Source organism: Cupriavidus consociatus, from assembly GCF_017814975.1.
Lineage (GTDB): Bacteria > Pseudomonadota > Gammaproteobacteria > Burkholderiales > Burkholderiaceae > Cupriavidus > Cupriavidus consociatus.
In genome coordinates, this window is the sequence record NZ_JAGIQA010000040.1 from 1 (window position 1) to 43,884 (window position 43,884).

Below are 43,884 nucleotides of genomic sequence, written 5' to 3' on the forward strand. Positions count from 1 at the left end.
GTATTGCCGCCGGCGGCCTTGACCACCAGCGCCGCCAGCATGTGGTCGGCGCCGCCGGCCGAGCCGCCGGCCCACACCACCTTCCCTGCATCGGCCCTGATCGCCGCGGCGAGCTCCTGCATGGTCTTGTGCGGCGAGCTGGCCGGCACTACCACCACCAGCGCGTCGGCGGTCAGGCGCGCGATCGGCGTGACCTTGTCGGTGCTGACGGGCGCCTTGTTGGTGACGACCGCGCCGAGCATAGTGATGCCCATGGTCATCAGCTGGTTGCCGTCGCCTTTGGCATTGTTGACGAACTGCGCCAGGCCCACGGTGCCGCCGGCGCCGGGGATGTTGTTGACCTGGACGCTCCTGGCCGCGCCGCTGGCGACCATGGCCTGCTGCAAGGAGCGCGAGGCGCCGTCCCAGCCCCCGCCAGGTGCGGCGGGGGCGGTGATCTTCAATTCCAGCGTCGATTGCGCGTGGGCGTGGTGAAGTGGTGCCGCGGCGCCAAGCAGGACAAGCGCAGTGGTGGCGGCAAGCCGGTTGAAGGTGGCAAACATGGTGTCTCCTGTCGTCGATGTTTCTGGTCGTCTGCCGGGCAGGGGGACTGCCGTTGCAGGGATACGTGGTGTTGCGGGATGGGGGTTGGGCTGCGCGCCGCCTGGATCAGGCAGCCGAATCAGGCAGTCTCTTGCGCCGGCGCGACCGTCGCGCCGGCGATGTGGTGCCGCGCCAGCGCCTGCGCGACAAAGCCGCTGGCTTTCATGCTTTCCACGAAGGCATGCAGGTACGCCGCGGCACGGCTGCCACGGCTCTGCGGCACGCCCATGGCCTGCCGGATCACCATGAAGCGCTCGTCCAGCAGGCGCAGGCCGGGATGTTTTGCCGCATCGGCTTCCAGTTGCTGCCGGACTCCGGCAGCAACTTCCAGCTCTTGCTCGAGGAAGGTCTGCACGACAGTCGGCGACGTTGGCGCATGCACGATCTGCGCGGCCTTCAGTTCGCGCGACAGGAACAGGTCATAGGCGCTGCCCTTGCCGACCGCGACGCGGTTGCCGGCGACGTCGACGTCGGCGTTGCTCCGCACCGCCGAAACATCGCGCACCAGGTACCAGCCTTCGATCAGCACGTAGGGTGCCGTGAAATGGATGGTCGCGGCGCGCTTCGGATCGACCGCAAAGAAGCCGACGTCGGCGGCTTCGCCCGACACCAGTTCCACGGACTTGCCGGCGGCGTCGACCACCACCAGTTCCAGCGGCAGGCCCAGGCGCTGCGCCAGCGCGTTGGCCAGGTCCACGGAAACGCCGAAGGGTTGGCCGTCGTTGCCGCGGTTGGCGAGAATGGGGTTGCCGAGGTTGATCGAGGCGCGCAGCACGCCGGTGGGCGCGAAGGCGGCAAGGAGTTCTGGGTCAGTGCGCATGGTGGTCGTTGAATGAGTCAGGGTTTGAGCAGGCACGCGATGCTGGCGAGCGCGTCGAGCGTATGGCGCAGGTGCTCGCGCAGGAAGCCGGAGGCTTCTTCGTTCCGGCCGCGTTCCAGCAGCGCGAGGATGTGCAGATGCTGGCGCGCATGCTCGGGATAGCGCTCGCGGTCGCGCATCGAGCGGTACGACAGCAGGCGGCGGACACGATTGACGCGCCGGATGGCATCGGTGAAAAAGGCGTTGCCGGACGCTTCCACCAGCGATTCATGGAAGCGCACGCCGCGGTCGTGGAGTTGGTCGGCGGTTGCCGAGGCTATGCCGCCGTCGAGCAGGTCCAGTTCCGCCGCGCGCAACCGATCCAATACTTTCGGCTCCAACCGATAGCCTGGCTCCAGCAGCGCGGCAGGCTCCAGGGCCAAACGCATGCGATACGACTGCAACAGGCTGTCCGGCGTGGTCAGCATGGTGGAGAACTCCCAGCCATATCCAGGCTTGCGCTCCGCCCAGCCCTCCTGCGCGATGCGCTTGAGCACGGCATTCAGCTGCGTGGCGGTCAGGCCATAGCGGTGGCGCAGCGTTTGTTCCGCCACCTGCGCGGGCAGCTCGCCCTTGAGCAGGTCGTCGGCAATGCGGAAGTACGCTTGCGCGACGGGGTCCACTTCCGTCAGGCCCAGCTGCGCCGCCATGTCGGCAGAGGCACGTCGACCGGCTGCGCCAGGAAAAAGCCGCGGTTGCGCTCGCGCGCCAGCACGCCCTTGTCCTGCAGCAGCGCCAGCGCCTCGTTGACCGGCGTGCGCGACACCCGCAGCCGGTCGGCCAGCATCTGCGCAGGCAGGTGCGCGCCGACGTGCATGCCGTCGGCCTGGATCAGCTCGACGATACGCGTGGCGATGGACTTGTCGTGTTCCATGAGGGCTGGTGCTCTGCTTCAGTGGCGCGTTGTGGTTCAAGCGGTCTGCGCGGCGGCCTGCGACGGGGCAGCCTGCATCAGGGTCCTGTGCAGGATCAGCGGGATGACACCGCCACGCCGCAGCAGCTCGACTTCGAGCTGGGTTTCGACCGCTGCGGTGGCATCGATCACATCGATGGCCCCGCTGGCGCGCACGATGCGGACCGGGATGCGGCAGCGCGGCGCGATGGCCTCTGCAGGCGCCTCCACGTGGATCTTGTCTCCTGGCTTGATGTCGAGGGTGCGCGGGCCGGTGCCGCGCGGCAGCCGGACCGGCAGGATGCCCATGCCGATCAGGTTGGAGCGGTGGATGCGCTCGAAGCTCGGCGCAATGACCGCGCGGATGCCGAGCAGCCGCTGGCCCTTGGCCGCCCAGTCGCGCGACGAGCCGGTGCCGTAGCGTTCGCCGGCGACCAGCACCACCGCGTCGCCGTCGGCACGGTAACGCTCGGCGACCTCGAAGATCGGCTGCACTTCGTTGCTCGGCACGTGCAGCGTGTGGCCCACCGGGGCCGCTCGGTGCAGCAGGTTGACCAGCGTCTTGTTGTAGAACGCGGCGCGCATCATGACCTCCCAGTTGCCGCGGCGCGAGGCAAACACGTTCAGGTCATTGCGGTTTTCGCCGCGTGCGACCAGGAAGTCGGCAATGAAGCTGTCCTGCGGAATCGCGCTGGCCGGCGAGATATGGTCGGTGGTGATGTCGTCGCCCAGCACCAGCAGCGGATAGGCCTCGTAGCTGCCGAGCTGGCTGCCCTGGTCGGCCGACGCGAACGGCGGGCGGCGCAGCGCGGTCGAGGCCGGGTTCCACGGGTAGCGCGGCGTGTCTGGCGAGGGCAGGGCCTGCCACAGCGGGTTGGCGCTGGCGACGCGGAAGGCCTCGCGGTAATCGGCGGGCGCGGTGCCGCGCGCCACCAGCGCATCGATTTCCTCGCGCGAGGGCCACAGGTCTCTCAGGTACACCGGGGTGCCATCGGCAGCGGTCTGCACCGGGTCGCGGCTCAGGTCGGCCTCGGCATTGCCGGCCAGCGCGAATGCCACCACCAGCGGCGGCGACATGATGAAGCCCAGGCTCAGGTCCGGGTGGACGCGCCCCGGGAAATTGCGGTTGCCCGACAGGATCGCCACCGGCTGCGCGCTGCCATCGGCAATGGCGTCGGCGATCGGCTGCGTCAGCGGACCCGGGTTGCCGATGCACGTGGTGCAGCCGTAGCCGACGATGTCGAAGCCGACTGCGGCGAGGTCGTCGGTCAGCCCGGCGCGTTCCAGGTAGCGCGCCGCCGCCGGCGATCCCGGCGCCAACGAAGTCTTGATCCACGCCGGCACCCGCAGGCCTAGCGCACGCGCCTTGCGGGCCACCAGCGCGGCGGCGACCAGCAGCGCCGGATCGGTGGTGTTGGTGCAGCTGGTGATCGCGCCGATCGCCACCGGGTGCCGCGGCATCCCTGAGCCGGTATGCGCCGGCGTGAAGCCGAACGGCGCCAGCGCGCGGCCGGTGTCGGCATAGCCCAGCAGGTCCTGCGGACGGCGCGGGCCGGCCACATGCATGCCCACGGTATCGAGGTCCAGTTCCAGCACAGTGGTGTAGCGCGGCTGCGCGGCGCTGTCGAACCACAGGCCGACGCGGCGCGCATAGGCCTCGACCAGCGCGATCGCGGCCTCGTCGCGGCCGGTGCTGCGCAGGTATTGCAGGGTGTGGTCGTCGACCGGGAAAAAGCCGGTGGTGGCGCCGTATTCGGGCGCCATGTTGGCGACCACCGCGCGGTCGCCGGCGGACAGCGTCGAAACGCCAGGACCGAAGAACTCGACGAATTCGCCGGAAACGCCAAGCTCGCGCAGCCGCTTGGTCACGGTCAGCGCCAGGTCGGTGGCCAGCACGCCCGGCTGCAGCGCGCCGGTCAGCCGCACGCCAATGACATCGGGGATGCGCTGCATCACCGGCATGCCGAACATCACCGTCTGCGCCTCCAGCCCGCCCACGCCCCAGCCCAGCACGCCGATGCCGTTGATCATCGGCGTATGGCTGTCGGTGCCAATCATCATGTCAGGCACGGCCCAGTCTTCGCCGCCGCGCTGTTCGAGCGCGACCACGGTGGCGAGCTGTTCGAGGTTGATGGTGTGCATGATGCCGGTGCCCGGCGGATGGATGCGCACGCCGTGCAGCGCCTTCGAGGCCCAGCGCAGGAAACCATAGCGCTCGGCATTGCGGCGCGTCTCGGTTTCCAGGTTGCGCGGCACGGCGTCGGCGCGGGCGTAGTACTCGACCGCCAGCGAGTGGTCCACCGAGGAATCCACCGGCAGCACCGGATTGAGCAGGTAGGGATCGCGGCCGGCCTCGGCCACGGCATCGCGCATCGCCGCCACGTCGACCAGCGCGGGCGTGCTGGTGGTGTCGTGCATCAGCACGCGGCCGGGCTGGTAGGCAATCTCGGCTTCACTGGTGCCGTGCTCCAGCCACGCGAGGATGCTGGCCACGGCGTCGTCGCGCTCGGCGCCTTCGGCATTGCGGATCACATTCTCCAGCAGCAGCCGGAGGACGACGGGCAGTCGCCACAGCTTGTTGCCGGCGACGGCGGGCAGGTCGACGATGCGGTAAGTGGCATTACCGACACTCAGCGACGCCGATTGGATGGGGTTGGTGTTTTCCATCGCTGTAGTTTTGCACGTATTTGCGTAAAAATGCAATAAAGTGAAAACCCGGAGTCAGCCAGATGCCATCCCCGAAAGAGCCAAATCCACCGCCTTGGCCGAGCGCCCCGCGCCGGCAACTAATGCAAGGCGCCGCCTGCGCCGTCGCGCTGGCCGGGCTGAACACCATCGCAGGGCCCGCCCATGCCCGCAGCGCCAGCGCAAGCCACTCATCCATTTCAATGAAAGGAAAGTTCATGTACGCCTATGTAGGCTCCCGCACCACCCGTGAGCGCAACGCTCGTGGAGACGGCATCAGTGTGTTTCGCGTGGAAGCCGCCAGCGGAGCGCTGGAGCCAGTGCAGGTCGTGGGCGATCTGGTCAATCCGTCGTTTTTGACCCTGAACCGCCGGGGCGATCGCCTGTATAGCGTGCATGGCGACATGAGCGAGATCAGCGCCTTCGCCGTCGATCGCGCCAGCGGACGTCTGGAGTTCATCAACCGGCAAAGCACGCATGGCAAAAACCCCGTGCATCTCGCGCTGGATCCGAGCGAACGCTATATCGTGGTGTCCAACCATATCGGCGCGAGCCTCGCGGTGTTGCCGCTGAGCGACCATGGCGCGCTCGGCGAGATGACGCAGCTAGTCAAGCTGGACGGTCCGATCGGGCCGCACCGCACCGAGCAGAAGCAAGCGAAGCCGCACTTCAATCCGTTCGATCCGTCAGGCAACTTCGTCATCGTGCCGGACAAGGGGCTGGACCGTACCTTTGCGTTCCGCTTTGCCGACGGCAAGCTGGCACCGGCAGCGCCAAGCTTTGTCGAGTCGCGCGAGGCGTCGGGACCCCGGCATGTTGCTTTCCATCCGAACGGCCGCTACGCCTATGTCGTCAACGAGCTGGACTCGACAGTGACGACGTATTCGTACAACCGCAGCACGGCGCAGCTCACACCCCTGCAAATCCTGCCGACGTTGCCGGAAACCTTCACCGGCAACAGCCGCGCGGCCGAGATCGAGGTGGACCGCAGTGGACGCTTCGTCTATGCGTCCAACCGCGGCCACGACAGCATCGCGGTGTTCGCCGTGGACCCGAGCACCAGCCTGCTGCGCTTTACCGGCGCCGACCTGTCACACGGGCGCACGCCGCGCTTCTTCACCACCGACCCCAGCGGCCGCTTCCTGTACGCGCTCAACGAGGACAGCGACACCATCATCGCCTTCCACATCAACCCGAACTCGGGCCGGCTTTATCCGACCGGCTTTAGTGTCCGCACCGGCAGCCCGGTGTGCATGGTGTTTTCCCGGCACCAGGCCTGACCGTAATCCCCACCACCTGAAGGAGCCAGGCGTCCGCAGACGCCTGGCAAGACAGCAGACAGCATGCAAGCGATATCCCCGCAAGACGAGCGCGCCATCGTCCGCAGGATTACCTGGCGCACCAATGCCGTCAGGTAGGCGATGATGCCCGGGAAGAAGCCCGCTTCTGCCACGCCGAGCAGGATGCGCAGGATATAAAGCTGCGTTGCGTTCTGCACGACGGCCGACATCACAGCCACCGCGCCCCACGTCAGCAGGATGCGCGCGATCCCGTGCCGGGCGCCGGATTTGTTGAGCATCACGTTGCTCGGCACCCATCGTGTTCAGTGCGCTTGGAAGGCAGAACCTCTTCCTCATGCCGGGAAAACCATTATTTGACTGTATCTCAAATAATATCTACATTATTGAGACGGTGGCATTTATCAAAGGAGACATCGTGACAGATCAAGACAAGCCGCAGGTCACGGCAGGCATGCGAGGTGCATCGTGGGACGCTCGCCTCATGTCGCGTCCATACCAAATGGTCCCCTATGCACTCGGCACAGCCGACGGCCAACGCACGCTGGGATTTCTGTTCACGGTAACCGGCAAGGAAAAAGCCGTCGTTTCCCTGATGCACCCCCGCGAAATGGCCATCACCCACTACCTGGTGCCATTCGTTCTGGACGCCGGATGCGCCTGCTGGGTGCAGGGTCCGCGCTCGATCGGCAACGATCTGCGTTTGGAGCATGAAATTGCCTTGCTCGACGTAGCCGCCGGCATGACCCACTTGCGCGAGCTGGGCTACGAGCGCATCGTGCTGCTAGGCAACTCCGGCGGCGCGGGGCTGTACGCCTTCTACAACCAGCAGTCGCAAGCTGCCCCCGAGCAGCGCGTCGCCCGCACGCCGGGCGGCCGCCCGACCAGCCTGGCCGAAGCCCGGATGCCGGTGGTCGACGGCATGATCCTGCTTTCGCCCCACCCCGGCCAGGGCAAATTGCTGATGAGCGGCCTCGACCCATCCGTGGTTGACGAGGACGACCCCATGCAAACCGACCCGTCGCTCGACCCATTCTCAGCCGCCAACGGCTTCGATGCTGCCGCCGGGCGCGGCAGCTATGCGCCGGACTTCATCACACGCTATCGGGAAGCACAGGAAAAGCGCGTGGCCCGCATCGACAGCCGCGCCCGCGCACTCCTTCAGGCCAAGCACGAAGCGCGGCAGCGCATCAAGGCCGGCAGCGGCACCGAAGCCGACCGTCGCGTGGCCGCGCATGCGCCCATCTTCCAGGTCTGGCGTACCGATGCCGATCTGCGATCGTGGGACATCTCGCTCGATCCCTCGGACCGCAAGACCGGCTCGCTGTGGGGTAAGGACCCGTTCGTGTCGAACTGGGGCAGCGTTGGCTTCGGCCGCGTGGTCACGCCCGAGTCGTGGCTGTCAACGTGGTCCGGACTGTCGTCGAATGCCGCGCTCGACAAGACCCTCGATGCCCTGCACCAGCCCACGCTGCTGCTGGAATACACCGGCGACCAGTGCACCTTCCCGGCCGACATCGAAGCGATCTACCAACAGATCCCGAGCGCGCGCAAGCAGCACCTGCGCGTGCGCGGCAACCACCACGGCATGGCCCTGAGCCGGGACGAGGAGCCGGGCCAGCGCATCGCCGGCCGCCATATCGTCGCCTGGCTGCGCGAGCAAATGGGCTAGCCGACAAGCATTCCGCTGGGCCAGCGCGCGGTCGCCCCCCGACTACAACGCACGCGGTTCCGACCATCGACAAACAGGGTAGAGACACATGTTGCAGAACCACACCGTCCGTCCGCCGCAGTTGCTGGAGGGCGTCAGGTATCCAGACGAAGACAGGCTGCGCCGCTATGTCGCCGAAGGCGTGCTGACCGGCGAATCCCTGGCAGGCGCCTTTCGCGAATCGTTCGAACGCCATGCCGACCGCCTGGCGCTGGCGGGCCCCGAAGGCGAACTGACTTATCGCCAGCTCGACGAGCAGACCGACCGCCTGGCCGCGGCACTGCTGACGCTCGGCCTGAAGCCGCTGGATCGCGCCGTGTTCCAGTGCGGCAACTGCAATGAACTGCTGCTGGCGTTCTTTGCCTGCCTGAAGGCCGCCATCATCCCGCTGTGCTCGCTGCAGGCGTTCCGCAAGCTGGAGATCGGCTACCTGGGCACCCTGTGCGAAGCGCGGCTGCACCTGGTGCAGGGAGATGATCCCAAGTTCGACGATGTGGCTTTTGCCGAAGCGATGCAGGCCGAGGTACCGAGCCTTGCCCATATCCTGCAGGCGCGCGGCGAGCGTCGTGGCAAGGCAGCGCTGCTGGCCGACCTGATCCAGGCGATGCCGCTGGCGCGGGCGCGCGAGTTGCTCGCCGGCGTGCGGCTCGATCCATTCCAGGTGGCGGTGTTCCAGCTCTCCGGTGGCACCACCGGCGTGCCCAAGATCATCCCGCGCTTCCAGAACGAGTACCTGTACAACATGCGCGCGGTAGCCGCGTGCAACGGCTACACGCAGGAAGACGTGCTGTTCTTCCCCACGCCGTACATGCACAACCTCAACATGGGCTGCTTCTTCGGCCCGTTCCTGCTGACCGGCGCGACCGTGACCGTGTCGCCCGACATCGGCGAAGAGAACCTGCAGCAGCTGGTGCGCGACTACCGTCCGACGTGGCTCGGCGTGGCCGGCCCGATCCTGACACGGATCGCGCCCGAGCTGGCCAGGGCCGGCGCAGCCGAGCGCGCGCGACGCAACTTCATTGCCCCGAAGAACGCCGCGGGGCTGACGCGGCTGACTGGCTCGCCAACGCACCATATCTTCGGCATGACCGAGGGCGTGATCATGTTCGCGCGCCGCGACGACCCGCAAGATATCCGCGATACCTCGATCGGCAGCCCGGTGTCCGAGTACGACGAAGTAAAGATCGTCCATCCCGGCACCGAAGACCCGGTACTCGACGGCGAGGCTGGCGAGGCGCTGTTCCGCGGCCCATACACGATCCGCGGCTACTACAAGTCCGAGAAGGAAGACGTGACGCGCTTTACCGCCGACGGCTTCTACCGTTCCGGCGACCTGATGTCGTCGCGCGTGGTCAACGGGCGTCGCTATTACTTCTTCTGCGGCCGCATCAAGGATGTAGTCGATCGCGGCGGCGAGAAGATCAACGCGGAAGAACTGGAGAACGTCATCAACCAGCATCCCGCAGTGCTCGCCTCGGCCGTGGTGGGCATGCCCGACCGCATCTACGGCGAGCGCGTGTGTGCGTTCGTCGTGCCCAAGCCGCCAGCCACCAGCCTGTCGCTGCCGCAGCTGACCGAATACCTCCAGCAGGCTGGCCTGGCCAAGTTCAAGTGGCCGGAGCGCATCGAGGTGATTAGCGAATTTCCGCTGACCGCATCCGGCAAGCTCAGCAAGGCGCTACTGCGCCAGCAGATCACCCAGACGCTCGAGGCCGAGGCGGCCCGTGGCAACACCAACCAAGGGAAGTGAGATGACCCAAGCGACGACTCAAGCGACGACCATTGCCGCAGCGCCTTCCGTCCAGCTGCATGGCGTGCACCACACGGCGCGCCCGACCTGGAAGCTGGCCGAGACCGTGCACTTCTACCGCGACTTGCTCGGCCTGCCGCTGGTGCATGCGATCTCCGCCAAGGGCTGGGGTCCGGACAACCATGCCGACTTCCTGCACTTCTTCTTCGACAGCGGCAACGGCAGCACCATCGCCTTCTTCTATTACATCGGCACGGAGCGGCCCGACTGGCTGACCGTGCGCGAACACTACCAGGACCGCGCCACGCACACGGCCTGGCGCGTGCGCGACGAGGCCGAACTGCTGCTGTGGCGCCAGCGCGTCGAAGCGGTCGGCATCCCGCTGCGCTACCAGATCCGGCACGAGGTGATCGAATCGATCTACTTTAACGACCCCAACGGGTATCCGATCGAGATCACCTGGCAGGTGCGCCCGTTCAGCGAGTCCGATGCCGAGGATGCCCGGCTGACCGTCGAGGCCGCCATCGAGCTGGAGAACGCCGGCAAGGATGGTGCGCCGTTCAGCTCGATCGAACCGGTGTGGCAGCGCAAGGCCGCGCTGATCGACAAGACCGCGCCGGCGGGCAAGGCTTCGGTGTTCGTACTCGACGTTCCCGAGTTTTCTGCGCTGCTCGACGTGGCCGGCAAGACCGAAGGGTACGCCACCACGCCGCTCGGCAACGGCTACGTGCGCATCGACGGCAACCCCGGCATCCGCTTCGGCCGCAAGGCGCTCGGCTTCAAGCCGGCGGTCTGGTACGGCGCCCTGACCGGAGGGCTGGCAGGGCGCATCGAACAGTTCGACATGGATGCATTGGTCATCGCCCCGGGAGAAGCCAGATGAAGATCGCCATTATCGGGGGCGGCCCGTCCGGGCTGTTCCTGTCGATCCTGCTGAAGGAACGGCTTGCCGATGTCGACATCGACATCTACGAGCAGAATCCGGAAGACGCCACCTTCGGCTTTGGCGTGGTGCTGGCAGATACCGGACTGTCCAACTTGCGCGCGGCTTCGCCGGAGGTGGTCGATGAACTGGCGCGTGCGATGCGCTTCAGCGATCGCCACTCCATCGTCAGTCACGAGCATCCGATCACGATGAAACGTCCCGGCGTGGGCGGCGGCGCGATCCCGCGCATCCGGCTGCTGCAGATCCTGCAGGCGCGCGCGCGCGAGTTGGGGGTACGGATCACGTACAACCAGCGCATCAGCGATTCCTCGGCCATCGATGCCGACCTGGTGGTCGGTGCGGACGGCGTCAATTCACAGGTGCGCGCCGCCAACGAGGCCGGCTTCGGCACGCGCCGCCACAGCCTGACCAACCATTTCGCGTGGTATGGCGTGGAGAAGCCGTTCCCGAACCCGGCACTGGTGTTCCGAAAGTACGAAGGCGGATATTTCGTCGCGCACTACTATCCATACTCGGATTCGATGAGCACTTTTGTGGCCGAATGCGACCACCAGACCTGGATCGGCTTCGGCATGGAGTCGATGACGCAGGAAGAGCGTCAGGCGTTGTTCGAGAAGATCTTTGCCGCCGAGCTGGGGGGTTACCGGCTGGTGTCGAACAACTCGGTGTGGCGCCAGTTCCCGGTGATCGTCAATGACACCTGGCATGTCGGCAACCAGGTGCTGATCGGCGATGCGCTGACCAGCGCGCATTTCTCGATCGGCTCGGGCACGCGCATTGCCATGGAAGACGCGATCGCGCTGGCGGAGGCCATCGTCGCTTCGCCGGACGATGTGCAGGCAGCACTGCAGCGCTATGATGCCAAGCGCCGGCCGGAGAAGGCCAAGCTGATCAGCGCCTCGGAGGCGTCGTACAACTGGTACGAACGCATCCGCGAATGGATGGATCTGCCCACGGCGCACGAGTTCGTGTTCCGCTTCATGACACGAACCGGCCGCGTCGACCTGAACCGGCTGCGCGAGCAGTACCCGAACCTGCTCGCCGAGCTGACGGCGGCGGGCGTGTCGGTGCCGGCGGGGCAGCACCCATGATCCGCGCCACCGAGTATGTGCTGAGCGAGCAGCCGTTCGTGGTGCGCCGCACCGTGCGCTGGGGCGACTGCGATCCCGCCGGGGTGGTCTACACCGGCCGCTTCACGGACTACCTGCTCGGTGCGGTGGGGCTGTTTTCCGAACATATCTCTGGTGGCGCGGGCCGGTCAGGCACACAGCATGGCGTCGGCACGCCGTGCAAGGCGATGCGCTTCGAATTCATCGGTACCTTGTGGCCGGACGATGTGATCGACATCGAGTGCTGGATCGAAGCGATCCGCACGCGTTCCTATGACATCCGCTGCATGGCCCGGCGCCCCGACGGAAGCGCGGTGTTCGACGCAACCTTCTCGCCCATCTGCGTGCGGCTGGACGAGCGCGTCGGCACGCCCATTCCCGACTCGCTGCGCGCCGCGCTGTCGGCCTTCCAGCGGCCCGCTGCCGCGCGCTGAGGCGCGGCGTTGCCGCCGACATTCTCAAACGTTCATCATGCAATACAGAATCGGACAGATCGTCCCCAGCTCCAACATCACCATGGAGCGCGAAGTCCCCGCCATCTTCGCCGGCCGCATGCAGGTGCTGCCGGAGCGCTTTTCCTTCCATTCCAGCCGCGTGCGCATGCACCGCGTGGTGGCCGAGGAACTGGCGCAGATGAACCGCGACATGGGCCGCTGCGCGCAGGAACTGGCCGACGCGCGCGTCGACATCATGAGCACCGCGTGCCTGGTCGCTACCATGTGCATGGGGCAGGGCTACCACCGGCAGGTCATCGAAGACCTCGCCGCGGCGATCGGCGACATACCCCATTTGCCTGAAGTGATGACCTCGGCCGGCGCGCTGGTAGAAGAACTCAAGGACTTCGGCGCGCGCCGGATTGCGCTGCTGGCGCCGTACAGCGATGCGCTCACGCGCACCGTGGTCGACTACATCGAAAGCGAAGGCATCGCGGTGCAGGATGCGATCAACTTTTCGATCCTCGACAACCTGGAAGTCGGCGCGCGCGACCCGCTGCAGCTGCTGCAGGACGTGCAGCGGCTGGATACCGCCGGCGTCGACGTGGTGGTGCTGTCCGCCTGCGTGCAGATGCCTTCGCTCGCGGCGCTGGAGCCGGCGCAGCAGGCGCTCGGCATTCCGGTGACGTCGACGGCGGCCTGCACCGCGCGCCAGATGCTGCGCCGGCTCGGCCTGCGCGCCGAGGCGCCCGGCGCCGGCGCCTTGCTCGGCAGCCGCACCGGACTGGCATGACAACAAGACGGCCGCTCGCAGAGGCTGCCACCATCCGCAACGGAGACAAGCACCATGCAGCAAGCCCCCCCAACCGGCGCCGGCCGCCGGCCGCTGGACCTATGTCGCCGTCATCCTGGGCGCGGCGCTCGGGATGCTCGCGGGCTACGCCCCGCTGTTCAACGCCACCGCCGGCGTCTTCGTGCAGCCGCTGGCGCAGGAGTTCGGCTGGGGCCGCTCGGAAGCCTCGCTGTCGTACGCGGCCTCGATGTTCGGGCTGGCAGTGGTCAGCCCGCTGGTTGGCACGATGATGAACCGGTTCGGCATCCGGCGCGTGATCGCGGCGTCCGCGCTGGTGGTCGGCGTTGCCACGGCATGCATGGCGTTGCAGGATGGCAGCAAGGCGGGTGACCTGATCTCCTACCTGGTGCGTTCGTATTTCGGGCTGCGCGCGTTCGGGGCGCTGTTCGGCATTGCGTTCTCCGGCTACGGCTTTGGCGCGGTGATCGGACCGATCGGGCTGGGGGGCTGGTTCGACCGGCATGGCAATTACGACACGGCGCTGCTGGTGTTGCCGTGCATGCTGCTGGCGGCCGGGGCGCTGACGCTATCGCTGGGGCGCTACCTGCGCCCGAGCGCGCAGGATTCCGTCTTGCCCGAGCCTGCTGGCGCCTGAGTTCGCCAAGGCTGGCGCAGCGCGGTAAAATTACCAGGGCCGCAATTTATGCGGCCCTGTTTCCATGACCGGTCAAACCAACATGACAGCCGCTCGCCGCAATCCCACTGCCTCCGCCACCGCTGCAGACAAGGCGTCCACCCCTCCCGCTGCGCCGCGCCGTCGCGGCCGTCCGCCCAAGACCGATGCACCGATCGGCGCAGAGCCGATGCTGAGCCGCGTTGCTATCCTGCAGCATGCGATCAAGCTGACCAAGACCATGCCGCTGGACCAGATTTCGATGGTGCAACTGGCCAAGGATTTTGGCGTGGCGCCTGGATTGATCCACTATTACCTCGGGGGGCGCGACCAGCTTGTGTCTGGTGTACTCAACGACTACTACCGCCAGCGCGTTGGTGTGATGCCTTCGTTGACGGGCGACTGGCGTGCGGATGTGGAGCGGATTGCGCGGCTGAGCTTTGAAGTCGCCGTAGAGAATCCCGGGGTAAGTATCTATGTGGCTTCGCATAACCGGTATCGCTTGTTCCAGGAGGTGGAACCGGGGGAGACCGATTACGGGATGGAGTTCTTCAACCGGATGACGTCGGCCATCATGCAGGGTGGTTATATGGCTGAGCAGGTGGCGCTTGGCTATCACCTGATTGCGCAGTATCTGGTGTCGGCCAGCATGGCGGAAGCATCGCGCCAGTTGCCTGCCTACCATCAAAGCTTCATCGAGAAGAAACTCGAATCCGTTTCGGCACTCCAGTACCCCGGCGCGCGTTTTGTCAGCAAGGCGTTCTCCCGGCTGTCTTCGGACATCGCGTTTGAGGAAGGCCTGCGCATCACGCTGGATGGCATTGCTGCGTGGAAGCAGGGTGAAAACCAGGACCAGGCCCAGAACAAAACAGAAGCCATCGATCAAGCCAGGCGCCGACCTGCAGCTAAGTCCCGGACCAAGGCCGTGTAAAGGAGTCCTTTTCTCCTATGTCAAGGCGCGTTAGCCGCGACGTACTGCTGCGTCAGCATTCCTTCAGGAGGTAATGGTAAGCCCTTATTTGATACACTGGCAATTAATATAGACTTAATTGCGGCAGTATCAAATATGCATCGCTATGCCGCCCCCCGGCAGATGCTTTACAAATGGGAGACAACATGAAACGTCGCGCCTGCCTTGGGCTACTTCTACTCGCCGGGCTGACCGGCGCCGCCCACGGTGCTTCTTATCCGGACAGGATCGTGCGCATCGTGGTGCCATCGATCGCGGGCAGCGCGCCCGACATCATCGCCAGACAGGTCGCTGAGCGGCTCACAGCCACTTGGAAACAGCAAGTCATCGTCGAAAACAAGCCCGGTGGCAATGGCATCGTGGCAATGAGCGCGCTGCGCCAGTCGGCCCCGGATGGGTACACGCTCGGCCTCTTCCACGCCGCCGCCGCGGTCGTTACGCCGATGTTGTACAAGGAAGCAAAGTTCGACATCCAGCGGGACACGGAAGTTGCCGCCACGCTGGCATATACGCCCATGATGTTCGTCACGGATCCCAAATCCGGTTACAGGAGCTTGGCCGATGTGCTGAAAGCGGGCAAGGCTCATCCGGACGACATCGCCATCGGCAGCCCCACGCGCGGGTCGGTTCCGCACCTTACCGCCGAGATGATGGGCCAGTTGCAGAAGGCCAAGTTCCGCCAGATCAGTTTCAGCGGGACCACGCAGGCAATCCAGGCGGTGGTGAAAGGGGATGTGCCGATCTATGTTGACGGCATCGCGCCACTTGTGCCCTTGGTGAAGAGTGGCCGGCTGAAAGCGCTCGCTGTGACCTCGGACACCGAACTGCCCGGGCTCGACGGAATTCCGTTGGCGAAGGACGTGGCGCCAGGTTTGGTAGCGAAAGGATGGTTCGCGGTGTTCGCTCCCAAAGGGACGCCCGGGGCCGTGCTCGACGAGGTGAACGCCGCCGTTGGTCGCACCCTCGCGCAGTCCGTGTTCGTTGACCGACTGAAGGATTTGGGCACCTATCCGATGGCGCAAAGCCGCGCTGAAAGCGCCCGCTTCGTCCAGGCGGAGAAGGTCCGCTGGGAGAAGGTAATTCAGGATGCCGGCGTCAAGGCCGAATAACTTCCTCACCAGGGGGCGGGCGAAACTCCAAGTGCAAACCTGCCTGCACGACGAATCGTGCGAACAGCGGGAACGCGCGAGCCTTGTAGAGATAAAGCCTCACCCCTGTCGCGATCCGTACTGCAGGGTCTTCGTATTGACTGACGGTCCGCTCGATCGCGCTGCCGAAGTTCCGGCTGATCATGAGCCACATGACCTCGCCGCCGGAACTCGCAAGGCAGGCAAGGCTGATGGAAAGCTACGGCGCCACTTGCTGCTATGTGGTCGATTCCGGCGGTGCAATGACGATGGGCGATGTGCGCGACCGCTTCCGCGCCTTCAAGGACACGCTGTATTTCGCACCTCGGCAGCCGGCGAATGGCTCAATGCGAGACATCCAGCTCCCGATACCCAAGGTCCTTAATACTCCCGGAGGTAGCAGTTTTGCTTGCGTTGCATCGGTATGCGCGGCTTGCGGGACACTATCCTTGTAGTCTCTAATGACTAATGGCAGGTTAGGCGGTCAGAGGGTGATATGCGCTGCACAAAGTGCGGATTCGATAACCCTGCAGGCGGACGCTTTTGTGAGGCATGCGGACAAAGCCTCGCTCGGCTATGCCCACGATGCGGCCATGAATCAGGTGCCGACGCAAAATTCTGTGGCCTTTGCGGCGTATCCCTTCCTGATTCCCTCGCCGGTCCATGCCCTCCAGTTTCCGCCGCGCCCGCTTTCTACACGCCGCCGCACCTTGCCGAGCGCATTCTTGCCGAGCAGGCGGCGATGGAGGCGAGGGGGCAAGCAGATGGCGAACGCAAAACCATTACGGCTCTTTTTGCGGACATCGCGGGGTCGACGGCCCTGATTCAGAACCTCGATCCCGAGGATGCACGTGAGTTAATCGACCCGGTGGTGGCCTTGATGATGGAAGCCGTTCACCACTATGAGGGGTATGTTGCCAAATTCCTGGGCGATGGGATCCTGGCGCTGTTCGGCGCGCCGATCGCCCACGAGGATCACCCGTTGCGGGCCCTGTACGCCGCGCTGCGCATGCAGCAAGCGATGCACCGCCATAATGACCGTGCCCATCGGGAGACAGGCTTGCCGCTGCTGATCCGCGTCGGCGTTCATACCGGCGAAGTGGTAGTGCGTTCGATCCGAAAGGATGACCTGCGCACGGACTACGATCCGGTGGGGCACACGATCCATATCGCGTCACGGATGGAAGGGATCGCGACACCCTCATCGATCCTCGTCAGCGAAGCGACCCATCGGCTGACCGAAGGCTACTTCGAATTCCGAAGCTTGGGAACCACTTCCGTCAAGGGCATCCAGCACCCGCTTGCCGTGTACGAGGTCGTCGGCGCTGGCGTACTGCGTACCCGCCTGCAAGTGGCAGTGCATCGCGGTCTGGCGCGATTTTTCGGCCGCCAGGCGGAATTGCAGCGTCTGCAGGAGGCGCTGGATTCTGCAGGGCAGGGTCATGGGCGGGTCGTCGGCGTAGCGGGCGAGGCCGGCGTCGGAAAATCGCGTCTGTTTCATGAGTTCAAGGCACGGGCTCAGCAGGGCTGCAAGGTGCTCGAGACCTTTTCGGTTTCGCATGGCAAGGCGTTCCCCTATCTGCCCTTGATTGACTTGCTCAAAGCGTACTTTGATATTGCCGCGCAGGATGACGACCAGCAGATTCGCGACAAGGTCAATGGCAGGCTGCTGGCGATCGATTGCGCGCCAGAGGAACTACTTCCCTACCTGCTCTATCTGCTGGGAACCAGGGAGCGGGGGTCGGCCCTGCCGATGATGGAAGCTTCTATTCGCCGGCAAAGAACGTTTGATGCCATTGTGCGGCTGCTGGTGTGCGAGAGCAAGATTCAACCGCTCATGGTGCTGTTCGACGACCTGCAATGGCTCGACAGTGAGACGGAGGCTTTCCTCAATGTCCTCGCCGATCACGTGCCGAAGGCAAGCATCCTGCTGCTCGTCAACTACCGCCCGGAATATGCCCAGGTTGCAGGCATACGCTGCCACCTCAACCTGCATCTGGAGCCATTGGGGCAGGTGGATGCACGGGGATTCCTCACGGCACTGTTGGGGGATCATCCCTCCCTCGAGTCGCTGAAGCGGGAAATCCAGGCCAAGACAGAGGGCAATCCCTTCTTCATGGAGGAAGTCGTCACCACGCTAGCCGAGGAGAACGTCCTGCACGGCGAGCGGGGCAATTTCCGGCTGGAGCAGCGCATAGTGTCACTACATATGCCGACCACTGTGCAAGGCGTGCTTGCCTCACGCATTGACCGCCTTCCGCCCGTGCAGAAGGAGTTGCTGCAGACACTCGCAATCATCGGCAAGGAGTTTACGCTGAGCCTGGTCCGACAAGTCACGGCGCTACCCGATCAGGCACTCCATGCAATGCTGGGTGAGCTGCAGATGGGCGATTTTATCTACGAGCGTCCGGCATTCCCGGAACTCGAGTATGCGTTCAAACATGCGCTGACCCAGGAGGTTGCCGCCAGTTCGCTGCTGAGTGACCGGCGCAGTGCGCTGCATGAGCGCACGGCCCAGGCCATGGAGATGCTGTTTCCCAGCAGCCTGGCGGATTACTGCAGCGAACTGGCGCACCACTACAGCAAAAGCGGCAATACCCGAAAAGCGATCGAGTATCTTGGCCTTGCGGGACAGCGTGCCGCACAGCATTCCGCTCAGCGCGAGGCGATCCGTCATTTCAATGACGCGCTGGAACTGCTCAGATCGCTGCCAGACTCTCCGGAGCGCGCGCGCGACGAGCTCAACCTGCTGCTGAATCTTGGCATTGCGTATATCACGGCGCGAGGTCATGGGGCGCCCGAGGTAGAAACGATCTATACGCGCGCGTTAGCCTTGTGCGAACAAGGAGCGGCAACGCCACAGCGCTTTTCGGCGCAGTTGGGATTGTGGTCATTCTATCTTTTGCGGGGTCAGCTTTTAACAGCGCAAGCCTTGGCAGAAGGACTGCACTGCCTCGCCGAGGACAGCGGGGATCCGGAACAGGCGGCTGAGGCGCAGCGCATGCTGGGCGTCACCCGATTCCGGCGGGGCGAGATCGGAATGGCTCGCACTCATTTGGAACAGGCCCTGGCACTGCACCGGCCCGCTCAGCACGCATATGCTCATCTGCTCCGTTACGCACGGAACCCCGCGGTCCATATGCGCAGCTCCCTGAGTTGGGTGCTTTGGTACCTCGGTCTGTCGGCACAGGCCTGCGCCCGAAGCGAGGAGGCAATAGCATTGGCCAGGCAGGCCACCGATCCATTCGGTCTCACCCTCAGCCTGACCTTCGCAGCCGAGTTGCATCAGCGCCGGCGCGACACGCAACGGGTACTGGAGTGCGCGGAAGCCGCGATCGCGCTGTCGGAGGAACATGGCTTCCAGCTCTATCTGTCCTGGGGGGCGATATTGCGCGGCTGGGCGCTCGCGGCGAAGGGTTCGCCCGAAGACGGTATCGCGCTGATGCGCCGCGGCTTTGACGGCCTCGAAGCCTCCGGCGCGGTATTGGGACGACCTTCACTCCTGGGATTGCTGGCGGATGCTTATCGGCGGGCTGAAAATGGCGAGGCAGCGCTTCGCGTATTGGGCGAAGCGCTGGCCCTGGTGGACAAAACCGGCGAGCGCTTTGACGAGCCTGCGTTGATCCGGCTCAAAGGCGAGGTGCTGCTGCAGATGACGTGTGAGGAGGCTGGATCGATTGCAATCGCTCATGAAGCCGAGGCATGTTTTTGCAAGGCAATGGAGATGGCTCGCGACCAGTGTGCCAATGCCATCGAGTTTCGATGTGCGGTGAGCCTTGCCCACCTGTGGCATCGTCAAGGGAAGGCCGATGCCGCGCGGCGATTGCTGGCCTCCTTGCAGGATCTCTGCCCTGAAGACAGGGAATCTGCGGACTGGCATCAGGCTAGACAATTACAGGAAGAATTGTCCTGAGGGGCTATGCCAGCCTCGTGAGACAAACTGCTACGCTTTCCCGCCGAGATTGACGCGTTCCACTGCGTGGGCAATGGCTTCGCCCATTTCCGTGGTAGAGGCATTGCCGCCCAAATCGGCTGTGCGCGGACCGTGGATCAAAACGTGCTCGATTGCGGCAACAATGGCGTCGTGCGCCTTTCTTCCGGCGTCGTTATCCGTATCGAGGAAATCGAGCATCATGGCGCCTGACCAGATCATGCCGATGGGGTTGGCAATGTTCTTGCCGTAGATGTCGGGCGCGGAGCCATGCACCGGCTCGAACAGCGACGGGAATGTGCGCTGCGGATTCAGGTTGGCCGAAGGCGCCAGCCCCAGCGTACCGGTGCAGGCCGGGCCGAGGTCCGACAGGATGTCGCCAAACAGATTGGACGCCACCACCACATCGAAGCGCTGCGGCTGCAGCACGAAGCGGGCGCACAGAATGTCGATGTGCTGCTTTTCCCAGCTGACATCCGGAAAGTCCTCCGCGATAGCGGAGGCCCTGCGGTCCCACCACGGCATGCTGATGGCAATGCCGTTGCTCTTGGTGGCAACCGTAACATGCCTGCGCTGCCGCTGCTGCGCCAGATCGAATGCGAATCGGAGCGCGCGATCCGTGCCGTGCCGCGAGAACACGGCTTGCTGCATGACGACCTCGCGTTCCGTGCCTTCGTACATCACACCACCGACCGAAGAATACTCGCCCTCGGTATTCTCGCGCACGATGATCGTGTCGATATCCCCCGGTTTCTTGCCGGCCAGCGGGCAAGGCACGCCTTCGAACAGGCGAGCGGGGCGCAGGTTGATGTACTGGTCAAACTCCCGGCGGAACTTCAGCAGCGAGCCCCACAGCGAGATATGGTCCGGCACGATATCGGGCCACCCCACGGCACCGAAATAGATGGCATCCATGCCGGCAAGTTGCGCCTTCCAGTCGTCCGGCATCATCTTTCCGGTGGCTGCGTAGTAATCGCAACTTGCCCACTCGATATGGGTGAAGTTCAGGCCGATACCAAAGCGGCTCGCGGCGGCGCCGAGCACGCGCAAGCCTTCCGGCATGACCTCCTTGCCGATGCCATCTCCGGGGATCACCGCGATGTTGAAAGTCCGGGTCGTCATGACGATTTCCTGTGAAATAAGAGACTGCGCCATGGCCCGAGCCAAGGCCGCGCGAATGAGCGCTATTGTAGAGGCGGGGTTTCAGCGGCGCATTGCGTATTCCGGCCGCGCGACAGAAGGAAATCCTTTATTGGTCGTCGTGTCCGGCATGCTGTGCGTGGACAAGGCTTGCATGCCGGCCAGCGTGCGCTTCCCTGTGGGGCCGCATCCGCGGATTCAGAACTGGTATCGCAGTCCGGCGACAAACTGCCGTCCCAGCCCCGGCGTGACGGCGAGGTTGCCCCACGACGCGGGATAGTAGGCCTTGTCGAACACGTTATGAACGTCCAGGAAGACACGTGTGCGGCGATCGATCTGCCAGTAGGTGACCAGCTTCACGGTGGCGTAGGCGGGCAGTGAATACGTGTCGGTGGCATTGCCGGAGCGTGATCCCACATAGACGATGCCTGTGCCGATGCCGTACCGCCCGCCGAACACGGGCATGGCGTCTTCACGAATCGAGAGCAGGCTTGCGCCGACCTTGGGAATATTGGTCAGGCGGGTGCCGGGCGCGATGGCGTTGTCCTCGGTGACTTTGGCGTTCACCAAGGTAAAGCTGCTGCTGATGCGCCAGTGCTGGTCCAGCTGGCCGAAAGCGTCGATCTCGAGTCCGCGGCTCGCGGCCTCGCCGGCAGCGATGTTGAAGTTGGGGTTGGTGGGGCTGCGCGTCAGGACGCTGTTCTTGCGAATATCGAAGACCGCGAGCGTTGCACCGAGGCGCGCGTCCTCGGACTGCCATTTCAGCCCGGCCTCGATCGCGCGCGCATGCTGGGGGTCGAACGCATTGCCTGCCTCGTCCACGCCGCTGTTGGGACGGAACGACTTGCCAAGTGACAGGTATGCCGAGAGTTGGGCCGTGGGCAGCCACGTCAGGCCGATCCTGGGCGACACGGCAGTCTGGCTCTGGCGGGTCGATGTCGCGGTAAGCAGGTTATCGACCGATTGATGGTAGTTGTCGAACCGGACGCCCGCCATCAGCTTCCATTGGTCATTCAGCGAAACTTCGTCCTGAAGGTAGGCGCCAAGGTTTCGCTGGTTCTCGCGTGTCGAGATGCTTGGCGATACCGGCGGTTTGGCTTGCCCGTATACCGGCTCGTAGATATCGATCGCATACCGGTTTGCCGCCAGGCTCGAATAGAGGATGTCCATCCCCATGTACAGGCGCGAAGCCTCGACACCAACAAGCATCCGGTGCGCCAGTCCACCCGTATGGAAGTTGCCTTCCATTTCGGCGTGGGCTGACGTGTCGCGTGACGGGAGCGTTCGCCAGCTGTTGCGTCGTGTGAGCGTGCGACCGTCCGCCAGCACGCTGCCGAACTCCGCCGCATAGCCTTCGAAGCCCGATTCCTTGTAACTGACGCCCAGCCGGGCACGCCATCCGGTGGCGACTTCGCGGTCCAGCGTCAACTGATGCGTGTTGCTGGAAAGATGAAGGTCAGGGTCGTTTGGCTCCTGAAGGTAGCGGTCGCGGGGAAGGGGCAGCTCTCCGTTCACATTGACGAGGCCGCGGTCCAGGGGCGTGCGCACGCGCATGAATTCCCCCTCGTACTGCACCAGGGTGCGTTCGTCGGGCGCCCAGGCGAGTGCGGGGGCAACCAGATACTTGTTGCTGTCGATCAGCGAGCTTCGGCTGGCACTATCCTCCGCCATGACATTAAGACGATAGGCCAGCTGGTCGTTGATGGGGCCGGTAGTGTCAACCGTGGCACGCGCGAAACCAAGCGTGCCGGCACTGAGTTCCGCTGAAGTTGCCCGTGTGAAGCGAGGCTTCTTCGTGACGATGTTGATGGTGCCGCCCGGTTCGCTACTGCCGTACAACGCCGCGGCAGGGCCTTTCAGGAATTCAAAGCGCTCGACCGTCGCGGCATCGCGCATCGGATTGTAGCCGCGCGATCCGGGAAAGCCGTTAATCAGGTATCCCATGTCCGTGCTGCTGAAGCCACGGATGGCATAGTTGTCCCAGGTTCCCCCGAAGTCATTGAGGCGTGCCACCCCGCTGACATAGTCCACCGTGTCGGCAAGGCGGGTCGCGCCCAGGTCGTCGATCAGTGCTGACGTCACCACGCGCACTGACTGCGGCACTTCCCGCAGCGGCGTTTCGGTCCGGGTTGCACCGCTGGCCTCGGCAGCAACGTATCCGCCTGTGCCGCCGTTCGCGCTGACGCGGACTTCAGGAAGTTGGGCCGAGGCTCCAACTTCCTGCGCCTGGGCAAGCGCTGCATTGGATAGAGGAAACAGGACCAGGCTGGCGCGACAGGCATGGCTGGCGATGCGCCTGGCGTGAGAGGGAAATGCTGGCATGAGCGAGACAAAGGCAAAGGCAAGAGGCGCCACAATGTAGCGGCGTGAATGAGATGGATTCTCATTAACATATTTTTTGCGTGGGAATCGTCGGGCACGGACGGTTGCGTGCTAGCGAGGGCAAGGCGATACAGTGCCGCCAGCACTTGGGGAAATCGCACCGACTCGACAGCCGGGCGGCAGCCCAACAATCTGCTCGCGAGGTTGGGCAAAACGCAATTCACTGCGGCGCGGTCCCCTGCGATCGCCACAATCGTTGGCGGGACTGCTCTTAAGCTACGGACGGTGCAGCACTGCCTGGCTGCTGCCCTCTCTCCTTGTCTGCCCCACTCTCTGGAGCGCGCCGATGGCCCTTTGCAATCTCGAAGTCCCGCCCCTTCATCCCTGTCCTGCGCGGGCTCTGCATGCCGCTGCAGTGGGGGCCCGCCCGTGACCTGGCACCGCATCGGCGAACCGGTAGCCGATCTGCTGCCGGACCTCGTGGCGCTGCGCCGCGACCTGCACGCCAATCCGGAGCTGGCTTACGAGGAGCACCGTACGGCCGGCATCGTGGCGCAATCCCTGCGCATGCTGGGTCTCGCGGTGCACGAGGGCATTGGCGGCACCGGTGTGGTGGGCACGCTGCGCGCCGGTCGCGGTACACGCAGCGTGGGCTTGCGCGCGGACATGGATGCCCTGCCGATGGTGGAACTGGGCCGCGTAGCCCATGCCAGCCGCACGCCCGGCAAGCATCACGGCTGCGGGCATGACGGCCATACCAGCATGCTGGTGGGTGCGGCGCGCCAGCTCGCGCGCAGCGGCATCGACGGCACGGTGCACTTCATCTTCCAGCCTGCCGAAGAGGGCAAGGGCGGTGCCCGCCGCATGATCGATGACGGCCTGTTCGAGCGCTTTCCTTGTGACAGCGTCTATGCGCTGCATAACTGGCCGGACTTGCCGCTCGGCCATGCGCAGACGCTGCCCGGCGCGATCATGGCGGCAGCAGACCGGTTCGATATCGTGCTGCGCGGGCGCGGGGGACATGCCGCGCAGCCGCACCACACCGCGGACGCCATCCTTGCTGCCAGCCACCTCGTGTCGCAACTGCACACCATCGTCGCGCGCCGCATCGATCCGGCTGAGTCCGCCGTGCTGTCAGTCACGCGGATCGAAGGTGGCCATAGCCACAACGTGTTACCGGCCGAGGTGCGCATCACCGGCACGGTGCGCAGCTTCAATGCCGCGTCGCAAGACCGGATCGAGACCGCCCTGCGTGCGATGGCCCAAGGCGTCGCGATGGCGAGCAGCGCCGAGGTTGAAGTGCACTACGACCGCTATTACCCGGCCACGGTAAACAGCCCTGGCGAAGCAGCACTGGCGCTGGATGCGGCACGTGCAGTCGGCTTGCAGGCGCAGATGGCGCCGCGCGCCGCGTTTACCTCGGAGGACTTCGCCTTCATGCTGCAGCGCAAGCCCGGCGCCTATCTCTGGCTGGGTCAGGGTCGCGCCGAACCGGGTCCGGATGGCGAGCGACCCCTGCATCATCCTTGCTATGACTTCAACGACGACGCGCTGGCACTCGGGGTGCGCTGGTTCTGCGAAGTCGCCCGGCGCGCGCTGGTTGCCGCGTAACGTTTCCCCCTGACCTGACCTGGAATACTCATGCCTATCACCATCATCCGCCAGTCGGCCACCGTCGATGGTTTCGCACAGCAGGGCACGCCTGCACGCCCGCTCACCCAGCCGCCGGCCCAGCTCAGCGGCATCGACGTCGATCTGGACGGCGCCGGCGATAACCAAGCCGGACTCTGGGAATGCACGCCGGGGCGCTTCGAGCGCCAGATCGCCAATGCCGAGGTCATGCACATCCTCGCTGGCGCCTGTACGTTCACGCCCACGCATGGGCAGCCGCAGCAGATCCGTGCAGGCGATACGCTCTTCTTTTCCGCTAACACGACCGGCGAGTGGCACGTGACAGAAACGCTGCGCAAGGTGTTCGTCGTGCTGTCGGACTGAGAACTGATGAAGTTTCAGGTGGAACGGAAACATTGCCGGTTCCGCCTGTCGTCCTCGCAACAAACTGCATCACCCGTTGCGACGAGCAACGCAGCCCATTGCGATGCATACTGTGTCAGCTGGTTTCCTGAAGCGCCCGCGCGTCGGCAAAGCGTCCGATGGCATACGGCTCGAGCGGAATCGAGGTACGGCCGGTGGCGATCAGCTCGGCCATGGTCTCGCCCACGCCTGGGCTGATCGCAAAGCCCTCGCCGTTGAAGCCAAAGGCGTAATGCAGCCCGGGCACCCTGGTGCTCGGGCCGATCACCGGTTGCGAGTCGGCGGTATAACCTTCGATCCCGCTCCACACCCGGATCAGTTGCACATGCTCGAAGGCGGGCACGAAGCGGCGCAGCTCGCGTAGTTGGCGCAGAACGTTGTCGGGCTTGACGTAGGCACGGATGCGGTCGATCAGCGCGGGCCCCTTGAGGCCGCCGCCAAAGACGATATTGCCGCGCGCGATCTGGCGAAAGTACAGGCCTTCGAGCTCGATCGGCGAAGAGATGCCGATGGAAGGGCCGATGGCATAGGGCAGCGGCTCGGTGACGCCCATCTGCGGCCCGCGTGCGTCCATGGGCACGGCTTCGCCGAACTGGCTTGCCATGCGGTTGGACCATGCGCCGCAGGCCACCAGCATCTGCGGCGCGCGAAAGCGCCGGCCATCGGCGGTGTGGGCAAGGAAGCCGCCGCCATCGTGCTCGACCTGCATCACCTCGGCATGCTCGACAATCTGCGCGCCGGCCCGGCGCGCGGCGCGCGCGAAGGCGGGGCCAGCGAGGCGCGGGTTGGCATGGCCGTCCTGCGGCGAATAGGACCCTGCCACGATGCCGGGCGCAAAAATGCCCCAGCGCTGGCGCAGCTGTTCGGCGGTGTAGAGCTGCAGGTCCAGTCCGAGCGGCTTCACGTCATGGACATGCTGCTCGAGCACGGCGGCCTGCTGTTCCGTGTAGCACACGCGCAGATGGCCGTAGGGGACGAACTCGAGGTCCTCGCCCAGCAATTCCTTCACGCGGCCCCAGACGGCGCGCGCTCGGTTGGCCAGCGGCATCTGGTGCAGCGCGCGGCCCTGGCGACGCACATTACCGAAGTTGGTGCCGCTGGCCTGCCTTCCGATCAGCTCGCGCTCGAGCAGCACGGCCGAGAGACCATGCTGGCGCAGGAACAGAGCGGTAGTGGTGCCCATCAGGCCGCCACCGAGGATCAGCACGTCGGCGTCATGGGTGCGGGTTGCCGTGCTGCTCATGCCTTTACCTCGCGGGTATTCATCATCAGCGGCTTGACCGGTGCCTGCGAGCGCAGGCGGCCGACTTGCTCGACCGGGATGCCGCAGGTGTGCGCCACGATCTCGGCCGCGGCATGGCCGCAGAAGCGGCCCTGGCAGCGCCCCATGCCAACGCGGCTGAAGGCCTTGGCGCGGTTGAGTTCCTGGCTGTCGAGCTCGGTCACGCAGCGGCGCAGCTCGCCCGCGGTCACCGCCTCGCAGCGGCACACCACCGCGCTATCGGGCAGGGTGGCGGCCTGCGCGTGCGGCCACGGGAAGGCGCGGGCCAGGCCCTGGCGGAAGCGGTCCATCTTGTCGAGGGTGCGGCGCAGCGCCGCGGCTTCGCTGCGATAGAGCTCGCGCCCGCGCGCGTGCCCGAGGTCGGCCAATGCTGCAAGCGCCGCGAGCCGGCCCGCGGCCTCGGCACCATCGGCGCCCAGGATGCGCGCGCCATCGCCGGCCAGGTAGACGCCGCGGGTGGTGCTGCGGCCATCGACGTCGATGCGCGGCAGCCACTGGCGGCTCACGGGTTCGAAGGCGAACTCGCAGCGCGCAAGGTCCGCCAGCTGCGTCTCGGCGCGCAGGTGCCAGCCCAGGCCCACGGCGTTGCACGCGAAGCGCTGCGTGCCCCCGTGTGCATCGCGCACGGTGACGCCCTGTACACCCGCTTGCTCGGTGCCATCGATAGCCAGCGGCGTCACGCCCTGCAGCACCGGCACGCCGGCGGACTTGAGCGCGCGGATCAGTCCGAGGCCGCGTAGCGCGAGCCGCGGTCGCGCCAGCAGTCCGGTGATGGCCGCCCATGACCGGGTGGCCGGCGCGGTGTCGAGCACCGCGACCACATGCGCGCCGGCCTGCACGTATTGCGAGGCGACCAGGTAGAGCAGCGGCCCGCTGCCGAGGAAGACGACCTGGGAGCCGATGGCGCAGGCCTGGGCCTTGAGCGCGATCTGCGCGGCGCCCAGGCTGTAGCAGCCGGCGCGGTGCCAGCCCGGCACCGGCATGAGGCGATCGGTGGCGCCCGAGCACACCAGCAGTGCATCGAAGGGCAGCGCCAGGGGCTGCGCGTCGCGCACCACGTGCAGCTCGCCCTCGGTCAGGTTCCACGCCAGCGTGTCGGGGTGGTAGTCGATGCGCGCGCGCAGCGCGTCGAAGTCGCGGTGCAGTGCCTGGGCCTTGGCTGCCTCGGTGCCATAGAGCTTGGCGTAGGAGCGCTTGAAGCCGTCAGGCTGGCGGCGGTAGATCTGTCCGCCGTCGCGCCGGCCTTCGTCGACCACGGTGGGGCGCAGCCCCGCCTGCACCAGGGCCTGGGCGGCGCGCACGCCGGCAGGGCCGGTGCCGACCACGACGATGCGCGGGAAGGATGCGGGCGCGTTCATGCGGCGGCTCCCTGGCGGTGGCGTGCGAGCGATTCCTGCAGGTCCGGCGTCGCGGGCCAGTGGTGCGCGGGCGGGCGCGTCAGCACTTCCATGCCGGCCTGGGCGGGGGTGGAGCAGGCGCGCAGGCGCTCGCCGGCGGGGGTCCAGACCCAGCAGTCCTGGCAGGCGCCCATCAGGCAGAAGCCGGCGCGAGGCCCGTCACCGAACTCGCTGTCGCGCACGCGTCGGCCATGGGTGAGCAAGGCGGCCAGCAGCGTGTCGCCGGCCAGCGCGGTGGCTGCGACGCCGTCGATGCGCAGCGTGATGGTAAGGCGGTCGGATTCTGCCAGCCGGACAAAGCGCGCCGGCAGTGGTGGAGAGAGATCGGGCATGGCGTTGGCTCGGAAAGTATGACGAGACTGTCGGAACAACAATCTCCTGAAGTTTAGGAGCGCTATGACGCGGCATGGTGCTGCATTGGGGGCGCTGGACGGAGCATGCTGCTGTTATGTGGGCTGAGGCAGCAATATCTGCGGCGCGATTAGTCCGAATGTCGTGCCGGGCGCCCTTTGCTGCTTCGGCGGTCGCGCCATGCAAGGCGATGCGATCGCACTGACGCCTGCCGGAAGTGCGAACGTGCCTGCCAGTCGAAGAAAATCTGTCCGGACCCATGTTGATCCGCGTTTGCTGCAGCGCGCTAGCGGTGTGTCATGGACGGTCCGACGCCCACCGCCGGTGCATACCGCAGGACATGCCGCAGAGCCCCTGACAAACCGCAGTTTCACCGCGTGCCACGAGCGATCTTCCCAACAAACGCCGACCGCCTGCGTGCTTTAATCCATTCGGAATCAAGACTCTCTTCTGCGCGGAAAGACGCAGGTTCCCCGGAACCCACCATTGAGGATCAGAAGCCATGACGTTCCGCCCAAAATACATCACCTTCGACTGCTATGGCACGCTGACGCGCTTCCGCATGGCAGAGATGACGCGCGAACTGTTTGCCGATCGGATTTCGACGGAACACATGGAGCACTTCATCGCCGACTTCAGCGCCTTCCGGTTCGACGAGGTGCTCGGTGACTGGCAACCCTACGAAGTGGTGTTGAAAAATGCTGTGCGCCGCCTGTGCAAGAAGTGGAAGATCCAGTACCTGGACAGCGATGGCCAACAGTACTACGACGCCGTGCCGACGTGGGGTCCGCACGACGATGTTCCGGCTGGGCTGGCCAAAGTGGCCAGGGAAATCCCGCTGGTGATCCTGTCGAACGCCGCCGACGCCCAGATACAGAAGAACGTGGCCATGCTCGGTGCGCCGTTTCACCGGGTCTACACCGCGCAGCAGGCGCAGGCCTACAAGCCGCGCCTGAAGGCCTTCGAGTACATGTTCGACTCGCTCGGCTGCAATCCCGAGGACGTGCTGCATGTGTCGTCGAGCCTGCGTTACGACCTGATGTCGGCCCATGACATTGGCGTGGTGCACAAGGTGTTCGTGAACCGCGGCCATGGCCCCGGCAACCCGGCGTACCAGTACACCGAGATCCAGGACATCGCTGGCCTGCCTGGCGTAGTGGGTCTCTGAGGTTCCTTCCCGCTGTTGGCCTGTTTGTCCGGTCCAAGGGACCGGTTCAAGGACCGGCTTGCCCAGGCCTTGTGCTTTCACCGCGCATTCTCTTTCGCCCCTCGCTGTTTCCCCGCAGCGGTTTCTCTCTTTCTTATTAGACCAATCAGGAGCACAACCATGAACGATAGCCGCAACGAGTTTGAGAAGCTTGTCGGTCCCAGCGATAGCCTTCGGGTGATGGACCTGCTCAAGCGTGGCGCGACTCGGCGTGACGTTCTAGCGATGCTGCTGGCGGGGGGCATGCAGGCCACGCTCGCAGGGAGCCTGGCTGGCGCGGCCGTCACGGCCCACGCGCAGGCGCCAAAGAAGGGCGGCCGACTCCGCGTGGCCGTCGGCACGGCAGCGGCATCGGATACGCTCGACCCGGCCAAGCAGTCGAACCAGAACGACTATGTGCGCTGTAACATGGTCTACAACGGCCTGACCTGGCTCGATGCCAGCCTGACGCCACGGGCCGCCCTGGCCGAGTCGTTCAACACGACGGATGCCAGGACGTGGGTCTTCACGCTGCGCAAGGGCGTGACCTTCCATGACGGCAAGGCGTTGTCCCCGGCCGACGTGGTCTACTCGATCATGCGCCATAAGGACCCCGGCACGGCTTCCAAAGGCAAGGTGCTGGCCGAGCAGATCGAGAGCGTGAAAGCCACTGGCCCGAACGAGGTCACGGTGGTACTGACGAGTCCCAATGCCGATCTGCCGGCGATCCTCGGGACTTCGCATTTCCAGATCGTCAAGGACCGTACCACGGACTTCTCTGCCGGCATCGGAACGGGGCCGTACAAGCTCAAGGAATTCAAGCCTGGGGTACGCACGCTGGTCGTGCGCAACGAGGCTTACTGGAAGCCGGGCAAGCCCTACCTCGACGAGATCGAGCTGGTCGGGATCGCCGATGACAGTGCGCGTATCAACGCGCTGTTGTCGGGGGGGATGGATCTGGTGGCCATGGTCAATCCGCGCTCCGTGGCCCGGATCAAGGGTACGCCAGGCTACTCCGTGATGATCACGCAATCCGGACAGTACTCGGATCTGGTCGTGCGCAAGGACGTTGGCCCTGGCACTAACCCCGACTTCGTGATGGCGCTGAAGTACTTGATGGACCGCCAGCAGATGAGAAAAGCCATCGCGCTCGATCACGCCGTCATCGGCAATGACCAGCCGATCGACCCTACCAACCGGTTCTACTTCAAGGATCTGCCGCAGCGTGCCTTCGATCTGGACAAGGCAAAGTACCATCTGCGCAAATCCGGCGTGACGGGCAAAGTGCCGGTGGTGACATCGCCGGCCGCCCTGTACTCGGTGGAGATCGCGATGGTGCTGCAGCAGACCGCGCAGCGTGCGGGGCTGGACCTCGATATCAAGCGCATGCCTGCCGACGGCTACTGGTCTAACCACTGGCTCAACAGCCACGTCGGATTCGGTAACGTGAACCCGCGCCCCAGTGCCGACACCATTCTCACGCAGTTCTTCAAGTCCGATGCGCCGTGGAACGAATCGCGCTGGAAGAACCCGCAGTTCGACCAGCTGCTGCTCGCCGCGCGGGCTGAGACGGATTTTGCAAAGCGCAAGCAGATGTATGCCGACATGCAGACGATGATCCATGCAGAAGCGGGCATCGGTATCCCCTTGTTCCTGGCCAGCGTCGATGCACATTCCTCGAAACTGAAGGGCTTGTCGCCGATCCCGCTTGGCGGCCTGATGGGCTATTCGTTCGCCGAGCACGTCTGGCTTGACGCGTGATGTGGGAGATGGCGAGGTGCTGCCGGCTCCCGCCCTTCACCTGCGCCGACAAGGCAATCGAACAGAGGAGACTGACCACGTGAGCACATTTCTTTACAAGGCTGATCCGGTGCGGGGCCGGCAGTGGGCTGAGATCTTTGCGCGGGAGCAACCGGATCTCGAGTTCCGCATCTGGCCGGACATCGGCGATCCGGAGAAGGTCAGATACCTGGCGGCCTGGGTACCGCCCGACGACCTGGAGCAACGCCTGCCCAACCTGCAGGTAGTGTTTTCGACAGGCGCCGGCATCGACCAGTTCGACCTGAGCGCGATCCCTGCCGACGTGCCGCTGGTGCGGATGATCGATCCCGGTATCGTCGAAGGCATGGTGGAGTACGCCGTGTTCTCGGTCCTCGCACTGCATCGGGATATGCCGGCGTATCGCCGGCAACAGGCCCAGGCCTCGTGGCACCCGCTGCAGGTCCGGGCCGCGCATGAGCGGCGCATTGGCGTGCTGGGATTGGGCGCGTTGGGGCAGTCGCTGCTGGAGCGCCTGCGGTTGTTCGGATTCGATTGCGCGGGGTGGGCCAGGTCGCAGCGCAGCATCGAAGGCGTGACGTGCTTCGCTGGCGCCGGGTCCCTTGACGCTTTCCTGGCGCGCACCGATATCCTCGTCTGCCTGTTACCGCTGACGGAGGAAACGCGCGGGATGCTTGGGAGCCGCGTGTTCAACGCATTGCCGCGCGGAGCCGGGCTTGTGCACGTCGGGCGTGGGCAACACCTGAATACTGCCGATCTGATGGCGGCCCTCGATACAGGTCAACTCGGCGACGCGATTCTTGACGTGACATACCCAGAGCCGCTCCCGGCCGACCATCCATTGTGGCGCCACCCCAAGGTCTGGATCACGCCGCATATTGCCAGTGTTACGCGGCCGGTTACGGCCACCAGGGCCGTGCTGGACAATATCCGCCGCTTTGAGCGCGGCGCGCCGCTCATCGGGCTGGTCGATCGCGCTCGAGGATATTGAGAGCGCGCGCCGCCAATACAGTCAGCACGGCATAGGCTCACGTAAAGCGATTCAAGAATTCCATCGTGTGGTCTGGCGGAAGCAAAAAAATAGATAGGGATAGATTCTGCAACAGCAGCATTGTTGCGTATTTGTGGGCGTTAAAAAAGCAAAGCAGAATTTGCCGAGCCATTCCAAGAAAGGCAAACAATCTGCTTACCATCATTCGAGGAAACAATTTCATGAAATTGAAGGTCCTGGCCATGTCGGCCGCCTTGCTGGCTGGTTCCGGCGCATACGCGCAATCCAGCGTGACGCTGTACGGGGTTGCCGATGTGGGTATCGAGTACCTCAACCACGCAGTGGCTTCGACCGGTACCGTACCGGCCGGCGCGCAGAGCCACAATCTCTGGGCCATGCAGTCGGGAAATCAGTCCGGATCGCGGTGGGGCTTGCGCGGCGTGGAAGACCTGGGAGGGGGACTGAGCGGTATTTTCCTGTTCGAAAGCGGGTTCAACCTTGATACCGGCACGTCGGGACAAGGCGGCCGTCTGTTCGGACGGGGAGCCTACGTTGGCCTGAAGAACCAATGGGGCCAGCTGACGCTGGGCCGGCACACGACCCCGTTCTTTGACTTTGGCGTCTACTACGACCCGATGGCCATCGCGGCCCGTTATTCCTCCGGCGCGCAGGATCCATACATGGGCGGAGCGCGCGCCGACAACTCCGCGAAATATATGGGCAAGTTCGGCGGACTGAGCGTGACGGCCCTGTATAGCCTCAACAGCAACAACCAGGAGGTGGCAGGAAATTTCACCAATGGACGTTCGTACTCGCTGGCGCTCAGCTATGACGGCGGCCCATTCTCGGTCGGCGCCATTTACGACCAGTCTAACCGCTCCGCCCCCACCGCGCTTTCGACCGATAGCCTGATCCGCCGAGCGGCGGTTGCCGGCACCTACACACTCGGTCCGGCCAAGCTCTACGCAGGATATCGCTACGCGCATGCGTTCAACGGGGCTACGCTGCCTGGCGTTGCCGTGACGAACACGGTGTCGAACCTCGGCTGGTTCGGTGTTGGCTACCAGGTGTTGCCGGCACTGTCGGTGACCGGCTCTGCGTACTACCAGAACCTGCGTGAGGGGAATGCGGGGAATCCGTGGCTGTTCGTCGCGCTGGTCGACTATACGCTGTCGAAGCGCACCGATATTTACACCTCGGTTGCGTACTCGCTGAACCGCGGCAAGTCCAACCTCGGTGTGGTCGGGTTCAATGACCAGCTCGGTGCGAGCAGCGAAGCGGTTCGCCCGGGTGCCAACCAGTTTGGCGCGATCGTTGGCATTCGCCACAAGTTCTGAACGCACATCCCATTCGCGCCGACCCCGGGGGTGCAAGCTGAATCCCCGGGGTTAGGCCTCGATCCGTCAGCACAAACAGCGCGCTGACTGATCGGCGTGCAATCTTCATCAGCTGACAGCCTTCCATTCGCTCAAAGATATAGCCATGTCCAACATCGCCCCGTTGAACCAGGACTCCGGGCTCCTTCACCCTCCCGTGCATTTTATGGAACACGCCAGGATCTCCGGCATGGAAGGCTATCGGGCGCTGTGCGCCGAGGCCGAAGAGGACTACGAACGCTTCTGGTCCCGGCATGCGCGTGAAAACATCAGCTGGCACAAGCCGTTTACCCAGACGCTGAACCAGGATCATGCTCCCTTCTACCGCTGGTTCGAGGACGGCGAACTGAACGTCTCATACAACTGCCTGGACCGGAACCTGGTAAATGGCAACGCCGGAAAGACCGCGATCATTTTCGAGGCGGACGACGGCGAGGTCAGCCGGATCACCTATGCGCAGCTTCACGCCAAGGTCTGCCAGGTTGCCAACGGCTTGCGTGCGCTAGGCATCGGCAAGGGCGACCGCGTAGTGATCTACATGCCGATGTCGATCGAGGGCATCGCCGCGATGCAGGCGTGTGCGCGCATCGGTGCGGTGCATTCGGTGGTGTTCGGCGGCTTCTCGGCGAGGTCGCTGCGCGAGCGCATCATTGACGCCGGCGCGGTGGCGGTGATCACGGCTGACGAGCAGGTACGCGGCGGCAAGCGCCTGCCGCTGAAAGCCATCGTAGACGAAGCATTGGCCCTGGCCGGATGCGAGACGGTCAGGCACGTCATCGTTTACCGGCGCACGGGCGCTGACATCGGCTTGGTCGCCGGGCGCGACCTGTGGCTGGATGACCTGATCGCCGGCCGGGACGCATCCTGCGAGCCTGAATGGGTCGACGCCGAACATCCGCTGTTCATCCTCTATACCTCGGGTTCCACCGGCAAGCCCAAAGGCGTGCAGCATGCCTGCGGCGGCTATCTGCTGTGGGCAATGCTGACGATGAAGTGGACCTTCGACATCAAGCCTTCGGACGTGTTCTGGTGCACCGCCGACATCGGCTGGATCACCGGCCACACCTACATTGCCTACGGTCCGCTTGCGGTCGGTGCAACCCAGATCGTGTTTGAAGGTGTGCCGACCTATCCCAATGCAGGCCGGTTCTGGGAGATGGCAAGCAGGCATCGCGCCACCATCTTCTATACGGCCCCGACGGCGATCCGTGCGCTGATCAAGGCCTGCGACAAGGACCCGGCCGTGCACCCCGGGCAGTATGACCTGTCCTGCCTGCGCCTGCTCGGCTCGGTAGGCGAACCGATCAATCCCGAGACCTGGATGTGGTACCACGAGAACGTGGGCAACGGAAAGTGCCCGATCGTCGATACCTTCTGGCAGACCGAAACCGGCGGCCACATGATCAGCCCGCTGCCAGGCGCGATGCCGCTGCAGCCAGGATCCTGCACGTTGCCGCTGCCCGGCATCATGGCGGCCGTGGTGGACGAAGCCGGCAATGAACTGCCCCATGGGCAAGGTGGCATCCTGGTCATCAAGCGCCCGTGGCCATCGATGATTCGCACCATCTGGGGCGATCCGGAGCGGTTCCGGACCAGCTATTTCCCGCAGGACCTTGGCGGCAAGCTTTACCTGGCTGGCGACGGCGCGGTGCGCCATGACGAGACCGGCTACTTCAGCATCACCGGTCGCATCGACGACGTGCTCAATGTCTCCGGTCACCGTATGGGAACCATGGAGATCGAATCCGCGCTCGCAACGAACCAGCACGTGGCGGACGCCGCGGTGGTCGGCAAGCCGGACGACACAACGGGCGAAGCGATCTGCGCGTTTGTCGTGCTCAAGGGTGTCCGCCCCCAGGGCGACGCAGCACAGCAGATGGCCCGGGAGCTGCGTGACTGGGTGGCCAGGGAAATTGGCCCGATCGCAAAGCCCAGGGAGATCCGTTTTGCCGACAACCTGCCAAAGACCCGGTCGGGCAAGGTCATGCGGCGCCTGTTGCGCCTGATAGCCCGAGGGGAGGAGATTACGCAGGATCTGTCTACCCTGGAAGATCCGGCGATCCTCGAGCAACTCAGGCAAGCGCAGTAATCCCGCCCGCTGACCGGCGTTGCGCACCACGAGCGAGGCCCGCGCGGCTGCCGGTCAATTCAGCAGCGGCCATATGAAGCGATACGGGTACGGATGGCGAACGTCGTCAAGCCCACACGTATGTTCGAGAGGACCAGAAACGGCCACCGGAAGCGTGACCTGAAGGCATAAGCAATGCAGCAGACGGATAAGATCAGGCAGCACAAGGAGAGCGCCAATGTCTCCTAAGCAACGTTGGGCGGCGATGCGCGAGCGTTATCCCGCGCTGGGTGATTTTGGCTATGTCAGCATGATGCTCAATTCATCCATGCATCCCAGGACGCAGCATCGCGTTCTGGATTGCATCGAGGAACAGCGCGTATGGGAGTGGCGCGATGCGCCGGGCATCGGCATCACCCGCTTCGGACGCTTCGAACACTCCTGCTGCGTGACGTTTGCACGCAGGGGCCATGGCGTCATGTACTACGTGAGTCAGGATGGGCGTTACCGCATGGAGGAAGCGCCGGCTTTTGTCTCCGAGTTCGCGTCGGACCGGCAATAAGAGTGCGTATGGCGGAGCGGGGCAGGGGGCCGCAGCCCGCCACGCCGCCACCTGCTGCCAGGCTCAACTTTGCCTGACCACCTGCCTGAGTGCGTTCACGAAGACATCGAGATCGCTCTCGAGCATATTCATTTCTTCGAATTCAAAAGAAAGCGCCCGCTGGAGGCGTGGCTCAGCAAAGCGCCTGGTTGATCAGGGCGAACTGCTGCAGTGTGGAGTCGGCCTGCGGCACGCCATTGCGGGCCATAGCCACGACGGTGTCCACCTGCGGCAATCCCGCCTGCGCCAGCCAGTCCTGCAGCCCGCTGGTTCCGGTGACATCCACGCGCACGAAGGACCCGGCGCAGGCACTTCCCCAGTAGGCGATCAAGGCCTTGGCTCGCTCGCTGTCGGAGGCCACCACCGGGCCGATCACATGGCCCCGGCCGAAGGGGCGCAAGACCGAGAATCCGACAGCCTCGCCATTGCGTTCCAGGACGACGGCTTCGGCGATGGGGAGCAGTGCCTTCAGCAGCTCGCCACGGAACATGCCGGCAGCGCGATTTGCCAGTTCAGTCACCGCGTCGATATCGCCAGGCTCGAACGGGCGGAGCCGTTCTCCTGCAGCCAGTGCCACCGGGCCGACGGCGTTCATCGTGCCCTGATGCTGGTGGATGGTGCCGGTCGCGACGAAGCCCAGGCGTTCATACAGCGGCTGCCCGGCAGGGGTTGCATTGAGCAGCGTGGTGCGGTCGCCCAGCACTTCGAGCACAAGGCGCATCAACTCCTTGCCGATGCCCTTGCCCTGATGTGCCGATGACACAATGATCATTCCCAGCGATGCCTGCTGTCCTTGCGTCCAACATAGCCCGGTGCCGATCACCGCGCCGGCTTCTTCGGCGACGAAGCCAGTTCCCAGGCGCAGGACGAATTGCCAGTCTTCGGCCCGATGGGGCCAGCGCAGCGCCTGCGACAAGGCATGTGCCGCTGGCACGTCCTGTTCGGTCATTGCACGGTAGGTCACTGATTCATTGATGTCGTGGCTTGGCATGGCGTCTTCCTTTAAGTACGAAAGCCATCTTGCCATAGTCGATATGCCTTTTACGGGGAAACGGACGGTGAAATGCGATTCCACATATTCCCCTCAACTTCCGCTTCGGGACGCTGAGGTTATGCCGTCCAGCTGGTGTCAGACCGCATCCATTGCTAAAACCATGCGCGTGCCATCGGTTTGCGTACGCACTGCCACGTTCGCGCATGCGGGTACGGTCGATGCCTGCCCGACAGCATCCGTCGGCCACCTGCAGCAAATCATGCTGATTCTGAGTACAAATCCAACTGTTTGTAGGTTTGCGGGCAATCTGAACACGATATGTCGCAGACGCGGTGGTGCTGTAATTCTCCATGAGCGCGGCCAGCGCCTGCGCGAGTCCATATCCTCCAATCAAAGGATTGCGCGAGCCACACCAACGTAATCCTCACGAATCACGAGAACCGGTCATGTCGAGCTTGCAGCAGGGCGCCACGTTGCGCGCCACCCCCGCTTCTTTCGTCGATCTGCGCGCGTTTGCGCAAGATCAGACCCTTGGTATTCCCTTCCCCCGGTCATCCACGGAAAGCGACTTCCTGTCCAGCCGCCGCCTGTTGGACCTGCCGCCGGGGCCGGTCACTGTCGGCGTCATCACCCTTGATGCCGGCAGCGGGACGGTGAAGGCACAGCCGGCGGATGAATTCATCGTCGTCAGCGAAGGCAAGTTGACCCTGACGCAGCAGGGCCGTACCGTTGCATTGAGCCGGGGCAACAGCGCCATGTTGTTGCATGACGCCGAGTTCAGCTGGTCTGCGAACGGCCCGGTGTCGGTCATCTTCATGCGCTACGGCATCAGCCAGCCGGGCGCGCGCGCGGTCCTGCCGATCGCGGAAGCACCGACGCTGGTGCCGTCGGGCACGCCCGCTGAAGAGTTGCTGCTCACGCCGACGCCCGCTTGTCGCAACTTCACCGACTATCGTTCCGAGGACACCCAGTTCGTCTGCGGCACCTGGGATTCGACGCCGTACCATCGCCGGGCGATGTCCTATCCCCACTATGAGCTGATGCATCTGTTGGCCGGCAGCGTGACGTTTGAAGACGAGACGGGCCGGCTCGGAACGTTCTCGCGTGGGGACATTTTCCTTGTCGAGCAGCACGCCCAATGCAGTTGGGAAAGCCGCGAACATGTGGCCAAGGTTTATGCAATCTTCCGGCCCGCCTAGGCGGGATGGCTCGCTGTCGTACTTCGGTGGTCTCCGCTTCCTTGTGAAGCCTTGCCCGCAGGCAGCGATGCCTGTGGGCTTTTTTTTGGACAAGACGGAACTCGCCGGCTACGCCTGCCAAAGCGGACCACGTCCGCCAGGCACACCGGCCGGCCGCAACGCCCCAAGGCCGTTCATCACTGGCACCGCGCAGAAACAGAGCGGTAGTGGTTCCCAACACTGAGTTGGCGGCATCGTGCTGGTGCAATCCGGGCGGGGCAAACGTGCCAGAGAACCCCAAAGCATTCGGGTTTCTCCTTAACTCGGAAGATTCGTTTGCGCTGGGCGTCAGTTTTGCAATTCGATGCGGAAGCGCCGTCCTTAACCGAGATAAATCTTGGGCATTCTTGTCTAGCATGGAAGGCATGAATCCACCCTTGGCGCCGACCTGAAAGCGCCCGTCATTCCGTGCAAGTATTTGACCCCCACACTGTCGTCGTATCCACCGGCCATTTCATTGGTGGACAGTTCGTGCCCGATGCCGGCCGGATTGCCGTGCGGCGTCCCTCCGATAGCCAGGTGCACGCCGAGCTTCCGTTGGCCGACGCCGCGGCGGTCGATGCTGCCGTGCAGGACGCGTGGAAGGCCTGGCGCACCAGCGACTGGGCGCGCCGGGCGCCGCGCGAACGGGCACGTGTGCTGCGCCGATGGGCGGACCTGATCGAAGCGGATGTGCACGGCCTCGCGCCGCTGGAAGCCGTGTGCTCGACGCGCCCGGTGCGCGATGCTACCGCATGGGATGTACCGTTCACGGCGGAGGGACTGCGGTTCTTCGCCGAGTATGCCGACAAGCTGGGTGGGGAGGTGGCGGCCACGCGGCACGATCACCTCGGCATGGTGGTAGCCGAGCCGTATGGCGTGGTGGGTGCGATCACGCCCTGGAATTTCCCGCTGGTGATGGTGTCCTGGAAGGTCGGTGCCGCGCTTGCCGCAGGCAACGCCGTGGTGCTGAAGCCTTCCGAACTGACGCCGTTCTCCGCGGTGCGCCTCGCTCAGCTGGCCGTCGAAGCCGGCCTGCCGCCGGGCCTGTTCAACGTGGTGCAGGGTGACGGCGCGACGACAGGCGATGCGCTGACGCGCCACCCCCTGATCTCGAAAATGACTTTCACGGGATCGACGCGTACGGGCGCCGCGATCATGGCGACATGCGCGTTGCAGGGGCCGAAGCCCGTGACGCTGGAACTGGGCGGCAAGAGTCCTCAGCTTGTATTCGATGATGCACCGGATCTTGACCGGCTGGCGGGCATCATTGCCGGCGCCATCACCGGCAACGCAGGACAGGTATGCGTCGCCGGCTCGCGGCTGATTGTGCAACGCGGCATCGCCGAGGCGCTGGTTGAGCGCATCGTGGCGCGCTTCTCCGGGCTGCTGCCCGGTGCGACCTGGGATGATTCCACCACGCTGGCACCGATTGTTTCGGCGGTGCAGGCGTCACGCATTCTCGACATCGTGGAGCGTGCGCGCGGCAACGGCGCGGAACTGCGTTGCGGCGGTAGTCTCGTTGATGGCGGTCCGGGCGGGGCGTTCTTCAAGCCCACGCTGATCCAGGGCGTAAGCGCGGACAATCCTGCCGTTCTGGAAGAAATCTTCGGCCCGGTGCTGACAGTGCAAACCTTCGAGGATGAAGAGGAGGGTCTGGCGCTCGCCGCGCACGAGCACTATGGCCTTGCCGCCGGCGTTCACACTGCCGATATCGGCCGGGCGCTGCGCGCGATGCGCGGCATTTCCGCGGGCACGGTATGGATCAACCGCTATGGGCGCAGTGCCGACTTTGTCATTCCGACCGGCGGCTATCACCAATCTGGCATCGGCAAGGATCTCGGGCGCCAGGCGGTGGAGGCAAACCTGCGCTTCAAAAGCGTGCTGATCGATTTTGCCGCGAGGAGTAGCGACACCCATTCCTGACCGCACAAACTGCCGTTGGCGTTTTTGACAACCGCATCTTTACGCGTCCTATTCGGCCATTTCCCAATAAATGGCGTGGCGACGCATGCTTAAATCGCCTCACATCAACGCTTTCGCTTGGGCCTGCCCACCAAACCAGGAGTAGAACCATGAAGGATCGCTGTAACGAGTTTGCAAGCCTTGTCGGCCCCGGTGAAAGCCTTCGTGTCCTGGATGGCCTCAAGCGCGGCGCCACCCGGCGCGATGTGCTGAAGATGCTGCTGGCGGGCGGCATGCAAGCCACGCTTGCCGGTAGCCTGGCCAGCCAGGCGGTCGAGGTTCATGCGCAGACACCCCGGCGCGGCGGACGCATCCGCGTGGCCGCTGGCACGGCATCTGCGGCCGATACGCTGGATCCCGCCAAGCAGGCGAACCAGAATGACTATGTGCGCTGTAACATAGTCTACAACGGCCTGACCTCGCTCGATGCCAGCCTGACGCCGCGCCCCGCGCTGGCGGAGTCCTTCAACACCACCGATGCAAAGACTTGGGTATTTGCGTTGCGCAAGGGCGTGACGTTCCATGACGGCAAGGCGTTGTCGCCCGCCGACGTGGTGTACTCGGTCATGCGTCACAAGGACCCGGCCACCGCTTCCAAGGGCAAGGTGCTGGCCGAGCAGATCGAGAGCGTCAAGGCCACCGGTCCCGGCGAGGTTACGATTGTGTTGACTCAGCCGAATGCCGATCTCCCGGTGATCCTCGGGACGTCTCATTTCCAGATCGTCAAGGACGGCACCACCGACTTCAGCGCGGGCATTGGCACCGGACCCTACAAGATCAAGGAGTTCCGACCCGGCGTACGCACCGTTGCGGTGCGCAACGACGCGTACTGGAAGCCAGGCAAGCCGTACCTCGACGAGATCGAGTTCGTTGGCATCGCTGACGAAAGTGCGCGTGTCAATGCGCTGCTGTCGGGCGAAATGGATCTGGTGGCCATGGTGAACCCGCGCGCCGTAGCCCGCATCAAGGGCACCCCTGGCTACGGGCTGCTGATCACCAGATCGGGTCAATATACCGACCTGATCCTGCGCAAGGATGTTGGCCCCGGCACGAACCCGGACTTCATCATGGGGATGAAGTATCTGCTGGACCGGCAGCAGATGAAACAGGCGATCGCACTCGGCAATGCCGTCATTGGCAACGACCAGCCCATCGATCCCACCAACCGCTTCTATTTCAAGGAACTGCCGCAGCGGCCGTTCGATCCGGAGAAGGCGAAGTTCCATCTGCGCAAGGCCGGCGTGACGGGCAAGGTGCCGGTGGTGACGTCGCCGGCGGCGCTGTATTCGGTCGAGATGGCGCTGATGCTGCAACAGGCTGCCCAGCGCGTTGGCCTCGAACTCGACATCAAGCGCATGCCGGCCGATGGCTACTGGTCGAACCACTGGCTCAACAGCCCTGTTGGCTTCGGCAATGTGAATCCGCGACCCAGCGCCGATACGATCCTCACCCAGTTCTTCAAGTCCGACGCGCCCTGGAACGAGTCCCGCTGGAAGAACCCGCAGTTCGACCAGCTGCTGCTCGGTGCGCGCGCCGAGACTGACTTCGCCAAACGCAAGCAGATGTATGCCGATATGCAAACCATGATTCATGCGGAGGCGGGCATCGGTATCCCATTGTTCCTGTCCAGCATCGACGCGCATTCAACGAAGCTCAAGGGCTTGTCGCCCATCCCGCTGGGCGGTCTGATGGGCTATTCGTTTGCCGAGCACGTCTGGCTCGACGCTTGACCAGAGGAGGCTGGAATGGCCGCGTTCCAGGCACGGAACGTATTTTCGCCTGCGCCCGCGCATCGACGTCTCTGAGACAAGACCCTTACACGCGAGATTTTCTGAAGCAGATTCAAGTCAGGTATAGATTTTCCCCCCCGGCGACGCGGCTGGAACAAGCCCGTCGCCCACCTGCCGCGTCCAGTTTGCCGGCGTGTACCGCCGGTATGGATTCGGATACATCCATTGGCCATCTGAAGAATGCCGATCCTGGCAGTGGTCCGTTCGCGTGCTGGCGAAACGGACTCGTCCGGGATGCCGTGAGCGACCTGATGGGGCGAACCATGCCCCGGACCACGGAAGTCACGGCCTGATTGATCAACTAGAAAGGAGACCTCATGAATGTGTTTATATTTCGTCTGCTGTCGCGGCGTGTCGGGCTGGCGCTGATCTCATTGCTGGCCGTCTCGGCCATCGTCTTCGCGATCACGGCGGTACTGCCGGGGGACGCCGCCCAGGAACAGCTCGGGCAAGACGCGACCCCTGAGGCCCTGGCCGCGCTGCGCAGCCAGATGGGCCTGGACGTGCCGGCGCCGGTGCGCTATGTCCACTGGCTGGGCGGCCTGCTGACCGGCGATGCCGGCGAGTCCCTGGCTACCCACATGCCGGTGTCGGAGGCCATCGGGAGCCGGCTGCCCAATTCGCTGCTGCTGGCTGGCCTGACCGCGCTGATCTCGGTGCCGGTGGCGCTGGGCCTCGGCATCCTCGCGGCGGTCTACCGCGGCACCTGGTTCGACCGCGGCGTCAGCCTCGGCGCAGTGGCGGTGGTCTCCGTGCCCGAATTCCTGGTCGCCACGCTGGCGGTGTTGCTGTTCGCGGTCCAACTGCGCTGGCTGCCGGCGCTGGCCTATGTCGGCAATGACGAATCCTGGGACAAGGTGCTGCGTTCGCTGGCCATGCCGGTGCTGACGCTGTGCTGCGTGATCGTGGCGCAGATGCTGCGCATGACGCGCGCCGCGGTGATCGACCAGCTGCAGGCGCCCTATATCGAGATGGTGCGGCTCAAGGGTGCCTCGTCGACCCGCCTGGTGCTGTTCCACGCGCTTCCCAACGCCATCGGCCCGATCGCCAATGCCGTGGCGCTGAGCCTGTCCTACCTGCTGGGCGGCGTCATCATCATCGAGACCATCTTCAATTACCCGGGCATCGCCAAGCTGATGGTCGACAGTGTCGCCCAGCGCGACATGCCCGTGGTCCAGGTATGCGCCATGATTTTCTGCGCCACCTTCCTGACCCTCGTCACGCTTGCCGATGTGTGCGGCATCGTCGCCAATCCGCGTCTGCGTTACCGCTGATGCCTTGAACGCCATGCAGGAGCCGCAATTCATGTCCCCCACTTCCAACACACAAGCCCCGGCCACCCTCGGCACGGCCGAAATGCGCCGTCGCCACACGCGCCTTCCCCGGTTAGGCCTCACCGGCTGGATCGGCTGTCTTATCCTCCTTGGCTGGCTGCTCGCCGCCATTCTCGGCCCGATCCTGATCAACCCCGACGCAGCGGCCTCGGGCGAGCTCCAGGTCTTCGGGCCGATCAGCGCCCACCACTGGCTTGGCACTGACTACATGGGCCGGGATATGCTCGCGCGCGTGCTGCTCGGCGCGCGCTATACCGTCTGCCTGGCGCTGGTCTCGACACTGTGCGCGAGCGGCAT

The 43,884-nt window shown here is 64.6% G+C and carries 34 protein-coding genes and 4 pseudogenes; 25 read left to right on the forward strand and 13 right to left on the reverse strand.

Going from position 1 to position 43,884, the window contains the following annotated elements:
* The 5 genes and pseudogenes from J8I82_RS33775 to J8I82_RS33795 form a co-directional block, all read right to left on the reverse strand.
* Positions 1 to 542, reverse strand: a 542-nt coding sequence (locus tag J8I82_RS33775; protein WP_280908696.1) for a tripartite tricarboxylate transporter substrate-binding protein, incomplete at its 3' end; no start/stop codon positions are given.
* A gap of 119 nt (positions 543 to 661) precedes the next feature.
* Positions 662 to 1,402: an ABC transporter substrate-binding protein gene (locus tag J8I82_RS33780; protein ID WP_209764032.1), complete on the reverse strand. Its 741-nt coding sequence runs from the start codon at positions 1,400 to 1,402 to the stop codon at positions 662 to 664.
* Between the two features lie 17 nt (positions 1,403 to 1,419).
* Positions 1,420 to 2,315: pseudogene (locus J8I82_RS33785) on the reverse strand (GntR family transcriptional regulator).
* A gap of 36 nt (positions 2,316 to 2,351) precedes the next feature.
* Positions 2,352 to 5,000, reverse strand: coding sequence for an aconitate hydratase AcnA (gene acnA / locus J8I82_RS33790; protein ID WP_209764034.1), 2,649 nt, complete (start codon positions 4,998 to 5,000; stop codon positions 2,352 to 2,354).
* Complete coding sequence (locus tag J8I82_RS33795) at positions 4,954 to 5,238, reverse strand: hypothetical protein (RefSeq protein ID WP_209764080.1); 285 nt, start codon at positions 5,236 to 5,238, stop codon at positions 4,954 to 4,956. Before J8I82_RS33795 ends, acnA begins: the two co-directional genes overlap by 47 nt.
* On the opposite strand from J8I82_RS33795, the gene J8I82_RS33800 reads away from it, so the two are divergent.
* The gene (locus J8I82_RS33800; RefSeq protein WP_245180441.1) at positions 5,237 to 6,298 is read left to right on the forward strand and encodes a lactonase family protein; all 1,062 of its coding nucleotides are present in this window, start codon (positions 5,237 to 5,239) and stop codon (positions 6,296 to 6,298) included. The genes J8I82_RS33795 and J8I82_RS33800 overlap by 2 nt on opposite strands.
* 98 nt (positions 6,299 to 6,396) lie before the next feature.
* Here the strand turns inward: J8I82_RS33800 and J8I82_RS33805 are convergent.
* Positions 6,397 to 6,612, reverse strand: a pseudogene (locus J8I82_RS33805) (MFS transporter); the annotation flags it as partial.
* Between the two features lie 122 nt (positions 6,613 to 6,734).
* On the opposite strand from J8I82_RS33805, the gene J8I82_RS33810 reads away from it, so the two are divergent.
* The 9 genes from J8I82_RS33810 to J8I82_RS33850 all read left to right on the forward strand — a co-directional run bounded on the left by J8I82_RS33810 (position 6,735) and on the right by J8I82_RS33850 (position 15,811).
* Positions 6,735 to 7,988: an alpha/beta fold hydrolase gene (locus tag J8I82_RS33810; protein WP_209764038.1), complete on the forward strand. Its 1,254-nt coding sequence runs from the start codon at positions 6,735 to 6,737 to the stop codon at positions 7,986 to 7,988.
* A gap of 88 nt (positions 7,989 to 8,076) precedes the next feature.
* Positions 8,077 to 9,777 carry an AMP-binding protein gene (locus tag J8I82_RS33815; RefSeq protein ID WP_209764040.1) on the forward strand — a complete coding sequence of 567 codons (1,701 nt, stop codon included), beginning with the start codon at positions 8,077 to 8,079 and terminating at the stop codon, positions 9,775 to 9,777.
* A gap of 1 nt (position 9,778) precedes the next feature.
* Positions 9,779 to 10,660 carry a VOC family protein gene (locus J8I82_RS33820; RefSeq protein ID WP_209764042.1) on the forward strand — a complete coding sequence of 294 codons (882 nt, stop codon included), beginning with the start codon at positions 9,779 to 9,781 and terminating at the stop codon, positions 10,658 to 10,660.
* Positions 10,657 to 11,814: an FAD-dependent monooxygenase gene (locus tag J8I82_RS33825; protein WP_209764043.1), complete on the forward strand. Its 1,158-nt coding sequence runs from the start codon at positions 10,657 to 10,659 to the stop codon at positions 11,812 to 11,814. The genes J8I82_RS33820 and J8I82_RS33825 overlap by 4 nt, the downstream gene beginning before the upstream one ends.
* Positions 11,811 to 12,266: an acyl-CoA thioesterase gene (locus J8I82_RS33830; protein ID WP_209764044.1), complete on the forward strand. Its 456-nt coding sequence runs from the start codon at positions 11,811 to 11,813 to the stop codon at positions 12,264 to 12,266. Before J8I82_RS33825 ends, J8I82_RS33830 begins: the two co-directional genes overlap by 4 nt.
* A gap of 37 nt (positions 12,267 to 12,303) precedes the next feature.
* Positions 12,304 to 13,059 carry a maleate cis-trans isomerase family protein gene (locus J8I82_RS33835; protein WP_209764045.1) on the forward strand — a complete coding sequence of 252 codons (756 nt, stop codon included), beginning with the start codon at positions 12,304 to 12,306 and terminating at the stop codon, positions 13,057 to 13,059.
* A 133-nt stretch (positions 13,060 to 13,192) separates the two neighbouring features.
* The gene (locus tag J8I82_RS33840) at positions 13,193 to 13,714 is read left to right on the forward strand and encodes an MFS transporter (protein ID WP_245180442.1); all 522 of its coding nucleotides are present in this window, start codon (positions 13,193 to 13,195) and stop codon (positions 13,712 to 13,714) included.
* A 64-nt stretch (positions 13,715 to 13,778) separates the two neighbouring features.
* The gene (locus J8I82_RS33845; protein WP_245180443.1) at positions 13,779 to 14,663 is read left to right on the forward strand and encodes a TetR/AcrR family transcriptional regulator; all 885 of its coding nucleotides are present in this window, start codon (positions 13,779 to 13,781) and stop codon (positions 14,661 to 14,663) included.
* Positions 14,664 to 14,848: 185 nt separating this feature from the next.
* Positions 14,849 to 15,811 carry a Bug family tripartite tricarboxylate transporter substrate binding protein gene (locus J8I82_RS33850; RefSeq protein WP_209764046.1) on the forward strand — a complete coding sequence of 321 codons (963 nt, stop codon included), beginning with the start codon at positions 14,849 to 14,851 and terminating at the stop codon, positions 15,809 to 15,811.
* Here J8I82_RS33850 and J8I82_RS33855 read toward each other — a convergent pair.
* Entirely contained in the window at positions 15,798 to 16,004 is a 207-nt protein-coding gene (locus J8I82_RS33855; protein ID WP_209764047.1) for a hypothetical protein, read from the reverse strand. The genes J8I82_RS33850 and J8I82_RS33855 overlap by 14 nt on opposite strands.
* Between J8I82_RS33855 and J8I82_RS33860 the strand changes: the two are divergent.
* Together J8I82_RS33860 and J8I82_RS33865 are read left to right on the forward strand one after the other, a co-directional pair.
* Positions 15,988 to 16,143, forward strand: a pseudogene (locus J8I82_RS33860) (4-hydroxy-2-oxovalerate aldolase); the annotation flags it as partial. The gene J8I82_RS33855 and the pseudogene J8I82_RS33860 sit on opposite strands and share 17 nt — an antisense overlap.
* A gap of 182 nt (positions 16,144 to 16,325) precedes the next feature.
* Complete coding sequence (locus J8I82_RS33865; RefSeq protein ID WP_209764048.1) at positions 16,326 to 19,742, forward strand: adenylate/guanylate cyclase domain-containing protein; 3,417 nt, start codon at positions 16,326 to 16,328, stop codon at positions 19,740 to 19,742.
* 30 nt (positions 19,743 to 19,772) lie between these two features.
* Here J8I82_RS33865 and J8I82_RS33870 read toward each other — a convergent pair whose 3' ends face one another.
* Both J8I82_RS33870 and J8I82_RS33875 read right to left on the reverse strand, forming a co-directional pair.
* Entirely contained in the window at positions 19,773 to 20,882 is a 1,110-nt protein-coding gene (locus J8I82_RS33870; protein ID WP_209764049.1) for a tartrate dehydrogenase, read from the reverse strand.
* 216 nt (positions 20,883 to 21,098) lie between these two features.
* On the reverse strand, positions 21,099 to 23,222 hold the full coding sequence (locus tag J8I82_RS33875) for a TonB-dependent siderophore receptor (RefSeq protein ID WP_209764050.1): 2,124 nt from the start codon (positions 23,220 to 23,222) through the stop codon (positions 21,099 to 21,101).
* Positions 23,223 to 23,651: 429 nt separating this feature from the next.
* Between J8I82_RS33875 and J8I82_RS33880 the strand changes: the two genes are divergently transcribed.
* Positions 23,652 to 24,833 (forward strand): amidohydrolase, encoded by a 1,182-nt coding sequence (locus tag J8I82_RS33880; protein ID WP_209764051.1) that lies wholly within the window; start codon positions 23,652 to 23,654, stop codon positions 24,831 to 24,833.
* A 30-nt stretch (positions 24,834 to 24,863) separates the two neighbouring features.
* Positions 24,864 to 25,217 carry a cupin domain-containing protein gene (locus J8I82_RS33885; protein WP_209764053.1) on the forward strand — a complete coding sequence of 118 codons (354 nt, stop codon included), beginning with the start codon at positions 24,864 to 24,866 and terminating at the stop codon, positions 25,215 to 25,217.
* Positions 25,218 to 25,332: 115 nt separating this feature from the next.
* On the opposite strand, the gene J8I82_RS33890 is transcribed toward J8I82_RS33885, so the two are convergent.
* The 3 genes from J8I82_RS33890 to J8I82_RS33900 are packed head-to-tail and all read right to left on the reverse strand — an operon-like array spanning position 25,333 to position 28,267.
* The gene (locus J8I82_RS33890) at positions 25,333 to 26,499 is read right to left on the reverse strand and encodes an NAD(P)/FAD-dependent oxidoreductase (protein ID WP_209764055.1); all 1,167 of its coding nucleotides are present in this window, start codon (positions 26,497 to 26,499) and stop codon (positions 25,333 to 25,335) included.
* A complete protein-coding gene (locus J8I82_RS33895; protein WP_209764057.1) occupies positions 26,496 to 27,896 on the reverse strand; it encodes an FAD/NAD(P)-dependent oxidoreductase in 1,401 nt (466 codons plus the stop codon). Before J8I82_RS33895 ends, J8I82_RS33890 begins: the two co-directional genes overlap by 4 nt.
* Entirely contained in the window at positions 27,893 to 28,267 is a 375-nt protein-coding gene (locus tag J8I82_RS33900; RefSeq protein ID WP_209764059.1) for a (2Fe-2S)-binding protein, read from the reverse strand. The genes J8I82_RS33895 and J8I82_RS33900 overlap by 4 nt, the downstream gene beginning before the upstream one ends.
* Positions 28,268 to 28,788: 521 nt before the next feature.
* On the opposite strand from J8I82_RS33900, the gene J8I82_RS33905 reads away from it, so the two are divergent.
* The 6 genes from J8I82_RS33905 to J8I82_RS33930 all read left to right on the forward strand — a co-directional run bounded on the left by J8I82_RS33905 (position 28,789) and on the right by J8I82_RS33930 (position 36,248).
* Positions 28,789 to 29,454: a haloacid dehalogenase type II gene (locus J8I82_RS33905; protein WP_029048923.1), complete on the forward strand. Its 666-nt coding sequence runs from the start codon at positions 28,789 to 28,791 to the stop codon at positions 29,452 to 29,454.
* A gap of 159 nt (positions 29,455 to 29,613) precedes the next feature.
* Complete coding sequence (locus tag J8I82_RS33910; RefSeq protein ID WP_209764061.1) at positions 29,614 to 31,233, forward strand: ABC transporter substrate-binding protein; 1,620 nt, start codon at positions 29,614 to 29,616, stop codon at positions 31,231 to 31,233.
* Positions 31,234 to 31,312: 79 nt separating this feature from the next.
* Positions 31,313 to 32,242, forward strand: coding sequence for a 2-hydroxyacid dehydrogenase (locus J8I82_RS33915; protein ID WP_209764078.1), 930 nt, complete (start codon positions 31,313 to 31,315; stop codon positions 32,240 to 32,242).
* A gap of 221 nt (positions 32,243 to 32,463) precedes the next feature.
* Positions 32,464 to 33,579, forward strand: a complete 1,116-nt coding sequence (locus J8I82_RS33920) for a porin (protein ID WP_209764064.1) — start codon at positions 32,464 to 32,466, stop codon at positions 33,577 to 33,579.
* 145 nt (positions 33,580 to 33,724) lie between these two features.
* Positions 33,725 to 35,707, forward strand: coding sequence for an acetate--CoA ligase (acs, locus tag J8I82_RS33925; protein WP_209764066.1), 1,983 nt, complete (start codon positions 33,725 to 33,727; stop codon positions 35,705 to 35,707).
* A gap of 217 nt (positions 35,708 to 35,924) precedes the next feature.
* Positions 35,925 to 36,248 carry a hypothetical protein gene (locus tag J8I82_RS33930; protein WP_209764068.1) on the forward strand — a complete coding sequence of 108 codons (324 nt, stop codon included), beginning with the start codon at positions 35,925 to 35,927 and terminating at the stop codon, positions 36,246 to 36,248.
* Positions 36,249 to 36,420: 172 nt separating this feature from the next.
* Here the strand turns inward: J8I82_RS33930 and J8I82_RS33935 are convergent, their stop codons facing one another.
* Positions 36,421 to 37,278 carry a GNAT family N-acetyltransferase gene (locus J8I82_RS33935; RefSeq protein WP_209764079.1) on the reverse strand — a complete coding sequence of 286 codons (858 nt, stop codon included), beginning with the start codon at positions 37,276 to 37,278 and terminating at the stop codon, positions 36,421 to 36,423.
* A gap of 449 nt (positions 37,279 to 37,727) precedes the next feature.
* Here J8I82_RS33935 and J8I82_RS33940 point away from each other — a divergent pair, with 449 nt between their 5' ends.
* From J8I82_RS33940 to J8I82_RS33960, 5 genes and pseudogenes are all read left to right on the forward strand, one after another.
* Positions 37,728 to 38,480: a cupin domain-containing protein gene (locus J8I82_RS33940; protein WP_209764071.1), complete on the forward strand. Its 753-nt coding sequence runs from the start codon at positions 37,728 to 37,730 to the stop codon at positions 38,478 to 38,480.
* Between the two features lie 447 nt (positions 38,481 to 38,927).
* Complete coding sequence (locus tag J8I82_RS33945; protein WP_209764072.1) at positions 38,928 to 40,424, forward strand: aldehyde dehydrogenase family protein; 1,497 nt, start codon at positions 38,928 to 38,930, stop codon at positions 40,422 to 40,424.
* Between the two features lie 149 nt (positions 40,425 to 40,573).
* On the forward strand, positions 40,574 to 42,193 hold the full coding sequence (locus J8I82_RS33950; protein WP_209764074.1) for an ABC transporter substrate-binding protein: 1,620 nt from the start codon (positions 40,574 to 40,576) through the stop codon (positions 42,191 to 42,193).
* A gap of 377 nt (positions 42,194 to 42,570) precedes the next feature.
* The gene (locus tag J8I82_RS33955; protein WP_209764075.1) at positions 42,571 to 43,527 is read left to right on the forward strand and encodes an ABC transporter permease; all 957 of its coding nucleotides are present in this window, start codon (positions 42,571 to 42,573) and stop codon (positions 43,525 to 43,527) included.
* A gap of 31 nt (positions 43,528 to 43,558) precedes the next feature.
* Positions 43,559 to 43,884 (forward strand): annotated as a pseudogene (locus tag J8I82_RS33960) (ABC transporter permease); the annotation flags it as partial.

Coding starts and splice junctions, on each gene's coding strand:
- J8I82_RS33780 (WP_209764032.1), bottom strand. CDS start 1,402: ATGCGCACTGACCCAGAACTCCTTGCCGCCTTCGCGCCCACCGGCGTG.
- acnA (WP_209764034.1), bottom strand. CDS start 5,000: ATGGAAAACACCAACCCCATCCAATCGGCGTCGCTGAGTGTCGGTAAT.
- J8I82_RS33800 (WP_245180441.1), top strand. CDS start 5,237: ATGTACGCCTATGTAGGCTCCCGCACCACCCGTGAGCGCAACGCTCGT.
- J8I82_RS33795 (WP_209764080.1), bottom strand. CDS start 5,238: ATGAACTTTCCTTTCATTGAAATGGATGAGTGGCTTGCGCTGGCGCTG.
- J8I82_RS33815 (WP_209764040.1), top strand. CDS start 8,077: ATGTTGCAGAACCACACCGTCCGTCCGCCGCAGTTGCTGGAGGGCGTC.
- J8I82_RS33820 (WP_209764042.1), top strand. CDS start 9,779: ATGACCCAAGCGACGACTCAAGCGACGACCATTGCCGCAGCGCCTTCC.
- J8I82_RS33825 (WP_209764043.1), top strand. CDS start 10,657: ATGAAGATCGCCATTATCGGGGGCGGCCCGTCCGGGCTGTTCCTGTCG.
- J8I82_RS33830 (WP_209764044.1), top strand. CDS start 11,811: ATGATCCGCGCCACCGAGTATGTGCTGAGCGAGCAGCCGTTCGTGGTG.
- J8I82_RS33835 (WP_209764045.1), top strand. CDS start 12,304: ATGCAATACAGAATCGGACAGATCGTCCCCAGCTCCAACATCACCATG.
- J8I82_RS33840 (WP_245180442.1), top strand. CDS start 13,193: ATGCTCGCGGGCTACGCCCCGCTGTTCAACGCCACCGCCGGCGTCTTC.
- J8I82_RS33845 (WP_245180443.1), top strand. CDS start 13,779: ATGACCGGTCAAACCAACATGACAGCCGCTCGCCGCAATCCCACTGCC.
- J8I82_RS33850 (WP_209764046.1), top strand. CDS start 14,849: ATGAAACGTCGCGCCTGCCTTGGGCTACTTCTACTCGCCGGGCTGACC.
- J8I82_RS33855 (WP_209764047.1), bottom strand. CDS start 16,004: ATGTGGCTCATGATCAGCCGGAACTTCGGCAGCGCGATCGAGCGGACC.
- J8I82_RS33865 (WP_209764048.1), top strand. CDS start 16,326: ATGCGCTGCACAAAGTGCGGATTCGATAACCCTGCAGGCGGACGCTTT.
- J8I82_RS33870 (WP_209764049.1), bottom strand. CDS start 20,882: ATGACGACCCGGACTTTCAACATCGCGGTGATCCCCGGAGATGGCATC.
- J8I82_RS33875 (WP_209764050.1), bottom strand. CDS start 23,222: ATGCCAGCATTTCCCTCTCACGCCAGGCGCATCGCCAGCCATGCCTGT.
- J8I82_RS33885 (WP_209764053.1), top strand. CDS start 24,864: ATGCCTATCACCATCATCCGCCAGTCGGCCACCGTCGATGGTTTCGCA.
- J8I82_RS33890 (WP_209764055.1), bottom strand. CDS start 26,499: ATGAGCAGCACGGCAACCCGCACCCATGACGCCGACGTGCTGATCCTC.
- J8I82_RS33895 (WP_209764057.1), bottom strand. CDS start 27,896: ATGAACGCGCCCGCATCCTTCCCGCGCATCGTCGTGGTCGGCACCGGC.
- J8I82_RS33900 (WP_209764059.1), bottom strand. CDS start 28,267: ATGCCCGATCTCTCTCCACCACTGCCGGCGCGCTTTGTCCGGCTGGCA.
- J8I82_RS33905 (WP_029048923.1), top strand. CDS start 28,789: ATGACGTTCCGCCCAAAATACATCACCTTCGACTGCTATGGCACGCTG.
- J8I82_RS33910 (WP_209764061.1), top strand. CDS start 29,614: ATGAACGATAGCCGCAACGAGTTTGAGAAGCTTGTCGGTCCCAGCGAT.
- J8I82_RS33920 (WP_209764064.1), top strand. CDS start 32,464: ATGAAATTGAAGGTCCTGGCCATGTCGGCCGCCTTGCTGGCTGGTTCC.
- acs (WP_209764066.1), top strand. CDS start 33,725: ATGTCCAACATCGCCCCGTTGAACCAGGACTCCGGGCTCCTTCACCCT.
- J8I82_RS33930 (WP_209764068.1), top strand. CDS start 35,925: ATGTCTCCTAAGCAACGTTGGGCGGCGATGCGCGAGCGTTATCCCGCG.
- J8I82_RS33935 (WP_209764079.1), bottom strand. CDS start 37,278: ATGCCAAGCCACGACATCAATGAATCAGTGACCTACCGTGCAATGACC.
- J8I82_RS33940 (WP_209764071.1), top strand. CDS start 37,728: ATGTCGAGCTTGCAGCAGGGCGCCACGTTGCGCGCCACCCCCGCTTCT.
- J8I82_RS33950 (WP_209764074.1), top strand. CDS start 40,574: ATGAAGGATCGCTGTAACGAGTTTGCAAGCCTTGTCGGCCCCGGTGAA.
- J8I82_RS33955 (WP_209764075.1), top strand. CDS start 42,571: ATGAATGTGTTTATATTTCGTCTGCTGTCGCGGCGTGTCGGGCTGGCG.